This window comes from Pseudomonas sp. 32A, from assembly GCF_052682255.1.
In genome coordinates this window covers 4851648-4908851 of sequence record NZ_JBQYLY010000001.1, presented here as the reverse complement: position 1 = coordinate 4908851, position 57204 = coordinate 4851648, and the positions used below count along the sequence as shown (strand labels likewise).

Below are 57204 nucleotides of genomic sequence, written 5' to 3'. Positions count from 1 at the left end.
GGTGGTGCTGATCGAAGCCGGCGACCTGGTGCCGCTCGATGGCGTAGTGATCGAAGGCGTGGCCTCGGTGGATGAAAGCGCAATCACCGGCGAATCGGCACCGGTAATACGTGAAGCCGGCGGCGACTTTTCCTCGGTCACCGGCGGCACGCGGGTGCTGTCGGACTGGCTGGTGGTGCGCATCAGCGTCAACCCGGGTGAGTCGTTCCTCGACCGCATGATCTCGATGGTCGAATCCGCCAAGCGTCAGAAAACGCCCAACGAAGTCGCCCTGACAATTTTGCTGGTGGGCCTGACCCTGTTGTTCCTGCTGGTGATCGCGACGCTGAGCCCGTACTCGATCTTCGCCGTGGCCATGAGTGGCAGCGGTAGCGTGGTTAGCGCCACGGTGCTGGTGGCGTTGCTGGTGTGCCTGATCCCCACCACCATCGGTGGCCTGCTCTCGGCCATCGGCGTGGCGGGCATGAGCCGCATGATGTCGGCCAATGTGATCGCCACTTCTGGCCGTGCGGTAGAGGCGGCGGGCGACATCGATGTATTGCTGCTGGACAAGACCGGCACCATCACCCTGGGCAATCGCCAGGCCAGCAGTTTTCTGCCGGCACCGGGGGTCAAGGAAGCTGAACTGGCCGACGCCGCGCAACTCGCGTCCCTGGCCGATGAAACCCCGGAAGGCCGCAGCATTGTGGTGCTGGCCAAGCAGAAGTTCGACATCCGTGCGCGGGACATCAACGCCCTCGGCGCAAGCTTCGTGCACTTCACTGCACAGACCCGCATGAGCGGCGTCGACCTGCCCGAAGGCCGCGGTATTCGCAAGGGCGCGGCGGATGCCATCCGCAGTCATATCGAAGCATTGGGTGGGAGCTTTCCGGCAGCGTTGCAGGCCAAGGTCGACGAAGTATCGCGACGCGGCAGCACCCCGCTGGTGGTGTCCGACGGGGCAAAAGCACTCGGCGTGGTGGAGCTCAAGGACGTGGTCAAGGGCGGCATCAAGGAGCGCTTCGCCGAACTGCGGCGCATGGGTATCAAGACCGTGATGATCACCGGCGACAACCGCCTGACCGCCGCCGCGATTGCCGTGGAAGCCGGCGTGGATGACTTCCTCGCCGAGGCCCGCCCGGAAGACAAGCTGCAACTGATCCGCGACTACCAGGCCCAGGGCAAGCTCGTGGCCATGACCGGCGACGGCACCAACGACGCCCCGGCACTGGCCCAGGCCGACGTGGCGGTGGCGATGAACAGCGGCACCCAGGCGGCGAAAGAGGCCGGCAACATGGTCGACCTCGACAGCAACCCGACCAAGCTGATCGAAGTGGTCGAGGTGGGCAAACAAATGCTGATGACTCGCGGCGCGCTCACCACCTTCAGCGTGGCGAACGACGTGGCGAAGTATTTCGCGATCATCCCTGCGGCGTTTGTCGCGACCTATCCGCAGCTCGGCGCGCTGAACGTGATGCACTTGACCAGCCCCAACTCGGCGATTCTCAGCGCGGTGATTTTCAACGCGTTGATCATCGTGGCGCTGATTCCGCTGGCCCTGCGCGGCGTGACGTACCGGGCGATTGGCGCGGCGGCATTGCTCAATCGCAACCTGCTGATCTATGGCCTGGGCGGGGTGCTGGTGCCGTTTGCCGGGATCAAGCTGATTGACATGGTGCTGACCGGGCTGGGTCTCGTGTAGCACCCCACCCACTGTAGGAGCGAGCTTGCTCGCGAAGGGCGTCAACGATAACGCGGGAAACCTGACACCCAACGGCGCTCTCCGGTTTTTCGCGAGCAAGCTCGCTCCTACAGTCCATTTGAGGAATGACATGCCCGCATCAAACGAAGAACGCCCCGACCCCGACGCCCTCCTCGCCCGGGTCCAGCAGGAAGAACAGGCCGCCTTGCGCGGCAAATTGCGTATCTACTTCGGCTCCAACGCCGGGGTGGGCAAGACCTGCGCCATGCTTGACGCGGCGCAACGGGAAGTCAGCCTGGGCCGCGACGTTCTTGCCGGCGTAGTGGAAACCCACGGCCGCCAGGAAACCGCCGACCTGCTCAACGGCCTCGAACAACTGCCCCGCGCCCACCGTGTGCACCGCGACTTTGCCCTCACCGAATTCGACCTCGACGCCGCCCTGCAACGCCACCCCGCCGTGGTGCTGGTGGATGAACTGGCCCACAGCAACGTGCCCGGCTCACGCCATCCGAAACGCTGGCAAGACGTGGAAGAACTGCTCAGCGCCGGTATCGATGTGTGGACCACCCTCAACGTCCAGCACCTGGAAAGCCTTAACGATCTGGTGAGTGGGATCATCGGCATTCGCGTGCGGGAAACCGTACCGGACCATGTGTTCGACAACGCCCACGAAGTGGTCGTGGTGGACCTGCCGCCGGATGATCTGCTGCAACGCTTGAAGGACGGCAAGGTGTACCTGGGTCCCCAAGCCGAGCGCGCTTCGCGGCACTTTTTTCGCAAGGGCAACCTGTTGGCCCTGCGGGAACTGGCCCTGCGCCGCACCGCCGACCGGGTCGACACGCAGATGCGCGTGTACCGCCGCGAACAGTCGATCAAGACCCTGTGGCCCGCCCGCGAGCGATTACTGGTAGGCGTGGCCGGTGACGCCGGCGATGAGCGCCTGGTGCGCGAAGCCGCGCGCCTGGCGCAAAAGCTCGAGGCGGACTGGATCGTGGTGCACGTCGCCTCCGCCCAGGGTCGCGGTGCCAAGCGTTATCTTACGGCGATGAAAACCCTGGCCCTGGCCAGCGAATTTGGCGCCGACACCGCTACGCTGCCGGGCATGGACGTCGCCGAAGCACTGGCCGCCTGCGCCCGGGAACACAACGCCAATCGCCTGGTACTCGGCCATCACCCGCGCCGGGCATGGCGGTTCTGGCACCAGTCGGTGGGCGACCGGATCAGCCGGCACCATCCGCAGATCGACCAGATCGTGATCGCCCATGGCGTGCTGCCGGGCACCGCGCCCGTCATTGAAAAAATCGCGCCCGCCCCCGGCCGGACCCTCGCCTACCTCTGGGCCACCCTCGCCTGTTTCACCGCCAGCGCCATCGCCGCGTTGCTGCTGCAAGTGTTCGACCTGGCCAACGTGGTGATGCTGTTCCTGCTCACCGTGGTGCTGGTGGCCCTGCGTTTTGGACGCGGCCCCGGCGTGTGGGCAGCGATGCTCGCGGTGCTGTGTTTCGACTTCTTTTTCGTCCAGCCGCGCTACTCGTTTACCGTCAACGACACCCAGTATTTCTTCACCTTCGCGTTGATGCTCGGCATCGCCCTGATCACCGGGCAACTCACCGCACGCCTGCGCCACGAAGCGCGCACCGCCGCCGCTCGAGAACGCCGCGCCACGTCCCTGGCACGCCTGGCCCGGGACCTGTCGGCCGCGTTGACCGTGGAGCAGATCAGTGAAGTGGCGCTGCGCACCTTCAGCGGCGTATTCGAGGCACGGGTCGGCCTGGCCTTGCCGGACGACGCCGATGGCGTGCACAGCGTGGGCGCAGGCGGGCTGCCGATCGACGACAGCATCGCCCAATGGACCTACGACCACGGCCAGTCCGCCGGCCAGGGCACCGACACCTTGTCCGCCGCCAAGGGGTGCTATCTGCCGCTCAAGGCACCGATGCGCGTGCGCGGCGTGCTGGTGCTGGAACTGGCGCATAGCGAACGCCTCAACGAGCCCGAAGAACGCCGCCTGCTGGAAGCCTGCATGAGCCAGCTGGCAATTGCCCTGGAGCGCGTGCACTTCGTTGAAGTGGCGCAAAGCACGCTGGTGCAGATGGAAGGCGAGAAGATGCGCAACACCTTGCTCGCGGCGATTTCCCACGACTTGCGCACGCCCTTGACCACCCTGATCGGCGCTGCCGACACCGCCCTGCCCCATGCGCCGCCGGGCCCGCTGACCGAGTTGCTGCACGGTATTCATGAGCAGGCGACCTCGATGCAACGCCTGATCGAAAACCTGCTGGACATGGCCCGCATGCAGGAGCGCGGCGTGCGGCTCAACCGGCAATGGCATTTGCTGGAAGAGATCGTCGGCAGCGCCCTGCGCCAGTTGCGTGAACCACTGGCCCGGCATGAGGTGAATACGACGCTGGACCCGCAATTACCGCTGGTGGAAGTCGACGCGCTGTTGATCGAACGGGTACTGGTCAACCTGCTGGACAACGCCGCCAAGTACACCCCGCCGGGCACGGTCATTACCGTGGCCGCCCGCGCCGTTTCGGACAACATCCTGCTGGAAGTCAGCGACACCGGCACGGGCAGCGCGCCGGCCAATCTGTTCGAACCGTTTGCCCGTGGCCAGCAGGAGTCCTCGGTCGCCGGGATCGGCCTGGGGCTAGCACTGGCCAAACGCATCGTCGAAGCCCACGGCGGGCGCATCGAAGCCAAACCCGGCCGCGAGTGCGGCATGCATTTCGTCATCACTTTACCGGCGGGCACCCCGCCCTCAATGGACGCCCTATGAGCACTGCACGCATTCTGATTGTTGAAGACGAGGCCAATATCCGCCGTTTTGTCGGCATCGCCCTGCAGGACGAGGGCTTCCAGGTGTTCGAGGCCGACAGCGTCAAGCGCGCGCTGATCCACGCTTCCAGTCGCCAGCCAGACCTGGTGATCGTCGACCTCGGCCTGCCGGACGGCGACGGTAAACAGTTGATCAGCGAGCTGCGGGGATGGCTGGCGGTGCCGATCCTGGTGTTGTCGGCGCGGGATCGCGAAGAGGAAAAAGTCGCCGCCCTGGACGCCGGTGCCGATGACTACCTGACCAAACCTTTCGGCGTGCCCGAGTTGCTGGCGCGCATCCGTGCGCAACTGCGTCGGCACGGGCAAACCGGCACCGTGGCGGCCACCAGCAAGGTGGCGTTTGGTGATATCGAAGTGGACCTGGCGACCCATGAAGTGTGGCGCCAAGGCCTGCCGGTGCACCTGACGCCCATTGAATACCGCCTGCTGTGCGCGATGATTCGCGGGCAGAGCCGGGTGCTCACCCATCGGCAGTTATTGCTTGAAGTGTGGGGCCTGGACTACGTGGACCGCGCCCACTATCTGCGGGTGCATATGGCGCATCTGCGGCAGAAGCTGGAGGCCGACCCAGCCCAGCCGCAGTACTTCATTACCGAGTTGCAGGTGGGCTACCGACTGGTGGGTTTGTGAACAGATGCGCGGCGGCGAAATCGACAAACACCCGGATCTTCGGCGAGAGGTGCCGGCTGGACGGCCACAGGGCCCAGAACTGACCCTGGTCGTCGGAGTGGCCGTCGAGTACGGTTTCCAGCTGGCCTTGGGCGAGTGCTTCGCGGGCGAGGAAGTCCGGCACGTGGGCAATGCCATGGCCGTCCATCGCGGCGCGGAGCATGGCTTCCATGTTGTTCAGGGTCAGGGCGGTGGGCAGGCGCAACTGGGTAATGGCCGGGTTGGCGGATAAGGTCCAGTCCATGATTTTCCCGGTGGTGGCGAAGCGGTAACGCAAACACGGGTGATGCTCCAAATCGCTCAGGGACTCTGGCCGACCGTTGGCCCGCAGGTACTCGGGTGATGCGCACAGCACAAACCTGAACGGTCCCAGTTTGCGGGCCATCAGGGTCGAATCCGCCAGGCCGCCGCTGCGGATGACCACGTCGAAGCCCTCTTCGATCACGTCCACCAGGTGGTCGTTGAAATCCAGCTCCAGCTCGATCTCCGGGTAGGCTTTGCGGAACGCCATCATGTGGGGAAAGAGAAAGCGATAACCGATGGTGGGCAGGCTGACCCGCAGCTTGCCCCGAGGCGCCTGCATCGCATGGGAAAGCATGGCGCGGGCGTCTTGCAGGTCGTCGAGAATTTTCCGACTGCGCTCGTAGAACAGTTGGCCTTCGGCGGTGAGGCTGACCTTGCGCGTGCTGCGGTGCAACAGCCGCACATTCAGTGACGCCTCGAGCTTGGCGACATTCTTGCCCACCGCCGAGGCGGAAATCCCCATCGCCCGGGCCGCGCCGGTGAAGCTCAGGGCCTCTGCCGTTTTCACGAAGGCGATCACACCGCTCAGGTTATCGGTCACGTCATTGCATCCATCCAGTCCACTATGAACGGAATGTAAGCCCGTTTATCCGTGATTGCATCCTGATTAGAGTCTTTTAGTCTTCAGACTCACGGGAATGCCCCTATGAACACTACAACCGAATCTGTGGCCGCCCATGGCCGATATTCCATCCTGGCCGCGATTTGCCTGGCCGCCCTGGTATTGCCCATGAGCTTCACTGGCGGCGCCGTCGCCACGCCTTTTATCGGCCAGGCATTTGCCGCCCAGCCCAGCCAACTGGCGTGGATCACCAACGCGTTCATGCTGAGTTTCGGCAGCCTGTTGATGGCCGCCGGCACCCTCGCCGACCTGTATGGGAGAAAGCGTCTTTTCTTGTGGGGCATGGCGCTGTTTACCGTGGTCTCCTTGCTGCTGGCAGTGGCACCGGGGATTTTCTGGCTGGATGTATTGCGTGGCGTGCAGGGCGTCGCGGCAGCTACGGCACTGGCCAGTGGCTGTGCGGCGCTGGCCCAGGAGTTTGACGGCCATGCCCGCACCCGCGCCTTCAGCTTGCTGGGCACTACGTTTGGTGCAGGCCTGGCGTTTGGGCCATTGCTGTCGGGGGTGCTGATCGAGCACTGGGGCTGGCGCTCGATTTTTCTCGGCACCGCGCTGTTGGCCGGTATTTCGCTGCTGTTTGCCGCGCCCAAAATGCGCGAAAGCCGCGACCCGCAAGCGCTGCGGCTGGACACCCCGGGCGTGCTGACGTTCTCGGCCATGCTGGTGGCCCTGACCACGGCGGTGATCCTCGCCCCGGAGCACGGCTGGTCATCGCCGCTGGTTGATGCCCTGCTGATCGCAGCGGCAGTGTTTTTGCTGGTATTTATCCTCGTCGAAAACCGCTCAAGCCAACCGATGCTGGAGCTGCGGCTGTTTCGCTTCCCGCGTTTTATTGGCGTGCAGCTCCTGCCGATCGGTACCTGTTACTGCTACATCGTGCTGATCGTGTTGCTGCCCCTGCGGTTTATCGGTGTGGAAGGCGCCAGCGCGCTGGACGCGGGTTTGATGATGCTCGCGCTATCGGCACCGATGCTGGTGGTGCCGATGATCGCCGCGTCGCTGACCCGCTGGCTGCCGGCGGGTGTGTTGTGTGCCATTGGCTTGCTGATCGCGGCGTTGGGCCTGTGGGGATTAAGCCTGGCCGACCAGCCTGGGCAGACTGTCGCTGCGATGCTGGTCATCGGAATCGGCACCGGGCTGCCGTGGGGCTTGATGGATGGTTTGGCGATCAGCGTGGTGCCCAAGGAGCGTGCGGGAATGGCGGCGGGGATTTTCAATACCACCCGCGTGGCCAGTGAAGGTGTGGCACTGGCGATTACGATGGCGGTATTGGGCGCATTGGTGGCGCATCACCTGAAGGGTCGCGCAGGGGCCGACGTTTCAATGATTGCCCAAGGCCTGGTCATGGGCAACGTGCAACTGGCCTCGGCCGCCCTCCCGCTGGAAGCACTGCGCAGCGCCTACATCGCGGCGTTCAATACGTTGCTGCAACTGCTCGCGGGATTCACCGTGCTGACGGCCATGGTAGTCCTGGCCTTCATGGGGCGAAACAGCATTGCGCCCGTACAAACCGAACCCGGCATTCACTCGCTGAGCTGAATCCCAGGCACAAAAAAAGCCCGCTCAATGAGCGGGCTTTCCGTGGTACCTGGCGTTCAGCGTTCCAGGTGACCGAATATGGCGCAGCGGACGGGACTCGAACCCGCGACCCCCGGCGTGACAGGCCGGTATTCTAACCGACTGAACTACCGCTGCGCGTAACACTAAAAAGCGAATGGTGGGTGATGACGGGATCGAACCGCCGACATTCTGCTTGTAAGGCAGACGCTCTCCCAGCTGAGCTAATCACCCTTCACTTTCGGTGTGGGGCGCATTCTATAGCAATTTTTCGTAATGTCATGATTTAAATGCAATTTATTCAAAATATTTTGTCTTCGACCCTGAGAACCCCACAAAACCGGCGTTTTGGGCGCAAACGAGAGTCTATTGCGTTTGCACAAGCCTTGGCCCCACAATTAACAATTATTCTCAATAACACCTGAGTCGCGCCTTATGTCTGTGGGTGAACCGCCGTTCCAACGGGAGATTACCGAGCTGTACAGCGAGCATCACGGCTGGCTGTTCACTTGGTTGCGCCGAAAACTGGGCTGTACCCACAACGCCGCCGACGTGGCGCAGGACACCTTTGCACGGATTCTGCACGCACGGGAGTCGGTGACCGGCATCCGCGAGCCCCGCGCCTATTTGAGCACCACCGCCAGGCGGCTGATCATCGACCAGGCCCGGCGCAGGCAAATTGAGCATGCCTACCTTCAGGAACTGATGCTGACGGTGGAAACCCTGGAAGGTTTTCAGTCGCCGGAACAGATCCACACTACCCTGGAAGCCCTTGAGCACATCGCCTTCATTCTTGAAGGCATGCACGACAATGTGCGTCAGGCGTTTGTGCTGTATTACCTCGAAGACCTGACCCAGCAGCAAATCGCCCGTCAGCTGAAATTGTCGGAGCGTACGGTACGCAAGTATTTGATCCAGGCCCTGCTGCATTGCAGCCACAGCGTGGATATCTGAACCGCACATGCCCGCCTCCCGCCAACAGATCGACGAACAAGCCGCCGAATGGATGATTCGTCTGCACGAAGGCGAATTGACCGAGGCCCAGCGGCAGGCGTTCGAGCGCTGGAAGCAGCAAAGCCCGCAACACGCGGCTTCAGCGGCGCGCATGGAAGACGTGATTGCGCGAGTGCAGGCCCTGCGTGGGCAAAAAGCGCCGGCGCGCGCGGCCTTGAGTGCGGCCTTTCCTCGGCAGGGGAAAGCCCGCAAGAATTACGTCCGCGCGCTGGTATTGGCCTGCAGCCTGGCCCTTCCCGCCGCGGCGCTGCTCTACAGCCCTTACCCGCAACAGTGGATGGCCGATGTGCACAACGGCCCCGGCGAATGGAAAACCCTGCGCCTGGCGGACGGCTCCACGCTGACCTTGAACGGCATCAGTGCGGCGAACCTGTATTTCGACAGCCGGCAGCGGCGCATCGAATTACTGCAAGGCGAGATCCTGGTGGAAGTGGCCCACGACGGCGACCGTCCGTTTGTGGTGCAGACGGCCCAGGGCACCCTGCGTGCGTTGGGTACGCGGTTTGTGGTCAGGCGCGAAGGTGATGTCACCGTGCTGAACATGCTCGAATCCCGTGTTGCCGCCCAAAGCGCGAACGGGCAGCAGACGCTGGAAGTGGACGCAGGCTCGCAGGCGCGGCTCAGCAAGGATGCCGTGCACCTCTCCGGCAGTATCGATACGGCGAGCATCAATGGGGCCTGGCGCCGCCATCAACTGGTGGTGGATAACCGACCGTTGCCGGAAGTGCTGGATGAGATCGCCCGGCACCGTTCGGGCCGCTTGCAGTTTGATCGAGCTGCGCTGGCGAATCTCAAGGTCTCGGCGGTACTTCCCCTGGATGACACCGACCGCACTTTGCAGATGCTGGCTCAAACCCTGCCGATCACCCTGAAAACCTTTACGCCGTGGCTGATGATCGTCAGCCCGGATACCGAGAGCAAAAAATAATTATCCAAATTGTTTCCGCTTTGTTTAAAGCTACCCGTCAAGGAAGGTATATCGATAACTAAAGGACTGCCATCGTCATGCCGCTCCCTTCCAAACCCCGCAGACGCCTGCTGAGCAGCGCGCCGCTGACCCTCACACTGCTCGCGACGACGTTGTTGAATATCCACGTGGCACAGGCCGACACGGTAAACGTTGCCGCCCAAGCCTACGACATACCCGCAGGGCCGCTGGGCGCCACACTTAACCAGTTTGCCCAGCAAGCGGGCGTGGCTATCGTGTTCCAGTCCCAGAACCTGCAGGGGCTGAATGGGCCGGGACTCAAAGGCACTTATAGCGTAGAGGCCGGGTTTGAAAAGCTGCTGCGTGGCAGTGGTTATCGGGCAGTCAAAGGTGATCAGGTCTACGCACTGGAAGCCAACCCTACACCCACTGGCGCCGTGGAGCTGGGGGCGACGCAGATCAGCGCCAACCAACTCGGCACCATTACCGAAGGCTCCGGCTCTTATACCCCCGGCACCATCGCCACCGCTACCCGCCTGGTGCTGACGCCACGGGAAACTCCGCAATCGATCTCGGTGGTTACCCGCCAGGCCATGGATGACTTTGGCCTCAACTCCATCGACGACGTGATGCGCCATACCCCGGGCATCACCGTGGCAACGTATGACAGCGACCGTACCAGCTATTACTCCCGTGGCTTCGCGATTCGCAACTTCCAGTACGACGGTATTCCTATCCTGCAAGACCCGCAGTATTCGTCCGGCCATACCCTCACCGACATGGTGATCTATGACCGGGTAGAAATCCTCAAGGGCGCCACCGGCCTGCTCACTGGCGCCGGTGGCCCTGGTGGGACCATCAACATGATCCGCAAGAAACCTACCCAGGAATTCAAGGGCCATATCGACCTTGGCGCCGGCTCCTGGGACAACTACCGATCGGAAGTTGACGTCAGCGGCCCCTTGACCGAAACCGGGAACATTCGCGGCCGGGCCGTGGCGGCCTATCAAGACAAACATTCCTTCATGGACCATTACCAACGCAAAACCAGCGTCTACTACGGCATCCTGGAGGCGGACCTGTCGCCGGATACCCTGCTGACCGTGGGCGCGGACTATCAGGATAATGACCCCAAAGGCTCAAGCTGGACCGGCAGCGCCTCGCTGTATGACGAATCCGGCAATCGCATTGGCTCCAAGCGCTCATTCAACAACGGGCCACGGTGGAGCAGTTGGCAGCAGTACACGCGCACCGCCTTTGCCACCCTTGAACACAGCTTCGAAAATGGCTGGGTCGCCAAAGGTCAGTACAACCATCAAATCAACGGTTACAACGCCCCCCTGGGCTTCGTGAGCCCAGGTTTGCCCTCAGTGCTGGCGCGCAAATACACAGGTGAAACCGTCAGCGACAGCGCCGACCTTTACACCTCCGGCCCCTTCGATCTGTTTGGCCGAGAACACCAGTTGGTGGTCGGCACCTCGGTTTCCCGCTCCCACTGGAAAGGCAAGGACTACACCAACGCCAGCCTGCCCAACAATAACTTCGACTATTACAACTGGAACGGCGACATCCCGAAGCCGGACTGGGGCGAAGTCACCAACAAAAACGATGAAATCACCCGCCAGACCGGCAGCTACATGACCGCTCGCTTCAGCCTCACGGACGATCTTTCGCTGCTGCTGGGCACGCGCGTTGCAGACTTCCAGGTCACCGGCACCAGCGATACGAAAAAAAGCGGCAAGGTCTTGCCCTATGCGGGCCTGGTATACGACCTCAACGACAACGTGTCGGCCTACGCCAGTTACACGGAAATTTTCCTGCCGCAGTCGTTCAACCGTGATCGCAACAACAAATTGCTGGAGCCGGATGAAGGCAAAAACTATGAAGTGGGGCTCAAGGGTGAATTCTTCGAAGGACGCCTGAATTCCAGCATCGCCTACTTCGAGGTTCACGAAGAAAACCGCCCCGAGGAAGATACGGAGTACAACGCCAACCCAACCAACCCCGCTCGCGACTACGCCTATAAGCCGATCACTTCGAAAACCAAGGGTTATGAGGCGGAAATCTCTGGCGAACTGGCACCCAGCTGGCAGTTGCAGGCAGGCTACACCCACAAGATCGCCCGTGATGAGAGCGGCAAGAAGGTGTCGACCTGGGAGCCGGAAGATCAGGTAAATCTCTATACCAGCTACAAGCTGACCGGCAGCCTCGACAAACTCACCCTCGGCGGCGGCGCGCGTTGGCAGGGTCAAGGCTGGCAGGTACTGAGCAACTGGGCCAAGGGCGGCGCTCAAGAAAAATTTGCCCAGGATCCCTACTGGCTGGTGGACCTGATGGCCCGTTATCAGATCACCGACAGCGTGTCGGCGACCATCAACGTCAACAACGTGTTCGACAAGTCGTATTACACCAACATCGGCTTCTACAACTCGTCGTACTACGGCGACCCTCGCAACGTAATGGTCAGTACCCGCTGGGATTTCTAAACCCCATAAAAAACGCCCCCGATCACTGCACATGATCGGGGGCGTTTTTTAGACCGGCGGTTTCTTGCAAACCCCAGACAGCAAAAAGCCCGCTCGATGAGCGGGCTTCCTGTAGTACCTGGCGTTCAGCGTTCCAGGTGACCTAAATATGGCGCAGCGGACGGGACTCGAACCCGCGACCCCCGGCGTGACAGGCCGGTATTCTAACCGACTGAACTACCGCTGCGCGTAACACATAAAGCGAATGGTGGGTGATGACGGGATCGAACCGCCGACATTCTGCTTGTAAGGCAGACGCTCTCCCAGCTGAGCTAATCACCCTTCACTTTCGGTGTGGCGCGCATTCTACGGAGCGACCCATGGTCTGGCAAGCACTTTCTTAAATAATTTTTTTCAGGCCTTCCAATGGCTTAGCGAGGGTTGGCCTATGACGCCATGAGGAGAATAATGCCCCCCTTTGTATATAAGGAGAGACTCACCCCATGTGGTTCAAAAACCTGCTTATCTATCGCCTGACCCAAGATCTGCCTGTTGATGCCGAGGCGTTGGAAACTGCACTGGCCACCAAACTGGCGCGCCCTTGTGCAAGCCAGGAGTTGACCACTTACGGTTTCGTCGCCCCTTTCGGTAAAGGCGAAGACGCGCCACTGGTACACGTCAGCGGTGATTTCCTGCTGATCGCCGCGCGCAAGGAAGAACGTATCCTGCCGGGTAGCGTGGTGCGTGATGCGGTGAAGGAAAAGGTCGAAGAGATCGAAGCCGAGCAAATGCGCAAGGTCTACAAAAAGGAACGCGACCAGATCAAGGATGAAATCATCCAGGCCTTCCTGCCGCGCGCGTTCATCCGTCGCTCGTCGACCTTCGCCGCCATCGCGCCGAAACAGGGCCTGATCCTGGTGAACTCCGCCAGCCCGAAACGTGCCGAAGATCTGCTGTCCACCCTGCGTGAAGTGATCGGCACCCTGCCGGTACGTCCGCTGACCGTGAAAACCGCGCCAACCGCCATCATGACCGACTGGGTCACCACCCAGAAACCGGCCGATGACTTCTTCGTCCTCGACGAATGCGAACTGCGCGACACCCACGAAGACGGCGGCATCGTGCGCTGCAAACGCCAGGACCTGACCGGCGAAGAGATCCAGTTGCACCTGACCACCGGCAAAGTCGTGACCCAATTGTCCCTGGCCTGGCAGGACAAGCTGTCCTTCATGCTGGACGACAAAATGACCGTCAAGCGCCTGAAGTTCGAAGACCTGCTGCAGGATCAGGCGGAACAGGACGGTGGCGACGAAGCACTGGGTCAGCAGGACGCCAGCTTTACCCTGATGATGCTGACGTTTGGCGACTTCCTGCCGGCGTTGGTGGAAGCACTGGGTGGCGAAGAAACCCCACAAGGCATCTAAGTCTTAAGTGGGCACAGTCAATGTGGGAGCTGGCTTGCCTGCGATGCGGGCACCTCGGTTTGTCAGTTAAACCCGGGTGATGCTATCGCAGGCAAGCCAGCTCCCACAGTTGATCGGGTTAGCACTTCCAGCATTCTAATAACAAGGACTTCCCCATGCGCGCACTCGCCGCCTTGAGCCGTTTTGTCGGCAATACCTTCGCCTACTGGGTGCTGATTTTTGCCGTGGTTGCGTTCCTGCAACCCGCCTGGTTTATCGGCCTGAAAGGCGCCATCGTGCCGCTGTTGGGCCTGGTGATGTTCGGCATGGGGCTGACCCTCAAACTTGAAGATTTCGCTGAAGTCGCGCGCCACCCGTGGCGCGTGGCATTGGGTGTGGTCGCGCACTTCGTGATCATGCCCGGCGTGGCCTGGCTGCTGTGCCAGGTCTTTCACCTGCCGCCGGAAATTGCCGTCGGCGTGATCCTCGTCGGCTGCTGCCCGAGCGGTACATCCTCCAACGTCATGACCTGGCTGGCCCGGGGCGACCTGGCGCTGTCGGTGGCCATCGCTGCCGTCACCACCCTCCTCGCCCCGCTGCTGACGCCGGCTCTGATCTGGCTGCTGGCCTCGGCCTGGTTGCCGGTGTCGTTCATGGAGTTGTTCTGGTCGATCCTGCAAGTGGTGCTGTTGCCGATCGTGCTCGGTGTGTTGGCGCAGCGCTTGCTGGGTACCCGGGTACGGCACGCGGTGGAGGTATTGCCGCTGGTGTCGGTGGTCAGCATCGTGGCAATCGTCGCCGCCGTGGTGGCGGCCAGCCAGGCGAAGATTGCCGAGTCGGGCCTGCTGATCATGGCGGTGGTGATCCTGCATAACACCTTTGGTTTCCTGCTGGGTTACTTCACCGGCCGCGTGTTCGGCCTGCCGCTGGCGCAACGCAAATCCCTGTCGCTGGAAGTGGGCATGCAGAACTCCGGCCTGGGCGCCGCGTTGGCGAGTGCGCATTTTTCGCCGCTGGCGGCGGTGCCCAGCGCGCTGTTCAGCGTCTGGCACAATATTTCCGGGGCACTCCTGGCTACGTACTTCCGGCGGATGAGCGAAAAGGAAGACCGCGAACTGTTGGCGAGCAAGTCTGAAACTTGATCACCTGATCAATATTCGGCACTCTACCGGGCTTCGCGGGGACGACCCTGCGACGCAATCAAGCGGTTAATCCGGGGACGACCCCACTTCTATAAAGGAAGGTCATCATGTCCTGGATCATTCTGTTTTTTGCCGGACTGTTTGAAGTCGGCTGGGCCGTCGGACTGAAATACACCGACGGTTTCAGCAAGCCACTGCCCACGGCCCTGACGATTGCCGCCATGGCCGTCAGCCTCGGACTGTTGGGGCTGGCGATGAAGGAACTGCCGCTGGGCACCGCCTATGCCATCTGGACCGGAGTCGGTGCGGTGGGCACGGTGATTGCCGGGATTATCCTGTTCGGGGAGTCCATGGCGTTGTTTCGACTGGCCAGTGTGGCGATGATTATCTGCGGGCTTATTGGGCTCAAGATCAGCGCTTAGGCACCAGATCGTTCCCACGCTCTGCGTGGGAACGCATCCTGTGACGCTCCGCGTCACGACTCTAAAAGCGGACGCAGAGCGTCCACGCCGGCATTCCCACGCAGAGCGTGGGAACGATCAACTACCTGACACCCCCGCGCAATTCTCCCACCACCCCATGCAACGCCTCGGGCGTCGCCGCCTCTACCGTCACCGGCGCGCCGGCCACCAAGGTCACCCGCGACCAGATCCGGTGAAAGAAGCCCTTGTTCGGATCGCGACTGAAGAAACTCCCCCACAACCCCTGCAACGCCATCGGAATCACCGGCACCGGCGTCTCTGCAAGAATTCGCGTCACCCCTGCGCGGAACTCGTTCATCTCGCCATCGGAGGTCAGTTTGCCTTCCGGAAAGATGCACACCAGTTCACCGTCTTTCAAGTAGTGGGCAATCCGCTGGAACGCCTTTTCGTAGATCTGGATGTCCTCATGCCGCCCGGCAATCGGAATCGCCCCGGCAGTACGGAAGATAAAGTTCAGCACCGGCAAGTTGTAGATCTTGTAGTACATGACAAAGCGAATCGGCCGACGCACCGAACCGGCAATCAACAGCGCATCGACAAATGACACGTGATTGCACACCAGCAATGCCGCGCCCTCGTCCGGGATCAGCTCCAGGTTCTTATGCTCGACTCGGTACATGGAGTGGCCGAGCAGCCAGATCATGAAACGCATGGTGAACTCGGGCACGATCTTGAAGATGTAGGCGTTGACCGCGATGTTCAGCAGCGACACCACCAGGAACAGCTCGGGGATCGACAGCTTGGCCATGCTCAGCAAGACGATCGACACAATTGCCGAGACCACCATGAACAGCGCGTTGAGGATGTTGTTGGCCGCGATCACCCGCGCCCGTTCGTTCTCGGCGGTACGCGACTGGATCAGTGCATACAGCGGCACGATATAGAAGCCGCCGAATACGCCGAGGCCGAGGATATCGAACAACACCCACCACGCCTGGCCGTAGCTCAGCACCGCGATCCAGTCGTTGGCCTGGATGTTCTGTGGAAACCCGCCGGAATGCCACCACAGCAGCAGGCCGAACACGGTCAAACCGAACGAGCCGAACGGCACCAGGCCGATCTCGACTTTGCGCCCGGAGAGCTTTTCGCACAGCATCGAACCCAGGGCGATGCCCACCGAGAACACCGTGAGGATCAGCGTAACCACGGTCTCGTCGCCGTACATCCATTCCTTGGCGTAAGCCGGGATTTGCGTCAGGTAGATCGCGCCGACAAACCAGAACCACGAGTTGCCGACAATCGAGCGCGACACCGCCGGCGTCTGCCCGAGGCCCAGCTTGAGGGTGGCCCAGGACTGGCTGAAGATGTTCCAGTTCAGGCGCATCTCGGGGCTGGACGCCGCCGCGCGCGGAATGCTGCGGCTGGCCAGGTAACCCAGCACCGCGATGCCGACGATGGCGGTGGAAACCACCGGCGCGTAATGGGTGGAAGACATCATGATCCCGGCGCCGATGGTGCCGGCCAGGATGGCGAGGAACGTGCCCATCTCCACCAAGCCGTTGCCGCCTACCAGCTCATCTTCGTGCAACGCCTGGGGCATGATCGAGTACTTCACCGGCCCGAACAGCGCCGAGTGCGTACCCATGGCAAACAGCGCCAGCAACATCAGTTCCAGGTGGTTGAACATGAAGCCCACCGCGCCGACGGACATGATCACGATCTCGCCGATCTTGATCACCCGGATCAGCGCGTCCTTGTTGAACTTCTCGCCAAACTGCCCGGCCAGGGCCGAGAACAGGAAGAACGGCAGGATAAACAGCAAGGCGCAGAGGTTGACCCAGATCGAACGATCACCGTCGATGGTCAGCTTGTAGAGAATCGCCAGGATCAACGACTGCTTGAAGATATTGTCGTTAAACGCCCCAAGGGACTGGGTAATGAAGAACGGCAGGAAACGCCGTTTGCGCAGCAATGTGAATTGCGAGGGGTGGCTCATCGTCCGTGTTCCTGCGTGGCCTGAAGACTGTTATTGGTTTTTCCAGGCCACGACTTTACCTAATCCCGCTTACTTATTCGCTAGTCCTGCAATGCACGGCGATACAAAAAGCTCACCTTTATAGGCACCTTGCACCGTGCGCTTGGCAACGATCAGCCACATCAACGCCAGCGCCGCCACCAGCACACTGCCGACAATACTGAAGAAACCCAGGTGCAAGGTGCTCGCCAGTTTCAACGTGGCCAACGAGTACACACCCAACGGGAAGGTGAAACCCCACCAACCAAGGTTGAACGGGATGCCGGCCCGCAGGTAACGCACGGTGATCAGCACCGCGATCAGCATCCACCACAAGCCGAAGCCCCACAGGGTGATCCCCGCCACCAGGCCGATGCCGTTGGCCATCTCACCGACGCCGGGCAAGCCATTTTCCGCAAAGATGGCCGGTGCATCACCGCCCAACACCAGCATGCCCAGGGCGCCGGTACCGATGGGGCCGAGGGCCAGCCAGCTCGACGCGGCCATATTGGCGTGGGGCAGTTTGTGCAGGGCCATGCGCAGCATCAGGATGGTCAGGATGCTGAACGCTACTGGCAGGGAAAACGCCCACAGCACGTAGCTGGTCACCAGCATCACCAGTTGCGAATGGGCGTCGGCCAGGTGCGGCGCGAGCAGGCCGCCACTGGCAGCGGCGACTTCAGCGGCCACCACCGGCAACAGCCATACGGCGGTCATCTGGTCGATGCTGTGTTCCTGGCGAGTGAACATCATGAACGGGATCAACACTCCGCAGGCCAGGGCCATCGCCACGTCCAGCCACCACAGCACTTCGGCCAATTGCACCACGCCATCACCCCAGCGCGGCAGGCCGAACACCAGGAAGCCATTGATGATGGTCGCCAGGCCCATGGGAATGGTGCCGAAGAACATCGACACCGTGGAGTGCCCGAAAATACGCCGCGCCTCGTGGAAAAACATTACCCAGCGCGCCGCGTACAGCACGCTGAACAGCACAAAAAGGCCGATAGTAAACAGCCACAGCCCTTCAGCGACGGCATGCAACCCCGATACGCTGACCGGCAATTGCGCCAGCGCCAACGCCAGCACCCCGGTGCCCATGGTGGCGGCAAACCAGTTGGGGGTGAACTGGCGAATCACTTCCCGGGGACGGGTCAGGTGGCTGAAAGGTTTCAAGCTGCTTTGGAGCGCATTGGGGCAAGTCATGGTGTATTCCTCTTCCTCGCATGAGGTTGAGACCATGGTAGAACCCAATCGAATATCTATATAACGGGTAATATCTCTAACTGTTATCTGTTTTGCAGATATACCGTCAAACACTGCCCTCGGATTCAATCACCAGAATCCGTGCCGGCCCTTGTGGATGAGCCACATGCTCGGTGCCGACGCTGGCGTAGAAGATGTCACCGACGTGCAGCAAGACGATCTGCTCGGTACCGTTATCGCGATAGTGCATCTGCACCTGGCCGTCGAGCACCACGAACACTTCTTCCCCGTCATTGACGTGCCAGCGGTACGGCTGGTCGGTCCAGTGCAACCGGGTGGTGATGCCGTTCATGTTGGCGATGTCCAGCGCCTCCCAGGCGCGGCTGCCGGTGAAGTCCTTGCTGCGGATGATCTTCATGTGTGAATCCCATGGCGTACGGTTGGCGGATTATTACCGAATCAATTACCCGCCGTCGCCCTGCTCCGCGCCAAATCCTGCAATAGCAACGCCACCAACGCACCGAGCGCCAATACGATCAGCACCACGCCGTAACCATCGGTAGTGGCGATCAAACCGAAGGTGCGCGTCAAGTTGCCTGCCAACAGCGACGGCACGCAGAACGCCAGGTAACTCAGCACATAGAACGCCGACATCAAGCCGGCCCGCTCATGGGGCAAAGCCAACGGCAAGACGCTGCGCAGTGCGCCGAGGAATCCCGAACCAAAGCCTGCGCCGGCGATCAGCGTGGCCATGAAGAACAGCGGCAGGCTGGCGCTGTGGACGGCCGTGAGGATCAGCGCAACTCCCACCGCCAACAGCACGGCGCCCAATCGCAGGACCTTGTCTGCAGGGCGGTTGCGCAGGCTGAAAATCATCACCGCCCCGCTCAGCGTCAACACCGCGACCAGCCCGCCGCCGATCAGGTTCGAGGTGGACCCGGTGGCCGCCCGCACCAGCGAGGGCGCCAGGGACAGGTAAAAGCCGCCCATGGCCCACACTGCCACATCCACCGGCAGCGAGATCCACAACGCACGACGCGCCTGAGGCGGCACATGCAAGGTGGGCCACAGCGAGGCCAGCGCGCCCGGAATCCGGCTGACTGTTTCCTGCAGGCGCCAAACGTACAGCGCCTGCAGGATCATCAACACGAGCAGGGTCCAGTAAATCAACGTGGTCGGCATCGGCGCGAACTCCACCAGCAGGCTGCAGCCCATGGCGCCACAAGCCATGCCCAACAAAGGCGCTACGCTGTTGATCAGCGGGCCTTGCTGGCGGTCGGTGTCGAGCAGCGCGGCGCCCAACACGGCGGTGGCCATGCCGGTGGCGAAGCCTTGTACCGTGCGGGCGGCAATCAGCCAGCCGACGCTGTCGGCATTGATAAACAGCAGCATCGCCAGCATATCGAGGAGCAGCGCGGCAAAAATTACCGGTTTGCGTCCCAGGTGGTCCGACAACGAACCTACGGTCAGCAAGGCCGCCAGCAGGCTCAAGGCGTAGACGCCGAACACCAGAGTCAGCATTGCTGCCGAAAAGTGCAGGCCTTCCTGATAGAGGTGGTACAACGGGGTCGGCGCGCTGGAGGCGGCGAGGAACGTGAGCAAGGTGATCGCGAGGAACACCAGGCTGGAACGGTGGGAAGTAACGCTGAACATGGGCACGCTCCGCTAAAGCTAATATTTTGCTTTTGCGGAGTGTGCTACTGGATGGCGCTTAAAGCAAATTCTTTGTGTTAAGGTTTTACGCATGGCGATAAAAGAAGGCCTCCGCCCGGGGGGCCGTAGTGCCCGGGTTCAGGAATCAGTGCATTCGGCGGTGCGTGAATTGCTCGACGAGCAGGACCGTTCCAGCGTGACCGTGCCGCAGATAGCCACGCGCGCCGGGGTTACGCCCTCGACTATCTACCGCCGTTGGGGTGACCTTGCTGCGCTGTTGGCGGATGTCGCCATGGCTCGGCTGCGGCCGGACAGTGAGCCGGCCAACACTGGCAGCCTGCGCGGCGACCTGCGGGCTTGGGGTGAGCAGTATCGCGATGAAATGAGCTCGGATCTTGGCCGGGAGATGATGCGCGATGTGCAATGCAGTCAGGCACCGGGGTATTGCGTGGGGATTCTCACCGGGCAGTTGGAGACGATCTTGGATCGCTATCCGGGCGACGCTGAAACTGCCCCCAGCGTGGATCGGCTGATCAACCTGATCGTTGCGCCCACCGTGTTTCGCAGTTTGTTTTCTACTGTACCGTTGGAGGTTGAGGAGCTGCATGAGCTGATTGAGTTGGCTTTGCGGGGGTGAGGTGGTTTTTGGGTTTGGGTGTATATCCGTTGCTGCGGTAACGGCCACTTATGGTTCCGCTCTTACAGCGGCTCACTTTTGAAGAGCGCAAAAGTAAGCAAAACGCTCTTGCCCCACCACTCGGCACCTCGCTTAGGCTCGGTGTGCCCTCACTCCGGCTTTGGACCGTGGGCCGCCGTCATGGGCCATCCCTGGCCCAGGACGGCTAACCTGGCGTCCTACCAGGTTACCCACGCTCCAAAGCCTGCGTTCGGCCAGCGTGGTTTAACGGGGCGCCTAAGATCAAGATCAAAAGCAAAAGCACAGCGGCCTACAGGCCGGCTTGAGTGTTGAAGAGCAAAATCAAAAGCTAAAGCGGGCACGGTCCAAATGTGGGAGCGGGCTTGCTCGCGAAGGTCGTTAACGATGACGCTGGCATTCTGAATGAACGCGGCGTTCTCAGGTTTTTCGCGAGCAAGCCCGCTCCCACAGAAAAGCAGCTCTGTTTTCGCTCTGGTCTTTGCTTTTGCTTTTCACACTCAAGCCGGCCGGGAGGCCGCTGTGCTTTGCTTTTGATCTGCTTTTGATTTTGATCTGCGGGCCCCGTCAACCACGATGGCCGCAAGTAGGCACGGTGGAGCGGGTAAATCGGCAGGGAAGCCGATTTAGCCGCGCCGGGCCATGGATGGCCCGTCGCGGCGGCCCGCGGAACCGGGCCGGAGTGCGGGCATGCCGAGCCTAGGCGAGGCACCGAGTGGTGGGGCAAAGACCTTTTGGTTACTTTTGGGGCGTTTGCCAAAAGTGACCCGCTGTAAGAGCGGAACCATAAGTAGCCGTTACCTAAATAACGGATATGTACCCCTCCCCAAAAAAACCGCAAAAAAAACGGCCTCACATGAAGGCCGTTTCTCATTACATCTCAACGCTTAGGTGCGCATCCCACGCCCACTCACCAGCAACCGCGCACACCCCACGTACAGCACCACAGTCGCCACCAGCATAAACGTGATCGCCACACTGATCTTGATATCCGAAACGCCCAGGATCCCATAGCGAAACGCGTTAACCATGTGCAAAACCGGGTTAGCCAACGACACCGTCTGCCAGAACGGCGGCAGCAAGGTGATCGAATAAAACACCCCACCCAGGTACGTCAACGGCGTCAGCACAAACGTCGGAATAATCGAAATATCATCAAAGTTGCGCGCAAACACCGCGTTGATGAACCCCAGCAACGAAAAGATCGTCGCCGTCAGCACCACCACCAGCAGGGTGATCCCGAGGTGATGCACCTGCAAATGGGTAAAGAACAACGACAGCAGCGTCACAATCACCCCAACCATCAACCCACGCAGCACGCCGCCCAGGGTGTAGCCGATCAGAATCGTATGGGGCGACACCGGCGACACCATCAATTCCTCGATGGACCGCTGGAACTTGCTGCCAAAAAAACTCGACACCACGTTGCCATAGGAGTTGGTGATCACCGACATCATGATCAACCCCGGCACGATGTATTCCATATAGGTGAAACCACCCATATCACCAATCTGCCGACCAATCAGGTTACCGAAGATCACAAAATACAAAACCATGGTGATCGCCGGCGGCAGCAGGGTCTGCGGCCAGATTCGGGTAAAGCGCTTCACTTCGCGGTAGACGATGGTCTGCAGCGCGACAAGGTTGGGTTGCAGTTCCGAACTCATACCGCCACCTTCGCCAGATTTTTCTCCACCAGGGACACGAACAACTCCTCAAGGCGATTGGTTTTGTTACGCAGGCTCAGCACTTCGATGTTCTGGGTGGCCAACTGGCCGAACAACGCGGTGATGCCCACGGCTTTATCCACCTGGACTTCCAGGGTGTGGCTGTCCACCAGGCGATTCGGGTAGCCGATCAACTGGGGCGCAACCGTCATGTCGTTTTTCAGGTCGAGCAGGAAGGTCTCAACGTGCAACTGGCTCAGCAAGTTACGCATGCTGGTGTTTTCGACGATGGTGCCGTGGTCGATGATGCCGATGTTGCGGCACAGCTGCTCAGCCTCTTCCAGGTAGTGGGTGGTGAGGATGATGGTGATGCCTTTCTGGTTCAGCTCGGTGAGGAAGGTCCACATCGAGCGACGCAGTTCGATGTCCACACCCGCCGTCGGTTCGTCGAGGATCAGCAGGCGCGGTTCGTGAACCAGGGCGCGGGCGATCATCAGGCGGCGCTTCATGCCGCCGGACAGGGAGCGTGAAGGCACATCGCGCTTATCCCACAGGCCAAGTTGCGTGAGGTATTGCTCGGCACGTTCCTTGGCGATCTTCGGCGGGATGCCGTAGTAACCGGCTTGGGTCACGACGATATCGAAGGTCTTTTCAAACTGGTTGAAGTTGAACTCCTGGGGCACCACGCCAATGCTGCGCTTGAGCGCCGCCGGGGATTTATCCAGGTCGTGGCCAAAGATGTTCACCGTACCGGTGGTCTTGTTGACCAGGGTCGAGAGAATGCCGATGGTGGTGGATTTGCCGGCGCCGTTAGGGCCGAGCAAGGCGAAGAAATCACCTTCGGCGACGTCCAGATCGATACCACTCAGGGCCTGGAAACCGTTGCCGTAGGTTTTGGTTAGCTGCCGGATGGACAGAGCGGAACTCATATCGGATTACGCACCAAAGAAGAGGAATAGAATTGTTACATGAGGGCAGACCGCACGGAATACAACGGCTGCGCGTGACAAGCATGGTGCTTGTCCGCGCCGCACAAGTACAGTCACCCGTATTAATAGTGGGTATCAGGTCAACGCGGTCATGACCGCTTTTTGATAGGCCGGGCGCTGGCGCAGGCGCTGGTACCAGGCCTCCAGGTTCGGCATCGACGGGCGTTCGATGGGCATCTCGAACCAGGCATAGATGAAACAGCCCAAGGGAATATCACCCATGCCGATCTCTTTACCGGAGAGGTAAGGTTGCGTCGCCAAGGCTTGATCCACCGTCTGCAATACGTCGATGCAAGCCTGGCGACCGGCGTTGATGGTGTCCCAGTTCTGCTTTTCAGCAGGGGTACGCAATACGCCCCAGAACACGGTCTTGAAGGGTTCGGCCAGGGTCGAGGTGGTCCAGTCCATCCACTTTTCGGCGTTGGCGCGGGCTTGCAGGTCGCTCGGGTACCAGTTCGAATCCGGCGCATGCCTGGCAGCCAGATAGCGCACGATGGTGTTGGATTCCCACAGCACAAAGTCGCCATCTTCAATCATCGGCACGCGGCCATTGGGGTTCAGCGCGCGGTATTGCGGTGTGTCGACCACACCAAAAGCCCCGCCCGCATCAATTGCCTCATAGTCCAGGCCGAGTTCCTCGGCGCACCACAGTGCTTTCCTGACATTTGACGAATTTTTACGACCCCAGATCTTCAGCATGACCGCCCCGATTTTGAAAAAGATGGTTGGATGAATGCCGGGGCAGCATACGCCGGATCACGTCCGGCTTAAATCACTCTGCATGTCCCCCAGCAGGATCGGCATCTGCTCGCCAAACAGGTGGGGGTAACATTTCTGAATGTGGGCGAAGAAGAATTCCTCGGGCACCTCGGCAAATTGCCCATGGTCCACCACGTACTCCATGGAACGCTGGCCCTTGCGGTTGAAGGCGTGGAAAACACTGTCGTGGATGCCGTCGAACTCCAGGGGTGGCACGTCGAACAGTTCACACAGTTGCTGGTTGAATGCGGGCGTGGCCTTGACCCAACGGCCGTCCAGATACAGCTCGGTGTAGCCGTGCATGGCAAATACGTCACTTCTTAGCAGCTCGATCAAACGAGGCGTCGAGAGGTGGTTGCGCACGTCGGCCAGGCCGATGCGTGCCGGAATCCCGCAGTGCCTTGCGCACGCCGCCAATAGCGTCGCCTTGGGCACGCAATAACTCTCACCGGCCGCCAGTGCGAAGCTGCCGCTGAGGGTTTGCGGGTCGCGGCTGAACGTGTAGGGGTTGTAGCGCACGGCCTCGCGAACGGCGTAGTAAAGACTGACTGCCTGGTCACGGGGCGCGGCACTCGAACCGCGATGTTTTTCGGCGAACTCCACCACCGCAGGGTGGTCACTATCGATGAAGCGGCCGGGATTCAAGTACGCATTCATGAGGTTAATCTCCGAGGCAAGCCCTGAGTCTAACCACAGGCCTGCACCTGGGATAACGACGATTCGGCCAAATGTCGGCGCCTGGTGCTGATCTTTGCCGGCACACCACGTAACACCCTCGTCACCCCGCTTGTTCGGATGCCGACTAAGCTCTGAGGTGATTTCGCACCTGGTTTCACGGAGGATTGAATATGCTGTTGTTGTGGATACTGGTTCTGGTGGTGGGCATTGCCTACCTGGCGCACCGGCGCATCGCGCCCCTGCCCGCCATCGGCGTGGTCGCCGTCTACCTCTTGGCGATGGGCGCCTTCAGCCATGCTCCAGGCTGGTTGCTGTTGATCTTCTGGGTGCTGATTGCCGTGGTAGCCGCCCCGCTGCTGCTGCCGGACCTGCGTCGCAAGTACTTCACCGCGCCGCTGTTCAACTGGTTCCAGAAAGTCCTGCCGCCGATGTCCGAGACCGAGCGCGACGCCATTGACGCCGGCACCGTGTGGTGGGACGGCGAGCTGTTCAGCGGCCGCCCCGACTGGGACAAGTTGCTGGCCTATCCCAAAGTGCAACTGACCGAAGAAGAACAAGCCTTCATCGACGGGCCCACCGAAGAACTGTGCGCCATGGTCACCGACTGGGAAATCGGCCAGGCCATGGACCTGCCGCCCGCCGCTTGGGAACACATCAAGCAGCATGGCTTTTTTGCCCTGATCATCCCCAAGGAATTCGGCGGCAAGGGCTTCTCCGCCTATGCCCACTCCCAGGTCGCGATGAAGCTGGCAACCCGCAGCGGCGACCTCGCCTCCACGGTCATGGTGCCCAACTCCCTCGGCCCGGCCGAATTGCTGCTGCACTACGGCACCGATGAACAACGCAACCATTACTTGCCACGCCTGGCCCGTGGCGACGATATCCCGTGTTTTGCCCTGACCGGCCCGCTGGCGGGCTCCGATGCCGGCTCCATGCCCGACACCGGGGTGATCTGCAAAGGCGAATGGGAAGGCAAGGAAACCCTCGGCCTGCGCCTGAACTGGGAAAAACGCTACATCACCCTCGGCCCGGTGGCGACCCTGCTTGGCCTGGCCTTCAAGGCCCACGACCCGGACCATCTGCTGGGCGATAAAGAAGACCTCGGCATCAGCCTCGCGCTGATCCCCACCGACACCCCGGGCGTTGAAATTGGCCGCCGTCACCTGCCGCTGGGTGCCGCATTCATGAACGGTCCCAACTCCGGCAAGGACGTGTTCATTCCCCTGGACTTCCTGATCGGCGGCCAGGAAATGCTCGGCAAGGGCTGGATGATGCTGATGAACTGCCTGTCGGTGGGCCGTTCGATTTCCCTGCCTGCGGTCGGCACCGGCGCGGCCAAGTTCACCAGCCTGGTGACCGGCCAATATGCCCAGGTGCGCGAGCAGTTCAACGTACCGTTGTCAGCCTTTGAAGGTATCCAGGAAGCCTTGGCCCGTATCGGCGGCAACGCGTGGCTGATGGACAGCGCGCGAATGCTCACCGCCAATGCCGTCGACCTGGGAGAAAAACCCTCGGTGCTGTCGGCGATCCTCAAGTATCACCTGACCGAACGCGGCCGCGAGTGCATCAGCCATGCGATGGACGTGCACGGCGGCAAGGGCATCATCATGGGGCCCAACAACTACCTGGGCCGCAGCTGGCAAGGTGCGCCGATCTTCATCACCGTGGAAGGCGCGAATATCCTCTCGCGCAACCTGATGATCTTCGGCCAGGGTGCGATTCGTTGCCATCCGTTCGTGCTCAAGGAAATGGCCCTGGCCGGTCGCGAAGACCATGACCAGGCCCTTAAGGAATTCGACGGACTGCTGCTGCAGCACATCGGGTTTGCCGTGAGCAACGCCGCCAGCACCCTGGTGCTGAACCTCGGGTTCGGCCACTTCGAGAAAGCCCCGGGCAATCGCTTGAGCCAGGGCTACTTCCGCGCACTCAACCGTCAGGCTGCTGCATTTGCGATGTTGGCGGACCTGAGCATGATGCTGCTGGGCGGCGAGTTGAAACGCCGCGAACGCCTGTCGGCACGTCTCGGTGATGTGCTGAGCCATATGTACCTGGCGTCGGCAGCGCTCAAGCGTTATCACGACCTGGATTCGCCAGACCACCTGGAACCGCTGTTCGCCTGGGCCATGGAAGAAAGCCTTGGCCACTCAGAGCGTGCACTGGATGAACTGCTGACCAACTTCCCGAGCAAGGTGCTGGGTTGTCTGTTGCGGGTGATCGTGTTCCCGTTCGGTCGTCGCCATAAGGGCCCGTCCGATGCGCTGGATGCAGAAGTGGCTGCGGTGATTGGTCGCGCCAAGGGTGACCCGGCCCTGGAAGCAGTGCTGGCGGGCTGCTATCGCCCACAGTCCGCAGAAGATCCGGTGGGCGCCCTGCAACACGCCTACGACCTGTTGGCCGACAGCCACCCGTTGCAGAAAAAACTCCACGAAGGCCTCAAGAGCGGCCAGGTCAAACCGACCGCAGGCGAACACGCCATCGACGCCGCGCTGCATGCCGGCGTGCTGCAACCGGCCGAGGCGCAAACCCTGCGTGACGCCGAAGCGGCGCGACGCAAGGTGATCGACGTGGATGATTTCAGCAAGGAAGAGCTGAGCCAGGCTGAGGGAAAAGTCCGCTGATCCCAGCGGTCATATAAAAACGGGCGCTTGAGCTATATACTCTCGCGCCCGTTTTGCTCTTGAGGACTTATCTCGTGTCCAATGTCGTTGCCGATCATCTCGTCTTGCTCGACCACCTGCGCAGCATCCTGGTTGCCGTCGGCGAGGCCGAACAGGTTCCCGAGGAAAGCCACCTTCTGTTCCTGGAGCGCTTCGATGAACTGCGTGCCCTGCTGCCCATCGACCCAATCGAAAGCCAGTACCTGGGCCAGGACATGATGAGCCAGGTCATCCTGCGCTACCCGCAAATTGCTCATCTGGTGCCGCGTGACTTGCTGTGGTTCTTCGGTGGCGACTGCCTGCACTTCATGCCCGACGACGAACTGGACCTGTACCAGGCCCTGGAAGAGCGTCGCTTCGAAGCTGAACAGAACGATGAACCGTTCGACTGGAACCAGGAAAAGCAGTTGTTGGCCATGTCCAATGACCAGCCCAAGCACTAACACGGACCAACTGTAGGAGCGAGCTTGCTCGCGAAGGACTCAAAGGCGCCGCGTGCATTCAGGATGCACGCGTTATCGTTAACGTCCATCGCGAGCAAGCTCGCTCCTACAGTTTCTTCAGCGTCGGCTCTTTAGCCATGCACTCCACCAGATAATCAATAAACACCCGCAACTTCGGCGGCAGATACCGCGTCGGCGAATGCAGCAACCAGGCATCCCCGTGGTACGACGCAATAAAATCCCACCCCGGCAACACCTGCACCACCTCCCCCGCTTCCAGCGCATGCCGCGCCGTGAAATACGGCAGGCTGCCAATCCCCACATGCTGCAACACCGCATCCAACCGCACCCCGGTGTGATTCGCCGCATACCGCCCGTGCACCCCGACCGTCACCGCCTTGCTGCCCTGGCGAAACTTCCAGCGCGCATCCCCCGGCGTCTCGCCCAGGTAGATGCAACTGTGCTCGAGCAAATCATGGGGATGCTGCGGCGAACCGTGCTCGGCCAGGTACTGCGGCGTGGCGCAGATCAAGTGTTCGATAGGTAGTAATTGGCGCCCCACCAGGCCCGGCGGCGGGCTGTCGGTGATGCGGATGCTCAGGTCGACATTGTCATCAATCAGGTCAACATGCCGGTCCTCAAGGATCAATTGCACATCGACCTTGGGATAACGCCGCAGAAACTCCGGCATATGCGGATGCACAACAAAACGCCCCACCGCCTTGGGCACGCTGACCCGCACCAGGCCTTCGGCTTCATGGGTGTACTGCCCGCTGATTTCCATCACCGAACGCGCGGCGCTGACCATTTCCTGGCAGCGCTTGAATACCTCTTCGCCCCCTTCGCTGAGGCGCAACTTGCGCGTGGTGCGTTGCAACAGGCGAGTCGCCAGGGCTTTTTCCAGGCGCGAGATGCTGCGGCTCACGGAGGACGGCGATACTCCCAGTTGGCGCGCGGCCTCGGAGAAGCTGCCGGTTTCCACCACCTTGACGAAAATCGCCATTTCACCGAGCAGTGGCAAGGGAAGATTGATGCTCATGACGCACAAGTCCATTGAGATTTGAACGGATTATCACCCATTGGCGCACTTCTTATACTGCCGGATAGAAACCCTGATGCGGATGTAGATGATGACCCAGCGCCTGTTTTTTACCCATGACCACCTGAATGCCGAACTTGAAGTGCTGGGATGCACACCTTTTGATAACCAATTTGCGGTAATCCTGCAGTCGACGATCTTCCACCCCCAAGGTGGCGGCCAGCCTTGCGACACCGGCTGGCTGGGGGACAGCCAAGTGTTGAAGGTGGTGCAGGAAGGCGATCATGTCGTGCATTACGTAGGCCGCCCCGTGGCTCCCGGCGTGATCCAGGCACGCGTCGATGAAGACCGCCGCACCCTGCACACGCGCCTGCACTCGGCCGGGCACCTGATCGGCAATGCCGGCGAAACCCTGGGCTGGATGCCAATCAAGGCCCATCACTGGCCTGGCGAAGGCAAGATCACCTTCATTCGCGGGACTTCGGCTCAACCCATGGACGCCGAGGCGATTCAGCGACAAGTCGACCAATGGATCGCCGCTAACCTGCCACGCCATATGGCACTGGATGAAGGCACGCGGGAAGTGGGTTTTGGCGAGCTGCCGGCCTATGCCTGCGGCGGTACGCATGTGCAGGCATTGCGGGACGTGGGCCAAGTGACGATCCTGGCCCTCTCCGAGAAAAAGGGTGCGTTGTCGGTGCGCTACAGCTTGGATTGACCACTTGTCGGGCCGATATTTTCAGTGGGTGAAGCGCACAGTGTGGCTACTGTAAAAAAAGCGCCACCCCATCAACATGGTCGCAATACCCAAGGCGCAGATCAGGCCAACCCACATACCTTGAGGTCCCCACCCGAGGCCCAATCCGAGCCAGCCTCCCAAAGGCATACCGACTCCCCAATACGAGAAAATTGCCAACATCATTGGTACACGGGTGTCTTGCAAGCCCCGTAGCGCACCGCTGGATAACATTTGCAGGCCGTCGGGAAGCTGCAGAGCGGCGGCGTACAGTATCAATGTCGAGGCCAGGGTCATTACGGCGATGTCCTGGGTGTACAGCCCCGCGATCCACCCATGACCGGACCACAGCACACACGCCGAGAGCAGTTGGGTCATGCAAACAATGCCATAGCCCGCCCAACTCGCCCGGCGCACACCTGCCGGATCACCGCGCCCCAGCGCATGACCCACACGGACGGTAGTGGCTTCGGCAACCGCGACGGGAACCATGAAACACACCTGTGCCACGTTGACGGCAATCTGGTGCGCGGCAAGCGGGATTGCACCCAACTGACCGATCAACAAGGACGTGGCAATAAACATTCCACCCTGCATCAGGATTGCAATACCGATGGGCAATCCGACTTTGAGAAGGCCCCTTATCTGTCGAAAATCGGGCCATTCAAAACACTGGAAGAGGCCCAGGTGCGCAAAACGCGGCGTCCACCATAGATAGGCCATAAACAAAACAGCTTGCAACCACATCATCGTTGCCGACGCGATACCAAGCCCTTGGGCACCCAACTCGGGGAGCCCCCAGCGGCCGTGGGTCAACCCATAGCCCAGCGGCGCCAGCACACACAGACCGCCAAACCCGAAAACCATTGTCGGGCGCATCCATTGCAAGCCTTCGCTCAAGTAGCGCATGCAAAAAAACAGCACCAACGCAGGGATCCCCCAGCGAACCGCCGACAAGAATGCTTGCGCGTGGGGAATGATGTCATCTGCGATGCCCGCCGGGCCGAGCAAATGTGGCACCTGGCTAAGAAAGGCAAACATCATCATACCCAGCCCCAGTGCCAACCAAAGTGCCTGGCGAAACACCGGGCCTATTTCATCGTCGCGGCCGGCACCGGAAAGTTTCGCCACGCCAGCGGTCAGCGCGATCAGCGTACCAATGGCTATCAGCATCGGTAGCCACATCAAGGCGGTGCCGAGGGTCACCGCTGCCAGCGTCACAGTGCCATGATGGCCTGCGATGATAGTGTCGACCAAGGCTATCAGCCCGAATGAAACGTGCCCCACTAACAACGGCAACACCAACCTGCCCGTGATGTGCACTTCCTGAAAGTACCTTTGCTTATGTGAAGCAAAATTCGACAACATAAAAAAGCGCCCTGACGGTGACCATAACGGGCGTGCATTTACCGATGTACGACTAGAACCTGACAAGTCAGACGCTTCCTCTTTCCGCCGACGAATAAACTTACAGAACTATGCGGAACACCGTGTTAAACGGCCATCGCCCCAACCCTGCCCGGCTCCACCACGAACGACTTGAGGGTCGAGACGCTGGCATTCGGATCCTTGGGATCGGAAATCACCCGGAAGTGCGTCAGCATGCTCTTCTCCTCAAGCGCCACCGACACATAGCCGCGCTGGCGGCTGTCGAAAAACTTCACATGGGGATTGAGCGGCAGGATCGCACTGAACGCATCAAATGGCGGCCCGTCAGACGTCACCGACGTGCCGACAAATTCGGTAGCGACCACCGGCGAATCCAGGTTCCCTGCGTCAGCGTGCAGGTCCGTCGCCCAGAACGAGTGAATATCGCCACCCCAGAACACCGGGTTATTCACCTTTCTGCGCACCATCGAAGCAAGCATCCGTTCACGGTTGGCCATGTAACCATCCCAACCATCGGTCCAGCGGCCAGGTTTGTGGTTGGTCAGGTCTCGTTGTGTGAGCGGCGCGACCAACAGGTCCTGGGCGATCACGTTCCATTGCGCCCGGGACTCGGCAAAGCCCTGATCCAGCCACGCTTCCTGTTCCCACCCGAGCATGGTGCGACGGGGATCGCGCAGGTCGGCACAGGTATTCGCGGCCACATGGCCCTTGTGGCTGCCATTGGCCAGAATGCACGGCTGTTCGGAGCGGTACTGACGACCGTCCAGTACATGGAAACGCGCCAGTCGGCCGTAGTCCAAACGTCGATAAATGCGCATGTCCGGCCCTCGCGGCAGGCTGCTCGTCCGCAGCGGCATGTGCTCGTAGAACGCCTGGTAGGCCGCCGCCCGCTGCTTGAGAAAACTCGCCACCGGGATCTTCGGGTCTTGGGACCACTGATTGGCATAGTCGTTTTGCACTTCGTGATCGTCCCAAGTGACCACACTCGGCGCCGCGGCATGCAGTGCCTGCAAATCCGGATCGGTCTTGTACAGGGCGTAACGGTTGCGGTAATCCACCAGGTTCACCGCATTGCCGCTGCCGTGGGGGCGGATGATCTTGCCGGAGTCGGCCGCGTAGGAACTGTCATAGATGTAATCACCGAGGAAAAACACCAGGTCGGGCTGCTCGGCCGCCAAGTGACGATAGGCGCTGAAGTAGCCTCGCTCCCAATGGGAGCAGGAGACAAACCCCAACTGCGCCGACGCCATGGCATGCACCGCCGGGGCCGTACGCGCCTGCCCCACCGGGCTTTGCGCGCCGAGGCCTTCAAACTGGTACCAGTACGGTCGACCCGCTTCCAGCCCGGCGACTTCCACATGCACCGAATGGGCGAAACGCTCGCTGGCCATCGCCTCGCCCTGGCGCACAACCCGCGTCATCGCCGCATCACTGGCCACCTTCCAGCGCACCGGCACTGCTCGGTTCAATCCGCCGCGACCGTCTGCGGCATTGAACAACGGCGCGAGGCGCGTCCAGATCACGAAACCATCGGGCAACGGATCGCCTGAAGCCACGCCGAGGGTGAAGGGATAGTCGATGCCTGCACTGCGGGCAAAAGGACTGAGAATCGAAAACGCGGTGGCAATCGCCAGCCCGCCCAGTACGCGACGGCGGTCGTGATCCACACTCATCAACCGCGCTCCGTCCAGTCGGCACGCACCAGGCCGTACAACAACATGTCCTCGTACACCCCGTTCTTGAGGAAGGCGCCCTTCATGCACCCTTCGTAACCCAAGCCGATTTTTTCCATGACCCGAGCGGACCCTTTATTACGGGCAAAGCACTGGCTGCCCACACGCTGCAGCGCCAATTCCCTAAACCCAAACGCCATGATGTGCGCCGCTGCTTCGGCGGCATAACCCTGGCGTCGACAATGGGCGGCCACCCAATACCCGAGGTGCCCACTTCGATGAGCCGCATACAACCTGAGGCTGATCACGCCGATCAATTCGCCGGTTTCCCGCAGATGAATGCCCAGCCCCAGTGAATGCCCCGATCGGTAATTCTCTGCCTGGCCATCAATAAAGACGTGTGCGGTTTCCAAGGTGTAAGGCGATGGAATCGCAGCCGTGTTGTTCGCAATATCGGGATCGTTGGCCAGCACCGACAACGTCTCGGCCTGCTCCTTTTGCAGAGGCTTCAACATCAGGCGCGGGGTGGATAAATGGGGCAGTGCAATGCTCATGCAGAGGGTCTCGCGAAATAAATTCTCCAAGAATGTACCCGCGTCGTGTCAGTTTCATTACGTAGATAAATAGACCCACGAGTCGTCTGTAAGACGTGTCCTAGAGCCTTAAAAGCTTAAATTAAAGTTAACCATTCGGTCATTTTTGGTTGCTAGCGTGTCGCCCCTAATCAACGGTGGGGTAGCGGAATGAGAACTTGGGATGAACCCAAAAAGCGCAAGGCACACATCGAACTGATCCCGATGATCGACGTGATGATGTTCCTGTTGGTGTTTTTTGTACTGGTGAGTTTGAACGTGATTCCGGCCCTGGGCATGAAGACTCAGTTGCCGAGCGCCAGCAGTTCACAACAGCTCAAGCCGCAGAATAAATTCATCCTGACCCTGGGCCTGGAAGGCCAGCTGCAGCTCGATGGCAAGGACATGAGCGTCGAGGCGTTGGTGCCGGCACTCAAGGCGGCCGAGAAGCCTGACACCAAGTCGACGATCATCGTCAACAGCGACAAAGGCGTAGAAGTGTCGCGCCTGGTCGAGGTGATGGACACCCTGCGCGTGGGTGGCTTTACCTCTGTCTCCATCGCCACGAAAAAGTCCTGATCATGTATGCCTTGTTTCGTGCGCGTCGGCTGCTGGGCAGTGTCCCGGCCCTGATCGCCCTGGTGCTGATTGCACTGGGTATCCAGTCCCAACCCCTGAAGATCCAGCCGCAGTACGACGAGTCGGCGGTTGAACTTGCCCTGGTGGAGCAAGAGCCGGAAGTGGTCCCCGAGCCCGTGGTGGAGCAAGAGCCACCGCCGCCGGTGATCGAAGACGAGGAGGCCGAACCTGCCCCACCGCCTCCGCCGCCCAAGCCGATACCCAAACCACTGCCAAAGCCTGAGCCCAAGCCAAAACCGGTGCCCAAGCCCGTGGCCGCCAAGCCAACGCCTGTGCCTGCGCCAGCTCCGGTTGCCGCCAAGCCGGTGCAAGCCGCTCCCACCCCCACGCCAGCACCCGCCGCGCCACCGGCGCCGCCGAAAGTCGACGGTCAGGCGCTGGAAGGCGGCTACCTCAAGGGTTTGCGCAACGAGCTGGACACCTACAAGCAATACCCCACCGGACGCCAGGCGTCCCTCGAACGCCCCAGTGGCGAGGTGGTGGTCTGGTTAATGGTGGACCGCCAAGGCCGCGTTCTCGACTCCGGGATCCAGACCCCGGCGCCGAGCATGCTGCTCAACCGGGCCGCCACCAACAGCCTGCGCCGTATCAAGCAGGTGAAACCGTTCCCCGAACAAGCCTTCGGTGGACGTAACGAGCAGCGCTTCACCGCCACCTTCAACTACAGCGTGCAATAAGCACACACCACCAGGACGACAGTGATGAAGTTCACCCGGATTCATCTGGCACTCGTTGCCGCGACGAGCATGACCCATGGAGTGGTCATGGCAGACACCAGCGACAGTGACGTCGGGACCATTGGGGTACAGGGCAAGGCAACCGCGGGGGGCGGTTACATGGTCCAGGAAGAGAGCGCCAAGGGCCGCTCGACCATCACCAAGGAAGCGCTGGACAAACAGACGGCCACCGGCAACGCCATCGACAAGCTCAAGTACACCCCGGGCCTGAACATCTCCAGTGAAGACAACACCGGCCTCTCGGGTTTCCGCTTCACCATGCGCGGCATGAACTCCGACCAGGTGGGCATGTCGGTGGACGGCATGCCGATCAACGACTCCGGCAACTATGCGTTGTACTCCAACCTGCTGGGCGACCCGGAAAACATCGACCAGATTTTCGTCACCCAGGGCTCGTCGGAAGCCGACGGCCCGCACATCGGTTCCAGCGGCGGCAACATCGGTATCGTGACCACTCGCCCCACCAAGGAAACCGGTGCCTTCGTCAAGCAAGTGGTCGGCAGCAACGCCACCCGCAAGACCTTCGCCCGCCTCAATACCGGTGAAGTCAACGGCCTGAGCAACTGGCTGTCGGCCTCCCACACCGAAGGCCAGATGTGGCGCGGCTCGGGTGCCGTGCGCGCAGACAAGGTCGAGTGGAACAGCTTCTTCGACGCCGGCAACGGCAACACCGCCAACCTGATCCTCAAGTACCACGAGCAGGACAACAACAGTTACAGCCAGCTGACCAAGTCGCAGTTCCAGCAGTTCGGCCGCAAGTACGACCCGTACCCGGCGACACCGGCGGTGGGCGCCAACGGCAAGGTCAGCAGCTACTACGACCTGGCGCAGAACCCGTTCCAGACCTTCACCGCCGTGCTCAACACCCAGTACAAACTGAGCGACAACCTGTCCCTCTCGGTGATCCCGTATTACTACTACGGCAACGGCAGCGGCGTGGGCTCCTCGGCCTATGCGCTGAACAGTGGCTCGAACAAGGGCGGCGTTTTCGACCTCGGCAACCTGCCGACACAGGCTCAATACAACGCCGACGGTTCCGCGACCACCGGCGTCTACTACCGCCCTTCGCGCACCCAGACCTGGCGCCCGGGCATCACCACCAAGCTGAACTGGGACCTGGGCGACCACAGCCTGCAATTCGGCTATTGGTACGAACGCGCTCGCCAAAGCCAGACCCAACCGTTCATTGCCCTCAAGAACAACGGCAAGCCGAGCGACACGTGGCCCGACGGCAACTCCGTGGTCGACGCCAACGGCAACACCGTGCAGGGTCGCGACCGCTACACCGTGACCCCGGCGCAGAAGGTCTGGACCCAGGACACCTGGTACATCAACTCGGACTGGACACTGATCGCCGGCATCGCCTACATGAACGTCGAGCGTGACGGCACCAACCACGGCAGCCTCACCGAGCAACCGGGCAAGGCCAGCCAGACCTACAACAAACTGCTGCCCAACGCCGGCCTGAAGTACCAGATCGACGAGCGTGACCAACTGTTCTACAGCCTGTCGCGCAACATGCGGATTCCACAGAACTACGTGCTGTACGACAAAGGCGTCGGCTCCCTCGACTCCAAGCCGGAGCTCAGCTGGAACCAGGAACTGGGCTGGCGCTACACCGGCGAAGACAGCACCCTCGCCGCCACCCTGTTCTACATGCAGTTCAAGAATCGCCAGCTTACGTCCCAGGACAGCAACGGCGATTCCGCCGACATCAACGCCGGCACCGTCATCAACAAAGGCCTGGAACTGGAGTGGAGCGGCAAGCTGCCGCACAACTTCAACTACTACACCTCCTACACCTACACCAGCTCCAAGCAGCAGGATGACCTGACCGTCTACAGCGCCGGCAAGCCGATCGTGCTGCCCACCAGCGGCAAGCAATTCGCCAACGTGCCGACCAACATGCTGGCAGCCAACGTCGGCTATGACGACGGGCGCTTCTACGGCACCTTCGGCGGCAAGTTCACCAGCAAGCTCTACGGCGACCTGACCAACGACGAAGCCATCTCCGCCCGCACCGTTTTCAACCTCGGTGCCGGTATCTACCTGCCGGTGGACAAGAAAGTCGTCAAGGACGCAACCCTGCGCCTGAACGTCGACAACCTGTTCGACAAGAAGTACCTGGACGGCGTGTACACCACCAAGACCAACTCGGCGAGCTACAGCGGTTTCCGCGATGGCGACCCGGCTTACATCGTTGGGCTTGACCGCACCGTCACCGTTTCCCTGGAAGCCAATTTCTAACTGCGAGGCTCAGCATCATGGACATGAACCTGCTTCACCAAATCACCTTTTATGTGATGTACGCCGCCCTGGCGATTGCGATCTTCATCACCATTGAACGTGGCATCTACTTCGCCTACGTGCGCCGTCAGGCCCGTGCGTTGACTGAAGTGCTGGGCGCCCATGTGCACAGCGAACGCGACCTGCCGGAAAACCTGACCCGCCGTGACAGCCTGCCGCTGAGCATGGTGCTGCCGATCCTGGCGCAGAAGGCTACCCATGGTTCGCGCAAGGACCTGGACGACGAGATCGAAACCCAGTACCTCAAGACCCGCGCGCCGCTGTCCCGCAGCCTGTGGATCATCGAAACCATCACCACCGCCGCGCCGCTGCTCGGCCTGCTGGGCACCATTCTCGGCATCATCGACACCTTCAAGGCGCTGGCCACTGCCGGCGTGTCCGACCCGGGCCAGATTTCCGGTGGTATCGGTACGGCCTTGTTCGCCACGGGTTTGGGTATCGCCATCGCGCTGTTCTGCGTGGTGTTCCACAACTTCTTCCAGGACAGCCTGGAGCGCATCAACGACCAGCTGAAAATCCTGCTGATCCGCGCGGCAACCGGCGCCCGCGTACAGGGTGAAGTGCCGCACCTGGTGCCGACCCCGCTGCACACCCGCACCGCATGACCTTCAAGGCGGGCGCGTGATGCGCCCGCCTTTCTTTTTGCCCGATGAGACGCCTATGTCCCTCTCGATGAAGTTGCGTATCGCAGGCCTGACCGGCTTGCTCCTCAGTCCGCTTGCCCAGGCGGACTTTTCAATTCCGGGGTTTGAACTGGTGCACACCGTACCGGTGGATACCACGTTGGGCACGGCCGATTTGCGTCAGCCGGGCCCGGTGTGGATCGAGTTGTTTGACGGTGCAAAAAACAGCATTGATATCGGCCAGTTCTACGCGGCCGACCATCCCGGCTCGGTGATGGACACGGTCATCGAACACCTGGAAGCCGCCGGCAAGCGCGGCGTGAAAATTCGCTTTCTGTTAGAAGAAAAAGGTATTCGGTTGTCGGAAGCGTCGACCCTGGAGCGCTTGCGCGCGATTCCCAACCTGACCTTCCGCGTGCTTTCGTACGGGCAACTGAGTGGCGGGATCATCCACGCGAAATACCTGGTGGTGGACGGCAAGCAGGCGTTTATCGGCAGCCAGAACTTCGACTGGCGTTCGCTGGAACATATCCACGAAACCGGGCTGTTGATCAGTGATGCAACCGTCGTCGCCCAGACCCAGGCCATTTTTGAACAGGACTGGCAGGCCCAGGCTGCGTTGGCCGACAACAAGCCTGTTGCCCTGCCCGCCACAGGCGCCACACCGGCACGCACCGGCAACTACCTGGTGGCCAGCCCCCAACGCTACAACCCGCCGGGCGTGGGTGATTCACAGCTGGAGCTGCCACGCCTGCTGGGCGAGGCGAAAAAGGAAGTGCGCGTACAACTGCTGGACTACGCGCCGCTGTCCTATGGACCTGACAGAACCCGGCCTTACTACGCGATGATCGACAACGCGGTGCGTGCAGCGGCAGCGCGCGGGGTCTCGATCAAGTTGATGGTGTCCAACTGGAACACCGAAGCCCTGGAATTGCCGTACCTGAAAAGCCTTGCCGTGCTGCCGAATGTCGAGGTCAAGATCGTGACGCTGCCCGAGGCCAAGCAGGGATTTATTCCTTACGCGCGGGTGATCCACAGCAAGACCATGGAAATCGACGGGCAAGTGGCCTGGGTGGGGACCAGTAACTGGCTGGGTGGTTACTTCGATAACTCGCGCAACCTGGAAGTGGTGATGCGCAGTGAAGCGATGGCCAAGCGTGTGGGAGATTTACACGAGCAGCTGTGGGACGGGCCCTATGCAAAGGCACTGGAAGTGACGAGCGAGTACCCGGAGCCGCATCCGGGCAAGCCGTGAATCGTTGCCCGCAAGGAGCATGACTTTGCGGGCAATTTCACATTGCCAGATATGAATGTTGCACTTTTTCGCCCCTGCGCTGACCAACCCTGCATAACTCATGGATGGAGAGCAGGGATGAACAACATACGCATTGGACTGTACGGAGCCCCGCTGCTTTTGTCGGCCATCGGGCTGACAGGTTGTGCCAACTCCATGACCTCCACCGGTGTGCCGGGCGTGAAGATGGGCGACAGCTATGAGCAGGTACTCGCCGTGGTCAGCCGCGATAATACGGTGACCAAGAAGATCGACGGGGAGGGTTTCCGGGCTGAGGGTTACTCGCAGGCGTTCAGGGATTGTCGCAGCACATATTTCATTTTCCAGGGCGCCGACGGCTTGCAGATGGTTAGCCATGAGCCCGCGCCGCATCTGTCGGTCAGCCAGAACTGCCGCCAGCCATGAGCACTTTACGTGTAATTCCCGCCCTGTTCCTCGTGCTCCTCAGCGGCTGCGGCCAGGTGTATAACATCCGCTCCCTCAACACCGCCTACACAGCGCCGCCATCCACCGAGACGGCGCGCGTGCGCGTGATCAGCGACGGCATGGTGCGTGCGGTGCCAGGACGTGATTGCCTGGACTGGAACGTCCCCGGCGCCGGCGTAATGGTGTCAGCCAAATCCGGCTTCTCCGACCGCAATGGCGCAAGCCTCGGTATGCCGGGGCCGACTTACACCTGGGACGGTGCGGTGTCGTCCGAACTGGTGATTCCGGCGAACACGCCCATCGCCTTTCACTACTTGGGGTTGCCGCAAGCTGGCCGGCAATGTTTCAACACCATGACCTTTATCCCCAAGCCCGGCATGGATTACATGGTGCGCGCGTCCCTGTCCCGCAGTTGCGCGTTCGAGTTGGCCGAGTTGCCGAAGGGCGCGGAACGGTGGAACACGATTGAACCGACGCCGTCGGGAAAGCTGTCCATGTGCCACGCGATGGATAACTTCTAGCGGCCCAGGCGCAACATAGGTTAAGGCGTTGCGCCCCAGCCCATAAAAAAGCCACAAACAAAAACGCCGATCATTGCTGATCGGCGTTTTCGTTAAATATGGAGCGGGAAACGAGACTCGAACTCGCGACCCCGACCTTGGCAAGGTCGTGCTCTACCAACTGAGCTATTCCCGCAAATGGCGTCCCCTAGGGGACTCGAACCCCTGTTACCGCCGTGAAAGGGCGGTGTCCTAGGCCACTAGACGAAGGGGACACGCTACTGAAACACATGGTGTGTATTTCAGTGCCCAGAGATTAAATCCGAAGATTATGCCCTGGTTTCACTCAGTGTCGCCCGAAAGCAACACTGCTTAAATTTGGAGCGGGAAACGAGACTCGAACTCGCGACCCCGACCTTGGCAAGGTCGTGCTCTACCAACTGAGCTATTCCCGCATATGGCGTCCCCTAGGGGACTCGAACCCCTGTTACCGCCGTGAAAGGGCGGTGTCCTAGGCCACTAGACGAAGGGGACACACGTACAACATTCACTCCCTACCGCGTTTCGCTGTGTGCTTTACGCTGTAAGTGGCGCGCATTCTATGGATGGATTGGGAGGTCGTCAACCCCCAAGGATAAATTTATTTAAATCAATGACTTCGCCGTGGTTTACAGGGGTTGCAAGGGTTTCTCGCCGTCTAGGCTTTGGCGCCTATATTCTGGCGTTCCACAAGACGCTATAGTTGGTCACAGCAAATGATGGCAATGTGCATCTACACAGGTACTGCCCAGCTATATAGAAGAAACTACTGACGCAACTGGTCGCTCAGTCCTATCCGGCCACTGCACCAGTCACTACACTTCAACGCAAACCCCATAAAGAGGTCACACCGGTGACACCACTCATGATCACCCTGCTGGTAATAGCCGGGATCGTAATACTGATCGCCATTGGCTACATGAACCACGTGGTGGAAAACAATAAGCTGGAAAAGAACCGGACCCGGATCGAACTCAATGACCGGCTGCGTCGCTGCGGTGAAATCACCGAGACCTTTCCAGGCCAATTGATGACGCCGCGACTCAAGTTGCTGCTGACCCGCCTGGAGCTCAACGTCAACCAGCGCCTGTTGAACCTGGACAAGTCGAATGCGGCGCTCAAGGCACGCATCGCCGAACTCAACGCGCTGGTGGCCCAGGGCGAATCGATTCCGGTGAACAACCCGCCCGGCCCGATCCAGACCGAAGCCAAGGCCAAGGACGTACGGTTCCTGCTGGAAGCCCTGCATGGTCAGGTGACCCGTGCAGCCCAGGACGGTTTCCTGCCGACCAATGAAGCCAAGCACTGGATCAAGGAAATCCGCCACATTCTGGTGTTGCTGCACATCGAGTTCTTCAACAACCTGGGCCAGCACGCGCTGCAACAGAGCCAGCCGGGCCAGGCACGCCTGGCGTTCGAACGCGGCGTGCAGTACCTGCGCAAACAGCCGGAGCCGGTGGTGTACAGCCAGCAACTGCAATTGCTGGAGAAACAACTGGCGCGCGCCAACTCCATGGTGCTGACCAACCTCGAGCCGGCTGAAGACGAGGTCAACGAATTGACCGAAGGCTTGAAAGAGGTGGATGCGGACGCGGACTGGAAGAAGAAAGCCATCTACGACTGATCCCCTGCCATTGTGGTGGGCGGCAAACCCGCTCGCCACATGCCATCACTCTGCACCTATCCCCTTCCCCCCGAATAGCGTAAAAAAGGCCCCTCTCTCCGTTAACGAAAAGGGCCCCGCCATGCCTGTCGTGATCATCGATGGACAACCGCTGCACTACCTCGACCAGGGCACCGGCCCGGCCGTTCTCCTCGGTTCCAGCTACCTGTGGGACAGCCAGATGTGGGCACCGCAGATCGAAGCCCTTTCCCAACAATACCGAGTGATCGTCCCTGAGTTATGGGGCCACGGCGAGTCCGGCCCACTGCCTGCAAGCACCGCGTCCCTGGACGACCTCGCACGCCAGCACCTGGCCCTGCTGGATCATCTGGACATCGCCCAGGTCAACCTCGTGGGTTTGTCGGTCGGCGGCATGTGGGGCGCACGCCTGGCGCTGCTGGCACCCGAGCGGGTCAACAGCCTGGTACTGATGGACACGCACCTGGGTGCCGAGCCGGAAGCCACTCGCCAGTACTATTTTTCGCTGTTCAAGATGATCGAAGATGCCGGCGCCATTCCGGAGCCGCTGCTGGATGTGGTGGCGCCGATCTTCTTCCGCCCCGGCATCGACCGGGAATCGGCCTTATACCAGGACTTTCGCAACGCACTGAAGGCCTTTCCGAAAGAACGCCTGCTGCAAAGCATCGTGCCCCTGGGCCGGATTATCTTCAGCCGCACCGATGTGTTGGAGCAACTTTCGCGCCTCGACGCCGACACCACCCTGGTGATGTGCGGGGAGCAAGACAAGCCGCGCCCACCGGCCGAATCAGAAGAAATGGCGACCTTGATCGGCTGCACTCTGACGTTGATTCCGGACGCCGGGCATATCTCCAGCCGGGAAAACCCCGACTACGTCAACGAAGCGCTGCTGACCTTCCTGGTCAACAACGCCTGACGACCCTGCCCTTTGATCGCCGCAGGCGTGCGGTGATCAAAGACGGAAGTGCCCGACCATCCCCTTAAGTTCCGTACCCAACTGCGCCAGCTCGATGCTCGACGCAGCATTGCCCTGCATGCTCAACGCCGACTGATCGGCACTGGCACGGATGCTGGTGACGCTGCGGTTGATTTCCTCGGCCACCGAACTCTGCTCTTCGGCCGCCGCGGCAATCTGCTGATTCATTTGCTGGATCAGCGACACCGCCGCCGCAATGCTGCCCAGGGCACTTTCAGTTTCAAGGGCGTCACTGACCGCCAGCTTCACCAGCTCCCCACTCTGCTTGATCTGCTGCACCGAAGACTGTGCCGCGCTGCGCAAGGTGCTCACCAGTCGCTCGATCTCCTCGGTCGATTGCTGGGTACGCTTGGCCAGTGCCCGAACCTCATCGGCCACCACCGCAAAACCACGGCCCTGCTCGCCCGCCCGGGCCGCTTCGATGGCCGCATTCAGGGCGAGCAAGTTGGTTTGCTCGGCCACGCTTTTGATGACCTCAAGTACGGTGCCGATATGCTGGATTTCCGCACTCAGGCTTTCGATGCTGGTACTGGCAGAGGTCGCAGAACTGGCCAGCAATTCGATGCGCTGCAAGCTCTGGCGCACCACCTGCTGGCCGCTGTCGACCTTGTCATCCGCGGTCTGCGCAGCCTGGGCCGCCTGTTCGGCGTTACGCGCCACGTCGTGCACGGTGGCCGTCATCTGGTTCATCGCCGTGGCGACCTGCTCGGTCTCCTCCTTCTGGCTGCTGACCTCGACATTGGTCTGCTCAGTCACGCTGGACAGCGAATGGGCCGAGCTGGCGAGTTGCTCGATACCTGCCTGCAAGCCGCTGACCATATTGCTCAGGCCACTGCTCATCTGCTGCATCGCCAGCATCAACTGGCCCATTTCGTCCCGACGGCTGACGTCCATGCGGCCACTGAGATCACCGGCGGCAATCTGCTGGGCCACTGCAATCACGCTGCGCAGCGGGGCTACGATCAACCGGGTGATGATCCACGCGGCAATCAGCCCCACCAGCAAGGCCAGGGCTGAAGAGCCGATGATCAGCAACGCGCTCTTCTTCAACTGTGCCTGCATCGACAGGTCTTCTGCGTCATAGGCCTGATTGACCCGGGTAACCACCTCGGCAGCGCGCTCGTGCAGTTGCTTATAGACGACCTTTTCCTGGGCCAGCAGGCCGGTGTACTCACCGAGTTTTTCGCTGAAAGCCGCGATATGCCCCGACACTTCGTTAAGCACGGTTTGATAACCGGGATCCTTGACCGTGGTTTTCAGCTGTTCGACCTGGGCCAGGGCCTGATCGGCCTGCTCGATCTTGCCTTGCTCGGCGCTCTCGTCATCGCCCTTGCGGCTCTGATCCAGACGCACGTGCGCTTCGTTCATGGCTTGCAGCATCAGGCGCGAGACCTGGCTGACCTGCCCCGCCTGTTCGATAAATTCGGCGCCTTCCTTACCCTGGCTTTCCTTGAGGCCATAGGCGCCGTCGTCCGCCAGCCCGGCCTGCAACACATCGAGGTTGTTGGCGACACTGGAGACCGACCAACTGGCCATTTCCAGGGCCAGGTCCTTGGTCTGGGTCAGCTCGACAAACTCATCGAACGCCTTGCGATAGGCCGCCAGCGCCTGCTCCACGTCGGTCATCACCGGGACGTTGGCGGGCGACTGGCCCTTGAGAACCGTGGCCTGGGCGGCCAATGCGTCGACGCTTTCGTGCAAGGCGTCCACGGACTTGGGGTCGGCATGCAGCGCGTAGTCCTGCTCGATCAAGCGCACCTTGAGCAGGCCGCTGTTGAGCGCCGACATGGTTTTAAGGCCCTCGAAGCGCTGACCGACGGTTTGCAGCGACCACACGCCAATCGCCGCCACCAGCGCCGTCAACAGCAACACCAAGGCGAAGCCCAAGCCCAGTTTCTTTGCCATACCGAGGTTGGCAAAACGTCGTTGCACGGCAGAAATCATTGCACTTGAGTCCTCTTGCAATGGCGAATGCCATCAGGCCCGGTTTCGATGCAGCGAGATTCGCAACCCCGGGGCACTGAACACAAGCGTTTGGCGCCACAATAATGGCAAAAAGCTACATCCTCGTCGTTTTCAGAATGGTAGAGGTCGATCCTGCCGGTCCCATGGCTTTGAACAGCGCGAGGGCGCGTTGATCAGAAGCATAGGCCACGTTGATGCGCAGCCAGTCACTGTGTTCGCCCGTCGGGCTGAAAAGTGCCCCCGGCGAGAGCAACACCCCAAGCCGGCGAGCCTGCGCGTGCAACGTCGAACAGTCACCCACGCCAGGGCGCGCCCACACAAACATGCCTCCCGCAGGCACCGCAAACACCTCCCACTCCTCGTCTTCCAGCACCTGCAGCGTGACGGCCATTTCTGTGCTCAAGCGCCGGCGCAGACGCTGCACCCACTTGCGGTAGGTACCATTGGCCAGCAACGTGGCCACCACCGCTTCGGCGAACCGCGAGGTGCCGATACCGGTCATGGTCTTGACCTTGGACAACTGCGCGATGATCGCCCCGCTGGCCGTGAGATAGCCCACGCGCAAAGCGCTGCTGAGGGTCTTGGAAAAACTCGAGATATAGATCACCCGGTCCTCGTGGGGCAACGCCGACAGCCGGGTGCAGGTGGCATGTTGCAGGTCGCCATAAACGTCTTCCTCCACTATGAAGAAGTCCCGGGAATGAGCCAGTTGCAACAAGCGCTCAGCCACCGCCTGGGACAGGCTGGTACCGGTGGGGTTGTGATACAGGCTGTTGATGAACAGGCACTTGGGCCGATGCCCGTGCAACAGCGCCTCCAGTGCAGGCAGGTCCGGGCCACCGCGTGTGCGCGGCACTTCCAGCAGCTTGATACCGTGAAAGGCCAACTGGCGGTAGAGATTGCCGTAGCCCGGGCTTTCCACCACCACGGTATCGCCGGCCTTGAGCAGTGTGCGGATCAGCAGGTCCTGGGCATGGCTGGCGCCCTGGGTGGTAAGGATATGGTCGACCCGGGCCGCCACGTTAATGTGGGCCAGGCGCTTGAGCAACTGTTCCCGCAGCGCCGGCAGGCCCAGCGGCGTGCTGTAGTTGAAGACGGCGGCGGTATCGGTGCGGGTGACTTCACGAATCGCGTAGCTGATGTCGTCGCTTTCGCGCCAGGTGTCCGGCAGCCAACCGCACCCCAGTTTCAGTTCACCCAGTTGATTATCGACGAAGGCGCCCCACCCGGACTCGGCGCCCTCATACCATTGGTTTTCACAGCGAAGGCCACGCTCGGCGGGTGGCTGGGCCACACAGAAACCCGCGCCTTGCCTTGAGGCCAGCACGCCTTGGGCAACCATCCGCTCAAACGCCTCGATCACGCTGGACTGGCTGAGCAGGTTCTCGTGGGCCAGTTGCCGAACCGAAGGCAACCGCGTCCCGGGGCTGGCTCCGCTTTCGCGAATCCAGGCGGCCAACGCGCTGACGATTTGCTGCACTACCGGTACAAGGGCTTGTCGATCGATCCCTAAATCCATGAGCCACTCACTTAAACTGTTGTCATTTAACCCAAACCAGTTAAGCACAGAAGCCCAATGACAGCCGTGGTGAAGATTTATTAAATCATTGATTTAATTGGATTATTTACCTGCTGATACACATTCGACCAAGGCATCTGGCCACCTGCAGAAAAGCCTCACAGCGCCGCCAACGCTTTTCTGAATGGCATCAGCATCCGTTCCTAAATCGCGGTCGCACCACCGTCCACCGCCAATGCCTGGCCCGTGGTAAAGGCAGCGCCGTCGCTGCACAGATAAAGCACCGCGCTGGCGATTTCCTCGACTTTGCCGATACGCCCGACCGGGTGCATGGCGGCAGCAAATTCAGCTTTGCGCGGGTCGGCCTCATAGGCACGGCGGAACATATCGGTGTCGATCACCGCCGGGCACACCGCGTTGACGCGGATTTTCTTTTTCGCGTACTCGATCGCCGCCGACTTGGTCAGGCCGATCACCGCGTGTTTGGACGCGGCATAGATGCTCATCTTCGGCGCCGCCCCAAGCCCGGCCACCGAGGCCGTGTTGACGATGGCACCACCGCCCTGGGCCAGCAGCAACGGCAGTTGATACTTCATGCACAGCCACACGCCCTTGACGTTGACCCCCATGATGGCGTCGAACTCATCCAGGCTGCCATCGGCCAACTTGCCCTTTTCGATCTCGATCCCGGCGTTGTTGAACGCATAGTCCAGCCGGCCATAGGTGGCCACGGTCTGCTGCATCAACTGCTGTACATCCGCTTCGAGGGTGACATTGCAGCGTACAAACACCGCTTCGCCACCGGCCTGATGAATCAGCGCCACGGTGCCCTCGCCGCCCGCCGCGTCCAGGTCAGCGACTACAACCTTCAAGCCTTCAGCAGCAAACGCCAGCGCAGTGGCGCGGCCAATGCCCGCGGCCGCGCCGGTCACCAGGGCAACCTGGCCGGAAAATGTCATGCTCATTGTGATGTCCTTCGATGGGGATGCTCGATGACCCCCAGTCTAGCCAGAGCGGCCATGGACACGTCAGCACTATCAAACGCCCGGTTGGCTGACCATGAGCGGCAGTGATAAGGGCACCCGCGTCATTATCATTGCAGTGGATCGACGGGCATTCGCAGGTGCCGCGCACCTTGCCGGTGCGGGCCGAAGGGTCTATCACTCAAGGTCCACTTCTCAAGAGTCCGTGCCATGACTGCCCAGACCAACCGCCAATTCCTGCTCGCCAAACGCCCGGTCGGCGCTGCCACGCGGGACACCTTCACCTACCAGGAAGTGCCGGTGGGCACGCCCCAGGACGGGCAGGTGCTGGTGCACAACGAATACCTGTCCCTGGACCCGGCCATGCGTGGCTGGATGAACGAGGGCAAATCCTACATTCCGCCGGTAGGTATCGGCGAAGTCATGCGCGCCTTGGGCGTAGGCAAGGTCATCGCCTCGAACAATCCGAAATTTGCCGTGGGGGACTACGTCAACGGTGCCTTGGGCGTGCAGGATTACTTCCTCGGCGAGCCACGGGGTTTCTACAAGGTCGATCCGAAACTCGCACCGTTACCGCGTTATCTGTCGGCGCTGGGGATGACCGGCATGACCGCTTACTTCGCCCTGCTGGACACTGGCGCGCCCAAGGCCGGCGAGACCGTGGTGATTTCCGGCGCGGCCGGCGCAGTGGGCAGCATTGCCGGGCAGATCGCCAAGATCAAAGGCTGCCGCGTGGTGGGTATCGCCGGCGGGGCCGACAAATGCAAATTCCTGGTGGATGAGTTGGGTTTTGATGCAGCCATCGACTACAAGAACGAAGACGTACACGCCGGCCTCAAGCGCGAGTGCCCGAAGGGTGTGGACGTGTATTTCGATAACGTCGGCGGGGACATTCTCGATGCTGTGCTCAGCCGCCTGGCATTGAAAGCCCGCGTGGTGATCTGCGGCGCCATCAGCCAGTACAACAATAAGGAAGCCGTCAAAGGGCCGGCCAACTACCTGTCATTGCTGGTCAATCGTGCGCGTATGGAAGGGTTTGTGGTGATGGACCACGCGGCGAACTTTGCCGCTGCCGGGCAGGAAATGGCCGGCTGGATGGCTCAGGGCAAGCTCAAGAGCAAGGAAGATATCGTCGAAGGGCTGGAGACGTTCCCGGAAACGCTGATGAAACTATTCAACGGCGAGAACTTTGGGAAGTTGGTACTGAAAGTCAGCTGACACACCGCATAACCCAATGTGGGAGCGGCGGTGCGACGGTTCGACTTGCTCGCGAAGGCGGTGTGGCAGTCAATGCATAAGGTGACTGATCTACCGCATTCGCGAGCAAGCCCGCTCCCACATTTTTTACCGTGCCCGCTTCAGATCGGGTAGATCAGGCGATCTCGGCAACCACCGCTGCCAGCGCCTTGGCCGGGTCGGCCGCCTGGCTGATCGGGCGACCGATCACCAGGTAATCGGAACCGGCGTCCAGGGCCTGGCGCGGGGTCAGGATGCGACGCTGATCGTCCTGGGCGCTGCCCGCCGGGCGAATCCCCGGGGTTACCAGTTGCAGCGACGGGTGGGCGGTCTTCAACGCCTGGGCTTCCAGCGCCGAGCACACCAGGCCGTCCAGGCCGGCCTTTTGCGCCAGGGCGGCGAGGCGCAGCACTTGTTCCTGCGGCTCGATGTCCAGGCCGATGCCGGCCAGGTCTTCACGCTCCATGCTGGTCAGCACGGTTACGCCAATCAACAATGGCTTGGGGCCGGTGCGCTGATCGAGCACTTCACGGCACGCGGCCATCATGCGCAAACCGCCGGAGCAGTGCACGTTGACCATCCACACGCCCATCTCGGCGGCGGCCTTGACCGCCATCGCGGTGGTATTGGGGATATCGTGGAATTTCAGGTCGAGGAACACCTCGAAGCCTTTGTCACGCAAGGTGCCGACAATTTCTGCCGCACAACTGGTGAACAATTCCTTGCCGACCTTGACCCTGCAAAGCTTGGGGTCCAACTGGTCAGCCACCTTCAGTGCGGCGTCACGGGTGGGGTAATCCAGGGCGACGATGATAGGAGTCTGGCAGACGGACATTGGAATGGGCTCTCAGGCAAGTCGAAATCGGCGCGGATTGTAGCGCAAGCAGCGCGTTTGCGGGATCCGATGATCGGTAATTCGCGATTTAGCCGCCAGATTGCGGGCTCCCGGGCAATTGTGTCGAAACCGATACATTCCCGACATGCCTGCAATACCCCCGAAGATTAGCCTCGCACACGTGAACCACCGTACAGAACTTCCAGCCCCGGGGCTGGGCGCCTATGCTGAACGCAACAACCTCGCCGCCGATCTTCGGCCCGGCGGCCCACCAGGTAGATGATCGCACCATGCAAACCCTGACTCCTGCGCTGAATGACGATCAAAAAGGCTCGCTTGTGGGTGAAGACAAGCGCTGGAACACCCGCGCGCTGATCGTCGACGACGACGTGCCGATCCGTGAACTGCTGATCGATTACCTGGCGCGCTTCAATATCCTCGCCAGCGGCGTGACCGATGGCGCGGCCATGCGCCAGGCCATGCAAGCCGAAACCTTCGACGTGGTGGTGCTCGACCTGATGCTGCCGGGCGAAGATGGCCTGTCGCTGTGCCGCTGGCTGCGGGCTGAATCGGACATCCCGATCCTGATGCTCACTGCCCGTTGCGAACCTACCGACCGCATCATCGGCCTGGAACTGGGGGCCGACGATTACATGTCCAAGCCCTTCGAGCCCCGCGAACTGGTGGCCCGTATCCAGACCATCCTGCGTCGCGTGCGGGATGACCGCACTGAGCAACGGGCGAATATCCGCTTCGACAACTGGCGCCTCAACAGCGTACTGCGCCAATTGGTGGCCGACGATGGCCTGGTGGTGCCGCTGTCCAACGCCGAATTCCGCTTGCTGTGGGTATTTATCGAGCGGCCGCGCCGAGTGTTGAGCCGCGAGCAATTGCTGGACGCGGCCCGTGGCCGTTCCATCGAAGCCTTTGATCGCAGCATTGACCTGCTGGTCTCACGCCTGCGCCAAAAACTCGGGGATGACCCCAAGGCCCCGCAGTTGATCAAGACCGTACGCGGTGAAGGCTACCTGTTCGACGCGCGGGATATCGGCTGATGCGCAACGCCTTCAACACCCTGTTCGGGCGGCTGTTCGGTGTGTTGCTGGTGGCGATTGTGCTGGCCCACGTGCTGGCATTTTTTTGGTTTCACCACTATGGCCCACCGCCGCCACCGCCACACGAAACCTTTATCGAAGAACCGGATGGCACCCTGACGCCAATGCCCAAGGAGCATCGCCGTCCCTGGTTCGGCGGGCCTGTGGTGCCGCTGACCTTCCAGTTTATCTCGCTGATCATCGCCGCCTGGTACGGCGCCAAGCTGCTCAGCCGACCGATCCAGCGCCTGAGCGCCGCAGCCGAACGCCTGAGCCTGGACCTCGACAGCCCGCCGCTGAACGAGTCCGGCCCACGGGAAGCACGGCAGGCGGCGTCGACCTTTAACCTGATGCAAAAGCGCATCCGCGAACAGGTCACCCAGCGCGCGCGGATGCTCGGCGCCGTGTCCCACGACCTGCGCACGCCGCTGTCACGGCTCAAGCTGCGCCTGGAACAGATCGAAGACACCAAGCTGCAGGGCCAGATGCGCCAGGACCTGGACGACATGATCGGCATGCTCGACGCCACCCTGAGCTACCTGCACGAGCAGCGCACCAGCGAAACCCGGCATTGGCTGGACGTGCAGGCGCTGGTGGAATCCCTGAGTGAAAACGCCCAGGACCGCGGCTCCGACGTGCAATGCAGAGGTGAATGCGCGCCGCTGCAGGTGCAACCGATGGCCCTGCGCTCGTGCCTGAACAACCTGATCGACAACGCCCTGCGCTATGCCGGCACCGCGCGCATCGAATTGGCGGACAGCCCCCAGGCGCTGGTGATCAAGGTGATCGACCATGGGCCGGGGATTGCGGCGGATAAACGCGAGGCGGTATTTGAGCCGTTTTATCGGCTGGAAGGCTCGCGCAACCGGAACTCCGGCGGCGTGGGCTTGGGGATGACCATTGCCAAGGAAGCGGTTGAACGCCTCGGAGGGCGGCTGAGCCTGGAGGAAACGCCGGGCGGTGGACTGACGGCCGTGATGTGGCTGCCGAGGGCGTAGGAATGGTTCCTACGCCCTGCATGAACCTTTACTGCCCGGCTTTATCGTCCCGCCGTACCTGAGCCTGGCTGGCGCTCCAGTCCGTCAGCAAGCTATAGGCCACAGCCAGCAACGTCGGGCCGATGAACAGGCCGATGAAACCGAACGCAATCAACCCGCCAAATACCCCCAGCAGCACGATCACCAGCGGCAAGTTGCCGCCACGGCTGATCAGGTACGGCTTGAGCACGTTGTCCACGCCGCTGATGATGAACGTACCCCACACGCCCAGGAATACCGCGTAGGTGTAGTCGCCTTTCCAGGCGAGCCAGGCGGTGGCCGGGATCCAGATCAGCGGCGGGCCCATGGGAATCAGGCTCAGCAGGAACGTGACGATGCCCAGCACCAATGCCCCCGGCACCCCGGCAATCCAGAAGCCGATCAGCGCCAGCAGGGCTTGGGCGGCAGCGGTGCCGATCACACCGTTGACCACCCGCTGCACCGTGCCCGCGACCAGTTCGATGTAGTAACCCGCACGGTCGCCGATCAACCGCTCCAGCAGACGATGGACAAACATCGCCAGGCGCGGCCCGTCCCGGTAGAAAAAGAACACGAACACCAGGCTCAGGGTCAGCTCCAGAATCCCGCCGCCAATCTGCGCGCTTCGGGCCAGTAACCAGTTGCCCACCTGCCCCAGGTAAGGCTTGAGGGTGACCATCAACGCCGCGCCTTGCTGGTCGATGCTGTCCCACATCGCCACCAACCGCTCGCCGACAAAAGGAATGGAGCCGAGCCAGGTCGGTGCCTCGGGCAAACCATCCACCTGAATATCCTTGATCAGGCCAACGGCGTCGCGCACATGGTCAGCCAGGTTGAACCCCAGCCAAACCAGCGGCAACGCCACTAGGAGCATCCAGACCAGGGTGAGGATTCCGGCCGCCAGGGATTCGCGCCCACCCAGCCAGCGGGTGAGCAGGCGCATCACCGGCCAACTGGCAAACGCCAGCACCGCGCCCCAGAACAGCGCCGACCAGAACGGCGCCATCACCCAGAAGCTGGCACCAAACAACACCAGCAGCAGGATCTGCACCAGCAGGCGATCGTTATTGAGCATGTGGTTTCTCGAAAAGAAGTCTGTAAGAGGAAGAGCTTAGGCGAACGGCGCGGGTCCGTTCGCCCTGGAACGGTCAGCGTATCAGATGCAGGTGCAAACCCTTCGCCTCGGCGGTGCCGGTTTCCAGCCGGGCCGCACGTACGCCCTGATCAATCAAGCCCTGGCGCCATGCTTCGGCGGTGGGGCCGGTCAAACTGACCCGCAGGGTGGCATCCAGGTTCAATCCACGGGAAATAAGCGTGAGCCAGGTGGCGTCAGGTTCGGCGCCCAGCTTGGGGAGGTCCAGTTCACCAGTGTTTTTCAGCTCCCGCAGCAGGGTGGCGGAAGTCGGCAGCAAGTCGCCCAGCGGTGCGCTGGCGTCCAGTTGCTCTACATGCAGATACGCCCGGCGATTACCCCGGGTGATGCCGTACAGCGCGACCAGGGAGTTGTCCTGAGGTGCTGCCAGGCGCAGCAACAGGTATTCCTGTTGGCCGTCTGCGCCCACCAGCTTGGCGTTGCCAAAGACTTCATTGGCCCACAGGCTGCTTTCGCCGCAGTCGCGGGCCTGGCACCAGAACAGCAACTGCGCGCCCTGGGCCTGCAAGGCTTCGCGGGTGGCGGTAAAGGCGGCACTGGAGGTGTGTTCAGCAGGCAGTTCGTAGGTGATGGCCGTGTTTAGCCCACGGGCGGTGGCCTGGCCTTCATAGCGCAACTGGCCGCTGATCTTGCGGATAGAACCCAGCGGGTAGATGCGTTCTTTATCTTCGGCAGGGCGGTAGTCGACGATCTGCGCGTCGACCTGACGGGCCACCGCGGGCAAGTCCTGGCTACCCGGCACGTCGGCGGCAAACACCAGCGGGCTGAAACAGCACAGCCCCAGAATACGGATAAATCCCTTCGGCATACTCATCGGATGAGCGCGCCCTGGCCATTGGGGTGCGCTGCGGTGTTGAGATCGTTCATGGTTGACTCCCTTTCGATCCGCCCAGCCTCGGCAGTTGACCCCGCCAAGTCAAGGCATGGAGAAGAACCGATTGAAACAGTCTGCAACAAGGGTAGCCCCTGCCTCGTCGTTCAGGTGCAAATGATGGCCACCGGGCAGGGTGGTCACCTGGAATGGAAGCCCGGAAAGCAATTCGGAATGTTTCGCCAGCATGCCGTCTTCAGCGACCACCAGCTGTGTCGGACAGCCGACTCGACGGACGAAAGCCATCGCCTGTTCTTCTGTCAGACGCATGGGGGAAGCCAGGGTCAGCCGGCTGTCGCTTCGCCAGGTATACCCGCCCGGAACGGGCATAAGGCCGCGCTGGGCCAGCAGTTCGGCGGCTTCGCGACTGACCGCCACCACGCCTTTCATCCGCGCTTCCACCGCCCGATCGAGGGTGCTGTACACCGGCTTGCGCTTGTCCTGCAGGTTCAATTGCGCTTGCAACGCCATGCCAAGGCGCTCGGCGGCGTTGTCTGCGGTGTCGGTCGGCGGGATCACGCCATCAATCAATCCCAGGTGCGTGACGCGCTCCGGCAAGGCGCCGGCCAACACCAGGGAAACGATGGCGCCGAGGGAGTGGCCAAGTAATGCAAAACGTTTCCATCCCAGTTGTTCGGCGACTTGCAGCACATCGTGGATGTAATCCCACAGGGAGTAACCGGCACCGACGGGGCGATGGGCCGAATGACCATGGCCGGCCATGTCCAGCGCGACGATGCGCAGGCCATGGAGTTTCGGCGCCAGGCGCGCGAAGCTGTTGGCATTGTCCAGCCAACCATGCAGGGCGATCACCGGCAGGCCGTCCTCGGGGCCGAACAGATGCGCCGCCAACTCGATGTGCGGCAGCGCCAGGCGGACTTCTTCGACAGGCGCAGTCATGCGCAACTGCGCTCGCGCTGGCGAGCTTCCCAGCGGGCAAACAGGTTCTTGATCAAGGTGGCGGTGTCCTGTGGGCGCTCAAGGGGAAACATGTGGCCGCCGGGCATGGTCAGCATTTCGCCCATGGGCATGCGCCCCACGCCGCTGGCATGGTGACGCATCACTACCCGGCTCTGGCGGCCACGCACCACCGCCAGCGGCACTTTCAGTTGCCGGGCCTGGCCGGGGCTGGTGTGGGGCACGCCACGGTAGATACTGATCTCGGTGGCCGGATCAAAGCGCAGACGCAGGCGGTCGCCCACCGGCTCCAGGCCGTGTTGCAGGTAGGCGTCAAAACAGTCGGGATCAAAGCCACGAAACAGGGTCTTGCCGGCGAAGTACTGGCGCGCTGCCGCCAGGTCGGCGAACTCTTCACGACGGCCCAGGGTACGACCCGCCGGGGTCAGCCGGTCGATAAAGCCGAAGCGCTTGGCCGCACGGATCACCCAGCGATCCGCCAGGGTCAGCACCGGGGAATCGAGCATCACCACCCCGCGATACAACTGCGGGCAACGCATGGCCGCGTGCAAGTGCAGCACGCCACCCAACGAATGGCCCACGCCCCACACCGGCTCGGGTTGTTGCTCAAGGTGGTGGATCAGTTCGTCCACCAGGTTCTGCCAGTTGTCATCCACCGGAAACCTCGGGTCGTGACCGTGCTGCGGCAAATGCGCGACGGCGTACTCCGGGGCCAGGGCGGCAAACAATTTGCCGTAGGTCGCTGAAGGAAAGCCATTGGCGTGAGCGAAAAACACGTGCTGCGACATACCTGATCCATCACCGTAAACAGAGCGTTGATTCTCCCCAGACCGGGCAGTCACGGCAATGACTGTAACTGCCAGGAATGATGACACTCACGCCACGCCTATCGGGCCGGCGCGTTCTCGCCCAACGGCACCACGGCCATGGTCAGGCGCGATACGCAGCTGGCCTTACCCTCATCGCTGGTCAGGCGGATGTCCCACACGTGGGTGGTGCGCCCGATATGAATCGGCTTGGCCACCGCCGTCACCCGCCCGCTGCGCAAGCCACGCAGGTGGTTGGCGTTGATTTCCAGGCCCACGCAATAGAACTTGCTGGCGTCGATGCACAGGTAACTGGCCATGGAGCCCACGGTTTCGGCGAGTACCACCGACGCGCCGCCGTGCAGCAGGCCGTAGGGTTGATGGGTGCGGTGGTCGATCACCATGCTGGCGGTCAGAGACTCGTCGTCAAAGCTTTCGAAGCGGATATCCAGCACTTCACCGATAGTGTTTTTCTGGATTGCATTGAGTTGTTCGATATTCGGTTGGGTGCGCCACAGGCTCATTGATCGATCCTTATTGGTTTTATGTCAGTGCTCAATCCTGCCACAGCACGGCTTCGGAGCGCGCGCTCCAGTCCAGGAACTGTGGCCCGTAGACGGCTTCAATCACGTTACGCTTGATCTTCAAGGTGGGCGTGAGGAAACCGTTTTCCACCGCCCAACTGTCTTTTACCACCACCAGCTGGCGCAAGCGCTCATGTTTATCCAGCGTCTGGTTGACCTCCTCCAGCAGGCGCTCGAGGCTGCCCTGCAATGCCTGCCGCCCCTGTCCATCGGCATCTTGCAGGCCCACCACCGATAACACGCACAGGCCCATGGGCGCGCTCAAGCCATCGCCCACCACGCACACCTGTTCGATACGCGCATGTTCGGCCAGGCGGTTTTCAATCGGCGCCGGGGCCACGTATTTGCCTTTACTGGTCTTGAAGATTTCCTTTAGGCGTCCAGTCAGTCGCAGTCGGCCATCGGCGCCCTGCTCGCCCTTGTCGCCCGTGCGCAGGAAGCCGTCGGCGGTGATGGTTTCGGCGGTTTTCACCGGGTCCTTGAAATAACCGAGCATGGTCGCGCCGCTGCGCACCTGGACTTCGCCGTCGTCACCGATGCGCACTTCAACGTCCGGGCATGGCGGGCCTATCCAGCCGATTTTCTGCTCGCCGGGGCGGCACACGTGGGAATAGCCGCAGCTTTCGGTCATGCCGTAGACCTCCAGCACATCCAGGCCGAGCCTGCGGTACCAGACCAACAGGGCTTCGGGCACGGGGGCTGCGCCAGAGAGCGCCACGCGCACAGCGTCCAGACCCAACCCGGCGAGCACTTGGTGGCCGACCCGTTTGCCGATGAAGGGCAGGCGCAGCAAGGTATCGAGGCGGCTTGCGGGGATTTTGCTGTAGACGCCCATCTGGAATTTGGTCCAGATGCGCGGTACGCCGAACAGTGCTGTGGGCCTGGCCCGCTTGAGGTCTGTCAGAAACGTGTCGAGGCTCTCGGCGAAAAATACGGTTTGCCCGGTGTAGATCGAGGCCATTTCCACAAACATGCGCTCGGCCACGTGGCACAGCGGCAGGTAGGACAGCAGGCGGTCGCCCTCCCCCAGGCCGAACAATTCAGTGCCGCGAGTGGCCGCGAAAGCCAGGGCGCCGAAGCTGTGCATCACGCCCTTGGGCAGGCCGGTGGTGCCGGAGGTGTAGATGATGGTGGCTAGATCGGATGCTGCGGGCGCGGGATTGTCCTGAATGGGTGAGCAGGCTTGCAGGTCGGCCCAGGTGAAGTCGAATTCGCCTTCGGGGCACAGCGGCAGACTGATGGTGGGCAGGTCGGCCTTTACTCCGGCGGACATGGCGGGCCAGTCGTCCAGTTTGCCAATGAACGCCAGCGCGGCTTCGGAGTGCTCGAGTACGTGGGCGACGGAGTCGGCGGTTAGGTTGGGGTAGAGCGGCACGGAGACATGGCCGGCCATCCAGATGGCGAGGTCGGCGATGATCCAGTGGGCGCAGTTTTTCGAAATAAGGGCGATGTGGGAGCCCTGGGGCAGGTCGCGGGCGCGCAGCCAGTGGGCGGCGCAGCGGGCTTGGTGGCCGGCTTCGGCCCAGGTGAGGGTTTGGACCTCGCCGCCTTTGATCGGCTGAACCAGGAATCGTTGCCGTGGGTGGCGGGCTTCGCGGTCGAAGAAGACTTGCAGCGGCAAACGAATAGCGACAGACATGGACGCGCTCCTTTGTGTTCCGATGGTAGCCAACCAAGCACTTGCTTGGCTGACTATTTCATGGGAGCGCGGGGGGTGCAAGTTCTGCTGCTTTTGGGGGCATATCCGTTATTCAGGTAACGGCCGCTTATGGTTCCGCTCTTACAGCGGCTCACTTTTGAACAGCGCAAAAGTAAGCAAAACGCTCTTGCCCCACCACTCGGCACCTCGCTAATGCTCGGTGTG

At 61.2% G+C, this 57204-nt stretch carries 49 protein-coding genes, 8 tRNA genes and 1 pseudogene (1 of these 58 cut by a window edge); 26 read left to right on the top strand and 32 right to left on the bottom strand.

What is annotated here, in order from left to right; all coding sequences use genetic code 11:
* The 3 genes from kdpB to ACUN0G_RS22725 all read left to right on the top strand — a co-directional run.
* Positions 1-1681 carry the 3' portion of a potassium-transporting ATPase subunit KdpB gene (gene kdpB, locus ACUN0G_RS22735; protein WP_226478169.1) on the top strand. 392 nt of this gene lie to the left of the window's left edge, so the window shows 1681 of its 2073 coding nt (coding positions 393-2073); the start codon falls outside the window, past its left edge; it ends in the stop codon at positions 1679-1681.
* 130 nt (positions 1682-1811) lie between these two features.
* Positions 1812-4463, top strand: coding sequence for a DUF4118 domain-containing protein (locus ACUN0G_RS22730; RefSeq protein WP_445574318.1), 2652 nt, complete (start codon positions 1812-1814; stop codon positions 4461-4463).
* On the top strand, positions 4460-5152 hold the full coding sequence (locus ACUN0G_RS22725) for a response regulator (protein WP_003219430.1): 693 nt from the start codon (positions 4460-4462) through the stop codon (positions 5150-5152). The genes ACUN0G_RS22730 and ACUN0G_RS22725 overlap by 4 nt, the downstream gene beginning before the upstream one ends.
* On the opposite strand, the gene ACUN0G_RS22720 is transcribed toward ACUN0G_RS22725, so the two are convergent.
* The gene (locus ACUN0G_RS22720) at positions 5112-6035 is read right to left on the bottom strand and encodes a LysR family transcriptional regulator (RefSeq protein ID WP_445574317.1); all 924 of its coding nucleotides are present in this window, start codon (positions 6033-6035) and stop codon (positions 5112-5114) included. The genes ACUN0G_RS22725 and ACUN0G_RS22720 overlap by 41 nt on opposite strands.
* Positions 6036-6140: 105 nt before the next feature.
* Here ACUN0G_RS22720 and ACUN0G_RS22715 point away from each other — a divergent pair, with 105 nt between their 5' ends.
* Positions 6141-7655, top strand: coding sequence for an MFS transporter (locus ACUN0G_RS22715; protein ID WP_445574316.1), 1515 nt, complete (start codon positions 6141-6143; stop codon positions 7653-7655).
* Positions 7656-7734: 79 nt separating this feature from the next.
* On the opposite strand, the gene ACUN0G_RS22710 is transcribed toward ACUN0G_RS22715, so the two are convergent.
* Both ACUN0G_RS22710 and ACUN0G_RS22705 read right to left on the bottom strand, forming a co-directional pair.
* Positions 7735-7811: transfer RNA gene (locus ACUN0G_RS22710), tRNA-Asp, on the bottom strand.
* 20 nt (positions 7812-7831) lie between these two features.
* Positions 7832-7907 (bottom strand) — tRNA-Val (locus tag ACUN0G_RS22705).
* A 201-nt stretch (positions 7908-8108) separates the two neighbouring features.
* Between ACUN0G_RS22705 and ACUN0G_RS22700 the strand changes: the two genes are divergently transcribed.
* The 3 genes from ACUN0G_RS22700 to ACUN0G_RS22690 all read left to right on the top strand — a co-directional run bounded on the left by ACUN0G_RS22700 (position 8109) and on the right by ACUN0G_RS22690 (position 12101).
* Positions 8109-8627, top strand: coding sequence for a sigma-70 family RNA polymerase sigma factor (locus tag ACUN0G_RS22700; protein ID WP_258347050.1), 519 nt, complete (start codon positions 8109-8111; stop codon positions 8625-8627).
* A gap of 7 nt (positions 8628-8634) precedes the next feature.
* Positions 8635-9615 (top strand): FecR family protein, encoded by a 981-nt coding sequence (locus tag ACUN0G_RS22695; RefSeq protein WP_445574315.1) that lies wholly within the window; start codon positions 8635-8637, stop codon positions 9613-9615.
* Positions 9616-9692: 77 nt separating this feature from the next.
* Positions 9693-12101: a TonB-dependent siderophore receptor gene (locus ACUN0G_RS22690; protein ID WP_445574314.1), complete on the top strand. Its 2409-nt coding sequence runs from the start codon at positions 9693-9695 to the stop codon at positions 12099-12101.
* A 149-nt stretch (positions 12102-12250) separates the two neighbouring features.
* On the opposite strand, the gene ACUN0G_RS22685 is transcribed toward ACUN0G_RS22690, so the two are convergent.
* Together ACUN0G_RS22685 and ACUN0G_RS22680 are read right to left on the bottom strand one after the other, a co-directional pair.
* A tRNA-Asp gene (locus tag ACUN0G_RS22685) sits at positions 12251-12327 on the bottom strand.
* Positions 12328-12346: 19 nt separating this feature from the next.
* Positions 12347-12422: transfer RNA gene (locus tag ACUN0G_RS22680), tRNA-Val, on the bottom strand.
* A 161-nt stretch (positions 12423-12583) separates the two neighbouring features.
* Between ACUN0G_RS22680 and rdgC the strand changes: the two genes are divergently transcribed.
* The 3 genes from rdgC (at position 12584) to sugE (ending at position 15047) form a co-directional block, all read left to right on the top strand.
* Positions 12584-13504, top strand: coding sequence for a recombination-associated protein RdgC (rdgC, locus tag ACUN0G_RS22675; protein ID WP_008430455.1), 921 nt, complete (start codon positions 12584-12586; stop codon positions 13502-13504).
* A gap of 155 nt (positions 13505-13659) precedes the next feature.
* Positions 13660-14625 carry a bile acid:sodium symporter family protein gene (locus ACUN0G_RS22670; protein WP_258347054.1) on the top strand — a complete coding sequence of 322 codons (966 nt, stop codon included), beginning with the start codon at positions 13660-13662 and terminating at the stop codon, positions 14623-14625.
* Between the two features lie 107 nt (positions 14626-14732).
* A complete protein-coding gene (gene sugE, locus ACUN0G_RS22665) occupies positions 14733-15047 on the top strand; it encodes a quaternary ammonium compound efflux SMR transporter SugE (protein ID WP_445574313.1) in 315 nt (104 codons plus the stop codon).
* 121 nt (positions 15048-15168) lie between these two features.
* Here sugE and ACUN0G_RS22660 read toward each other — a convergent pair whose 3' ends face one another.
* From ACUN0G_RS22660 to ACUN0G_RS22645, 4 genes are all read right to left on the bottom strand, one after another.
* Positions 15169-17043, bottom strand: a complete 1875-nt coding sequence (locus tag ACUN0G_RS22660; RefSeq protein ID WP_445574312.1) for an MFS transporter — start codon at positions 17041-17043, stop codon at positions 15169-15171.
* A gap of 69 nt (positions 17044-17112) precedes the next feature.
* Positions 17113-18267 (bottom strand): TDT family transporter, encoded by a 1155-nt coding sequence (locus ACUN0G_RS22655; protein WP_445574311.1) that lies wholly within the window; start codon positions 18265-18267, stop codon positions 17113-17115.
* Positions 18268-18373: 106 nt separating this feature from the next.
* Positions 18374-18685, bottom strand: coding sequence for a cupin domain-containing protein (locus ACUN0G_RS22650; RefSeq protein WP_445574310.1), 312 nt, complete (start codon positions 18683-18685; stop codon positions 18374-18376).
* 41 nt (positions 18686-18726) lie between these two features.
* Complete coding sequence (locus ACUN0G_RS22645; RefSeq protein WP_445574309.1) at positions 18727-19920, bottom strand: MFS transporter; 1194 nt, start codon at positions 19918-19920, stop codon at positions 18727-18729.
* Between the two features lie 91 nt (positions 19921-20011).
* On the opposite strand from ACUN0G_RS22645, the gene ACUN0G_RS22640 reads away from it, so the two are divergent.
* On the top strand, positions 20012-20557 hold the full coding sequence (locus ACUN0G_RS22640; RefSeq protein ID WP_445574308.1) for a TetR/AcrR family transcriptional regulator: 546 nt from the start codon (positions 20012-20014) through the stop codon (positions 20555-20557).
* Positions 20558-21462: 905 nt separating this feature from the next.
* On the opposite strand, the gene ACUN0G_RS22635 is transcribed toward ACUN0G_RS22640, so the two are convergent.
* The 4 genes from ACUN0G_RS22635 to ACUN0G_RS22620 all read right to left on the bottom strand — a co-directional run bounded on the left by ACUN0G_RS22635 (position 21463) and on the right by ACUN0G_RS22620 (position 24647).
* Positions 21463-22242 carry an ABC transporter permease gene (locus tag ACUN0G_RS22635; RefSeq protein WP_003217229.1) on the bottom strand — a complete coding sequence of 260 codons (780 nt, stop codon included), beginning with the start codon at positions 22240-22242 and terminating at the stop codon, positions 21463-21465.
* Positions 22239-23171, bottom strand: coding sequence for an ABC transporter ATP-binding protein (locus ACUN0G_RS22630; RefSeq protein WP_017480239.1), 933 nt, complete (start codon positions 23169-23171; stop codon positions 22239-22241). Before ACUN0G_RS22630 ends, ACUN0G_RS22635 begins: the two co-directional genes overlap by 4 nt.
* Positions 23172-23306: 135 nt before the next feature.
* Positions 23307-23930, bottom strand: coding sequence for a glutathione S-transferase family protein (locus tag ACUN0G_RS22625; protein WP_445574307.1), 624 nt, complete (start codon positions 23928-23930; stop codon positions 23307-23309).
* A gap of 57 nt (positions 23931-23987) precedes the next feature.
* Entirely contained in the window at positions 23988-24647 is a 660-nt protein-coding gene (locus ACUN0G_RS22620) for a transglutaminase-like domain-containing protein (RefSeq protein ID WP_421525873.1), read from the bottom strand.
* A gap of 191 nt (positions 24648-24838) precedes the next feature.
* Between ACUN0G_RS22620 and ACUN0G_RS22615 the strand changes: the two genes are divergently transcribed.
* Positions 24839-27286 (top strand): acyl-CoA dehydrogenase, encoded by a 2448-nt coding sequence (locus ACUN0G_RS22615; protein ID WP_445574306.1) that lies wholly within the window; start codon positions 24839-24841, stop codon positions 27284-27286.
* A 74-nt stretch (positions 27287-27360) separates the two neighbouring features.
* Complete coding sequence (locus tag ACUN0G_RS22610; RefSeq protein ID WP_003217220.1) at positions 27361-27768, top strand: PA2817 family protein; 408 nt, start codon at positions 27361-27363, stop codon at positions 27766-27768.
* A gap of 106 nt (positions 27769-27874) precedes the next feature.
* Here the strand turns inward: ACUN0G_RS22610 and ACUN0G_RS22605 are convergent, their stop codons facing one another.
* Complete coding sequence (locus ACUN0G_RS22605; protein WP_445574305.1) at positions 27875-28807, bottom strand: LysR substrate-binding domain-containing protein; 933 nt, start codon at positions 28805-28807, stop codon at positions 27875-27877.
* Between the two features lie 91 nt (positions 28808-28898).
* On the opposite strand from ACUN0G_RS22605, the gene ACUN0G_RS22600 reads away from it, so the two are divergent.
* On the top strand, positions 28899-29525 hold the full coding sequence (locus tag ACUN0G_RS22600) for an alanyl-tRNA editing protein (RefSeq protein WP_445574304.1): 627 nt from the start codon (positions 28899-28901) through the stop codon (positions 29523-29525).
* Between the two features lie 21 nt (positions 29526-29546).
* On the opposite strand, the gene ACUN0G_RS22595 is transcribed toward ACUN0G_RS22600, so the two are convergent.
* The 3 genes from ACUN0G_RS22595 to ACUN0G_RS22585 form a co-directional block, all read right to left on the bottom strand.
* Positions 29547-30911, bottom strand: a complete 1365-nt coding sequence (locus ACUN0G_RS22595) for an MATE family efflux transporter (RefSeq protein WP_445574303.1) — start codon at positions 30909-30911, stop codon at positions 29547-29549.
* 125 nt (positions 30912-31036) lie between these two features.
* Complete coding sequence (locus ACUN0G_RS22590; protein ID WP_445574302.1) at positions 31037-32605, bottom strand: alkaline phosphatase D family protein; 1569 nt, start codon at positions 32603-32605, stop codon at positions 31037-31039.
* Positions 32605-33159: a GNAT family N-acetyltransferase gene (locus ACUN0G_RS22585; protein ID WP_445574301.1), complete on the bottom strand. Its 555-nt coding sequence runs from the start codon at positions 33157-33159 to the stop codon at positions 32605-32607. The genes ACUN0G_RS22590 and ACUN0G_RS22585 overlap by 1 nt, the downstream gene beginning before the upstream one ends.
* Positions 33160-33348: 189 nt before the next feature.
* Between ACUN0G_RS22585 and ACUN0G_RS22580 the strand changes: the two genes are divergently transcribed.
* The 7 genes from ACUN0G_RS22580 to ACUN0G_RS22550 all read left to right on the top strand — a co-directional run bounded on the left by ACUN0G_RS22580 (position 33349) and on the right by ACUN0G_RS22550 (position 39724).
* Positions 33349-33756, top strand: a complete 408-nt coding sequence (locus tag ACUN0G_RS22580; RefSeq protein WP_017480231.1) for an ExbD/TolR family protein — start codon at positions 33349-33351, stop codon at positions 33754-33756.
* A 2-nt stretch (positions 33757-33758) separates the two neighbouring features.
* Positions 33759-34493 carry an energy transducer TonB family protein gene (locus ACUN0G_RS22575; RefSeq protein ID WP_445574300.1) on the top strand — a complete coding sequence of 245 codons (735 nt, stop codon included), beginning with the start codon at positions 33759-33761 and terminating at the stop codon, positions 34491-34493.
* Positions 34494-34517: 24 nt separating this feature from the next.
* Entirely contained in the window at positions 34518-36800 is a 2283-nt protein-coding gene (locus ACUN0G_RS22570; RefSeq protein WP_445574299.1) for a TonB-dependent receptor, read from the top strand.
* Between the two features lie 17 nt (positions 36801-36817).
* Positions 36818-37465: a MotA/TolQ/ExbB proton channel family protein gene (locus ACUN0G_RS22565; protein ID WP_445574298.1), complete on the top strand. Its 648-nt coding sequence runs from the start codon at positions 36818-36820 to the stop codon at positions 37463-37465.
* Positions 37466-37520: 55 nt separating this feature from the next.
* A complete protein-coding gene (locus tag ACUN0G_RS22560) occupies positions 37521-38738 on the top strand; it encodes a phospholipase D-like domain-containing protein (RefSeq protein ID WP_421525865.1) in 1218 nt (405 codons plus the stop codon).
* 117 nt (positions 38739-38855) lie between these two features.
* Complete coding sequence (locus ACUN0G_RS22555) at positions 38856-39182, top strand: hypothetical protein (RefSeq protein ID WP_421525864.1); 327 nt, start codon at positions 38856-38858, stop codon at positions 39180-39182.
* Positions 39179-39724: a hypothetical protein gene (locus tag ACUN0G_RS22550; RefSeq protein WP_445574297.1), complete on the top strand. Its 546-nt coding sequence runs from the start codon at positions 39179-39181 to the stop codon at positions 39722-39724. Before ACUN0G_RS22555 ends, ACUN0G_RS22550 begins: the two co-directional genes overlap by 4 nt.
* Before the next feature lie 99 nt (positions 39725-39823).
* Here ACUN0G_RS22550 and ACUN0G_RS22545 read toward each other — a convergent pair.
* The 4 genes from ACUN0G_RS22545 to ACUN0G_RS22530 all read right to left on the bottom strand — a co-directional run bounded on the left by ACUN0G_RS22545 (position 39824) and on the right by ACUN0G_RS22530 (position 40237).
* Positions 39824-39899, bottom strand: a tRNA-Gly gene (locus ACUN0G_RS22545).
* Positions 39900-39902: 3 nt separating this feature from the next.
* Positions 39903-39978: transfer RNA gene (locus tag ACUN0G_RS22540), tRNA-Glu, on the bottom strand.
* A 104-nt stretch (positions 39979-40082) separates the two neighbouring features.
* Positions 40083-40158: transfer RNA gene (locus tag ACUN0G_RS22535), tRNA-Gly, on the bottom strand.
* A 3-nt stretch (positions 40159-40161) separates the two neighbouring features.
* Positions 40162-40237, bottom strand: a tRNA-Glu gene (locus ACUN0G_RS22530).
* 370 nt (positions 40238-40607) lie between these two features.
* Here ACUN0G_RS22530 and ACUN0G_RS22525 point away from each other — a divergent pair.
* Both ACUN0G_RS22525 and ACUN0G_RS22520 read left to right on the top strand, forming a co-directional pair.
* Positions 40608-41366 carry a hypothetical protein gene (locus tag ACUN0G_RS22525; protein ID WP_258347084.1) on the top strand — a complete coding sequence of 253 codons (759 nt, stop codon included), beginning with the start codon at positions 40608-40610 and terminating at the stop codon, positions 41364-41366.
* A 121-nt stretch (positions 41367-41487) separates the two neighbouring features.
* Positions 41488-42300 (top strand): alpha/beta fold hydrolase, encoded by an 813-nt coding sequence (locus ACUN0G_RS22520; protein WP_421553586.1) that lies wholly within the window; start codon positions 41488-41490, stop codon positions 42298-42300.
* Positions 42301-42336: 36 nt separating this feature from the next.
* Here ACUN0G_RS22520 and ACUN0G_RS22515 read toward each other — a convergent pair whose 3' ends face one another.
* The 4 genes and pseudogenes from ACUN0G_RS22515 to ACUN0G_RS22500 all read right to left on the bottom strand — a co-directional run bounded on the left by ACUN0G_RS22515 (position 42337) and on the right by ACUN0G_RS22500 (position 46809).
* Positions 42337-43179: a methyl-accepting chemotaxis protein gene (locus tag ACUN0G_RS22515; RefSeq protein ID WP_421526601.1), complete on the bottom strand. Its 843-nt coding sequence runs from the start codon at positions 43177-43179 to the stop codon at positions 42337-42339.
* Between the two features lie 18 nt (positions 43180-43197).
* Positions 43198-43422 (bottom strand): annotated as a pseudogene (locus tag ACUN0G_RS22510) (HAMP domain-containing protein); the annotation flags it as partial.
* 997 nt (positions 43423-44419) lie between these two features.
* Positions 44420-45844: an aminotransferase-like domain-containing protein gene (locus tag ACUN0G_RS22505; protein ID WP_421553585.1), complete on the bottom strand. Its 1425-nt coding sequence runs from the start codon at positions 45842-45844 to the stop codon at positions 44420-44422.
* Between the two features lie 203 nt (positions 45845-46047).
* Positions 46048-46809 (bottom strand): SDR family oxidoreductase, encoded by a 762-nt coding sequence (locus ACUN0G_RS22500; RefSeq protein ID WP_008431261.1) that lies wholly within the window; start codon positions 46807-46809, stop codon positions 46048-46050.
* Between the two features lie 228 nt (positions 46810-47037).
* Between ACUN0G_RS22500 and ACUN0G_RS22495 the strand changes: the two genes are divergently transcribed.
* Entirely contained in the window at positions 47038-48045 is a 1008-nt protein-coding gene (locus ACUN0G_RS22495) for an NADP-dependent oxidoreductase (protein ID WP_177116063.1), read from the top strand.
* A 154-nt stretch (positions 48046-48199) separates the two neighbouring features.
* Here the strand turns inward: ACUN0G_RS22495 and pyrF are convergent, their stop codons facing one another.
* On the bottom strand, positions 48200-48898 hold the full coding sequence (gene pyrF, locus ACUN0G_RS22490) for an orotidine-5'-phosphate decarboxylase (RefSeq protein WP_445574296.1): 699 nt from the start codon (positions 48896-48898) through the stop codon (positions 48200-48202).
* 290 nt (positions 48899-49188) lie between these two features.
* On the opposite strand from pyrF, the gene ACUN0G_RS22485 reads away from it, so the two are divergent.
* A complete protein-coding gene (locus ACUN0G_RS22485; protein ID WP_076015347.1) occupies positions 49189-49953 on the top strand; it encodes a response regulator in 765 nt (254 codons plus the stop codon).
* A complete protein-coding gene (locus ACUN0G_RS22480) occupies positions 49953-50990 on the top strand; it encodes a sensor histidine kinase (RefSeq protein WP_445574295.1) in 1038 nt (345 codons plus the stop codon). The genes ACUN0G_RS22485 and ACUN0G_RS22480 overlap by 1 nt, the downstream gene beginning before the upstream one ends.
* A gap of 28 nt (positions 50991-51018) precedes the next feature.
* On the opposite strand, the gene ACUN0G_RS22475 is transcribed toward ACUN0G_RS22480, so the two are convergent.
* From ACUN0G_RS22475 to ACUN0G_RS22450, 6 genes are all read right to left on the bottom strand, one after another.
* Positions 51019-52083 (bottom strand): AI-2E family transporter, encoded by a 1065-nt coding sequence (locus ACUN0G_RS22475; RefSeq protein WP_076015250.1) that lies wholly within the window; start codon positions 52081-52083, stop codon positions 51019-51021.
* Positions 52084-52156: 73 nt separating this feature from the next.
* Entirely contained in the window at positions 52157-52975 is an 819-nt protein-coding gene (locus tag ACUN0G_RS22470; protein ID WP_421526188.1) for a DUF4892 domain-containing protein, read from the bottom strand.
* 102 nt (positions 52976-53077) lie between these two features.
* Positions 53078-53932, bottom strand: a complete 855-nt coding sequence (locus ACUN0G_RS22465; protein WP_445574294.1) for an alpha/beta hydrolase — start codon at positions 53930-53932, stop codon at positions 53078-53080.
* Positions 53929-54738: an alpha/beta fold hydrolase gene (locus tag ACUN0G_RS22460; protein ID WP_177010081.1), complete on the bottom strand. Its 810-nt coding sequence runs from the start codon at positions 54736-54738 to the stop codon at positions 53929-53931. Before ACUN0G_RS22460 ends, ACUN0G_RS22465 begins: the two co-directional genes overlap by 4 nt.
* Positions 54739-54836: 98 nt before the next feature.
* Positions 54837-55280: a hotdog fold thioesterase gene (locus ACUN0G_RS22455; RefSeq protein ID WP_445574293.1), complete on the bottom strand. Its 444-nt coding sequence runs from the start codon at positions 55278-55280 to the stop codon at positions 54837-54839.
* 31 nt (positions 55281-55311) lie between these two features.
* Positions 55312-56979 (bottom strand): AMP-binding protein, encoded by a 1668-nt coding sequence (locus tag ACUN0G_RS22450; protein WP_258347095.1) that lies wholly within the window; start codon positions 56977-56979, stop codon positions 55312-55314.
* Positions 56980-57204 lie beyond the last annotated feature (225 nt).

Coding starts and splice junctions, on each gene's coding strand:
- ACUN0G_RS22615 (WP_445574306.1), top strand. CDS start 24,839: ATGCTGTTGTTGTGGATACTGGTTCTGGTGGTGGGCATTGCCTACCTG.
- ACUN0G_RS22585 (WP_445574301.1), bottom strand. CDS start 33,159: ATGAGCATTGCACTGCCCCATTTATCCACCCCGCGCCTGATGTTGAAG.
- ACUN0G_RS22515 (WP_421526601.1), bottom strand. CDS start 43,179: ATGGTCAGCGGCTTGCAGGCAGGTATCGAGCAACTCGCCAGCTCGGCC.
- sugE (WP_445574313.1), top strand. CDS start 14,733: ATGTCCTGGATCATTCTGTTTTTTGCCGGACTGTTTGAAGTCGGCTGG.
- ACUN0G_RS22730 (WP_445574318.1), top strand. CDS start 1,812: ATGCCCGCATCAAACGAAGAACGCCCCGACCCCGACGCCCTCCTCGCC.
- ACUN0G_RS22625 (WP_445574307.1), bottom strand. CDS start 23,930: ATGCTGAAGATCTGGGGTCGTAAAAATTCGTCAAATGTCAGGAAAGCA.
- ACUN0G_RS22505 (WP_421553585.1), bottom strand. CDS start 45,844: ATGGATTTAGGGATCGATCGACAAGCCCTTGTACCGGTAGTGCAGCAA.
- ACUN0G_RS22575 (WP_445574300.1), top strand. CDS start 33,759: ATGTATGCCTTGTTTCGTGCGCGTCGGCTGCTGGGCAGTGTCCCGGCC.
- ACUN0G_RS22600 (WP_445574304.1), top strand. CDS start 28,899: ATGACCCAGCGCCTGTTTTTTACCCATGACCACCTGAATGCCGAACTT.
- ACUN0G_RS22700 (WP_258347050.1), top strand. CDS start 8,109: ATGTCTGTGGGTGAACCGCCGTTCCAACGGGAGATTACCGAGCTGTAC.
- ACUN0G_RS22560 (WP_421525865.1), top strand. CDS start 37,521: ATGTCCCTCTCGATGAAGTTGCGTATCGCAGGCCTGACCGGCTTGCTC.
- ACUN0G_RS22660 (WP_445574312.1), bottom strand. CDS start 17,043: ATGAGCCACCCCTCGCAATTCACATTGCTGCGCAAACGGCGTTTCCTG.
- ACUN0G_RS22525 (WP_258347084.1), top strand. CDS start 40,608: ATGATCACCCTGCTGGTAATAGCCGGGATCGTAATACTGATCGCCATT.
- ACUN0G_RS22565 (WP_445574298.1), top strand. CDS start 36,818: ATGGACATGAACCTGCTTCACCAAATCACCTTTTATGTGATGTACGCC.
- ACUN0G_RS22605 (WP_445574305.1), bottom strand. CDS start 28,807: ATGAGCATCAATCTTCCCTTGCCACTGCTCGGTGAAATGGCGATTTTC.
- rdgC (WP_008430455.1), top strand. CDS start 12,584: ATGTGGTTCAAAAACCTGCTTATCTATCGCCTGACCCAAGATCTGCCT.
- ACUN0G_RS22495 (WP_177116063.1), top strand. CDS start 47,038: ATGACTGCCCAGACCAACCGCCAATTCCTGCTCGCCAAACGCCCGGTC.
- ACUN0G_RS22590 (WP_445574302.1), bottom strand. CDS start 32,605: ATGAGTGTGGATCACGACCGCCGTCGCGTACTGGGCGGGCTGGCGATT.
- ACUN0G_RS22480 (WP_445574295.1), top strand. CDS start 49,953: ATGCGCAACGCCTTCAACACCCTGTTCGGGCGGCTGTTCGGTGTGTTG.
- ACUN0G_RS22550 (WP_445574297.1), top strand. CDS start 39,179: ATGAGCACTTTACGTGTAATTCCCGCCCTGTTCCTCGTGCTCCTCAGC.
- ACUN0G_RS22655 (WP_445574311.1), bottom strand. CDS start 18,267: ATGACTTGCCCCAATGCGCTCCAAAGCAGCTTGAAACCTTTCAGCCAC.
- ACUN0G_RS22500 (WP_008431261.1), bottom strand. CDS start 46,809: ATGAGCATGACATTTTCCGGCCAGGTTGCCCTGGTGACCGGCGCGGCC.
- ACUN0G_RS22715 (WP_445574316.1), top strand. CDS start 6,141: ATGAACACTACAACCGAATCTGTGGCCGCCCATGGCCGATATTCCATC.
- ACUN0G_RS22570 (WP_445574299.1), top strand. CDS start 34,518: ATGAAGTTCACCCGGATTCATCTGGCACTCGTTGCCGCGACGAGCATG.
- ACUN0G_RS22725 (WP_003219430.1), top strand. CDS start 4,460: ATGAGCACTGCACGCATTCTGATTGTTGAAGACGAGGCCAATATCCGC.
- ACUN0G_RS22485 (WP_076015347.1), top strand. CDS start 49,189: ATGCAAACCCTGACTCCTGCGCTGAATGACGATCAAAAAGGCTCGCTT.
- ACUN0G_RS22555 (WP_421525864.1), top strand. CDS start 38,856: ATGAACAACATACGCATTGGACTGTACGGAGCCCCGCTGCTTTTGTCG.
- ACUN0G_RS22520 (WP_421553586.1), top strand. CDS start 41,488: ATGCCTGTCGTGATCATCGATGGACAACCGCTGCACTACCTCGACCAG.
- ACUN0G_RS22690 (WP_445574314.1), top strand. CDS start 9,693: ATGCCGCTCCCTTCCAAACCCCGCAGACGCCTGCTGAGCAGCGCGCCG.
- ACUN0G_RS22465 (WP_445574294.1), bottom strand. CDS start 53,932: ATGACTGCGCCTGTCGAAGAAGTCCGCCTGGCGCTGCCGCACATCGAG.
- ACUN0G_RS22640 (WP_445574308.1), top strand. CDS start 20,012: ATGGCGATAAAAGAAGGCCTCCGCCCGGGGGGCCGTAGTGCCCGGGTT.
- ACUN0G_RS22450 (WP_258347095.1), bottom strand. CDS start 56,979: ATGTCTGTCGCTATTCGTTTGCCGCTGCAAGTCTTCTTCGACCGCGAA.
- ACUN0G_RS22620 (WP_421525873.1), bottom strand. CDS start 24,647: ATGAATGCGTACTTGAATCCCGGCCGCTTCATCGATAGTGACCACCCT.
- ACUN0G_RS22460 (WP_177010081.1), bottom strand. CDS start 54,738: ATGTCGCAGCACGTGTTTTTCGCTCACGCCAATGGCTTTCCTTCAGCG.
- ACUN0G_RS22455 (WP_445574293.1), bottom strand. CDS start 55,280: ATGAGCCTGTGGCGCACCCAACCGAATATCGAACAACTCAATGCAATC.
- ACUN0G_RS22670 (WP_258347054.1), top strand. CDS start 13,660: ATGCGCGCACTCGCCGCCTTGAGCCGTTTTGTCGGCAATACCTTCGCC.
- ACUN0G_RS22650 (WP_445574310.1), bottom strand. CDS start 18,685: ATGAAGATCATCCGCAGCAAGGACTTCACCGGCAGCCGCGCCTGGGAG.
- ACUN0G_RS22595 (WP_445574303.1), bottom strand. CDS start 30,911: ATGTTGTCGAATTTTGCTTCACATAAGCAAAGGTACTTTCAGGAAGTG.
- ACUN0G_RS22630 (WP_017480239.1), bottom strand. CDS start 23,171: ATGAGTTCCGCTCTGTCCATCCGGCAGCTAACCAAAACCTACGGCAAC.
- ACUN0G_RS22475 (WP_076015250.1), bottom strand. CDS start 52,083: ATGCTCAATAACGATCGCCTGCTGGTGCAGATCCTGCTGCTGGTGTTG.
- ACUN0G_RS22645 (WP_445574309.1), bottom strand. CDS start 19,920: ATGTTCAGCGTTACTTCCCACCGTTCCAGCCTGGTGTTCCTCGCGATC.
- ACUN0G_RS22695 (WP_445574315.1), top strand. CDS start 8,635: ATGCCCGCCTCCCGCCAACAGATCGACGAACAAGCCGCCGAATGGATG.
- ACUN0G_RS22470 (WP_421526188.1), bottom strand. CDS start 52,975: ATGAGTATGCCGAAGGGATTTATCCGTATTCTGGGGCTGTGCTGTTTC.
- ACUN0G_RS22580 (WP_017480231.1), top strand. CDS start 33,349: ATGAGAACTTGGGATGAACCCAAAAAGCGCAAGGCACACATCGAACTG.
- pyrF (WP_445574296.1), bottom strand. CDS start 48,898: ATGTCCGTCTGCCAGACTCCTATCATCGTCGCCCTGGATTACCCCACC.
- ACUN0G_RS22635 (WP_003217229.1), bottom strand. CDS start 22,242: ATGAGTTCGGAACTGCAACCCAACCTTGTCGCGCTGCAGACCATCGTC.